Origin of the sequence: Veillonella sp. 3_1_44 (genome assembly GCF_000163715.1) — a bacterium.
Classification (GTDB): Bacteria; Bacillota; Negativicutes; order Veillonellales; family Veillonellaceae; genus Veillonella; species Veillonella parvula_A.
In genome coordinates this window covers 408,474-466,144 of record NZ_GG770199.1, presented here as the reverse complement: position 1 = coordinate 466,144, position 57,671 = coordinate 408,474, and the positions used below count along the sequence as shown (strand labels likewise).

The window sequence follows — 57,671 nt, the reverse complement described above, 5'->3', positions numbered from 1 at the left end:
TATAAAAACTGATGATACATTCTATATTGCCTAAGGGCACATATATTTCGTTACATTGGATAGTGTTACTATTTAGGAGGTAATACATATGGCAAAAGAAATCTTGTTTAATGAAGAAGCTCGTCGTGCTTTAGGTCGTGGCGTCGATCAATTAGCAAATGCTGTAAAAGTTACATTAGGTCCAAAAGGTCGTAATGTTGTGTTGGATAAAAAATTTGGTTCCCCAACAATTACAAATGATGGTGTAACCATTGCTCGCGATATTGAACTTCCAGATCCATTTGAAAACATGGGTGCTCAATTAGTAAAAGAAGTTGCTACTAAAACTAACGACGTAGCAGGTGATGGTACTACCACCGCAACAGTATTGGCGCAAGCTATGATTCAAGAAGGTATGCGCAATGTAGCAGCCGGTGCAAACCCAATGATTTTGAAAAAAGGCATTGAAACAGCAGTAAAAACTTTGGTTGAAGAAATTAAAAAACGCTCTATCAAAGTTTCTGGTAAAGCTGAAATTGCTCAAGTTGCAAGCGTATCCGCTGCTGACGAAGAAATCGGTGGTTTAATTGCTGAAGCTATGGAAAAGGTTGGTAATGACGGTGTTATTACTGTTGAAGAATCCAAAGGTTTGCAAACTGCATTAAATATAGTAGAAGGTATGCAATTTGATCGTGGTTACATTTCCCCTTATATGGTAACTGACCCTGATCGTATGGAAGCTGTTATGGATAACCCATATATCTTGATCACTGATCGTAAAATCAGTGCCATCGCAGATATGTTGCCAACACTTGAAAAAGTAGTAAAAGTAGGCAAAGAACTTCTTATTATCGCTGAAGATGTAGAAGGGGAAGCATTGGCTACATTAGTAGTAAACCGTTTGCGTGGTACATTTAAAGCTGTAGCTGTTAAAGCTCCTGGCTTCGGTGATCGTCGTAAAGCTATGCTTGAAGATATCGCTATCTTAACAGGCGGTACTGTTATTACTGAAGATATGGGTCGTAAGCTTGATTCTGTAGAGCTTGAAGATCTTGGTACAGCTCGTCAAGTTCGCATCACTAAAGATGAAACTACAATCATCGATGGCGCAGGTGATAAAGATGTAATTGCTAAACGCGTTAACCAAATCCGTGCACAAGTTGAAGAAACATCTTCTGATTTCGACCGTGAAAAATTACAAGAACGTCTAGCTAAATTGTCCGGTGGTGTTGCAGTTATCGAAGTAGGTGCTGCTACAGAAGTTGAAATGAAAGATAAGAAACTTCGCATTGAAGATGCATTGAATGCAACTCGTGCAGCTGTTGAAGAAGGTATTGTAGCTGGTGGTGGTACTACATTCATCGATATCATCCCTGCATTGAATACATTGGAAGCTACTGGTGACGTTCAAACTGGTATTAACCTTGTAAAACGCGCTGTAGAAGAACCACTTCGTCAAATCGCATACAACGCAGGTCTCGAAGGTTCTGTAGTAGTAGAAAAAGTTAAAAATACTGAAGCTGGTGTAGGTTTCAATGCTTTGACTGAAGAATACATCGATATGGTTAAAGCTGGTATTGTTGACCCTGCAAAAGTTACTCGTTCTGCCCTTCAAAATGCCGCATCTATCGCATCTCTTGTATTAACTACTGAAACAATCGTAGCTGATAAGGTAGATGAAAATGCAGCAGTTCCTGCAATGCCTCCAATGGGTGGTATGGGCGGTATGATGTAATCAGCTGCTTAGAATTAATTTTATAAGAAACATAATAATCCTAATGAATTGTGAATTACATTTTTCATATTCATTAGGATTATTTTTTACTGATAAATTAATCTATTGTAAGGGTGTAATATTTTAAATAAGATATTATTATATTATTATATTCAAGCAGACCAGATTTAAAGTGACTAGATTATGTTGATTACATCGATAAAATTGATTTTGTATACAATGTATGATATAATTCTATAGAATTTAATAGTGAGTCTTATTGACATAGTTATTCTCTAATAGTATAATTAATGTATCGAATTTATTCGATTTGTTATATTTGAATTGAAAGAAGGATCACTATGTTGAACTTTATTTTTAAAAGTAAACCTAATTATGTAAATTTTGGCTTATTGATTTATCGCCTTGCATTGGGCATTTCCATGTTTTATCATGGTTATTTAAAATGGCTTAGCGGAGCTGAAGGGCTCTACAAAGTAGGGACTATGTTAGCACCTTTAGGTGTATCCGGTGGTTATGAGATGCTAGGCACTATGGCAGCACTTGCAGAAATGATTGGTGGTATTCTCATTGCAGTAGGATTATTTACACGTATTGGTGCTATTCTAGTTGTAGGTACTTTAGCAACTGCGACTATTGTGAGTTTGAATGGTAGTTTCTTTAGCTGGGACTACCCATCTCAATTAGGCTTTGGTGCACTTATGTTATTCTTTGCTGGTGCTGGTCGCTTTAGTTTAGATAAAGCTTTATTTAAATAATTAGGAAATTAGAATAAAAGACTCATCGGCTGATGAGTCTTTTGTTTATGTAGAAAGGTTATCATGAACAAAAAAACAGTTCCATTCACGTCAGAACAATTAGAAAATATTATTGCTCAGTATCCAACTCCATTCCATATTTATGATGAAGAAGGAATTATTGAGAATATGAAATCTTTCATCAATGCATTCTCTTGGAATAAGGGATTCAAGCAATATTTTGCAGTTAAAGCAACTCCAAATCCGTATATCATGCGTTTGTTACAAAAGCTTGGGGTTGGCGCAGACTGTTCTTCCTTAGCGGAACTACTTTTATGTGAAAAAGTGGGTATTACGGGCCATGATATTATGTTCACATCTAATGACACACCATATGTGGAGTATAAAAAGGCACTTGAAATGGGTGCAATCATCAATCTTGATGATATTACACATATCGAATATTTAGAAAAAAATCATGGCTCTTTGCCAGATACATTCTGCGTGCGTTATAATCCGGGTTCTTTAAAGGAAGGGGGCAATACAATTATTGGCCTTCCTGAAGAAGCTAAATATGGTATGACACGCGAACAAATATTTGAAGCGTATAAACAATTACAAGCTAAAGGTGTAAAACACTTTGGTATTCATACAATGGTTGTTTCTAACGAACTTGATATTGACGGTTTAGTTGGTACAGCAGAGCTTTGCTTTAATCTTGCTGTAGATATTAAAAAAGAACTTGGTATCACTGTTGAATTTATTGATTTAGGTGGAGGTGTAGGTGTAGCTTATAAACCAGAACAAACACCAGTAGACTTCCGCGTATTAAGCAAGGGTGTAGAAGAAGCGTATAATCGGATTTTAGTAGCTAATGGACTTAATGATGTAGCATTGGCTTATGAATGTGGGCGTATGGTAACAGGTCCATTTGGTTATCTTGTTTCTACTGCTATTCATAAAAAAGATATTTATCGTCATTACATCGGTTTAGATGCTTGTATGGCAAATCTTATGCGTCCGGCGTTGTATGGCTCTTATCATCACATTACCGTAATGGGGAAAGAAAATGATCCCAAGGATCATGTATATGATGTAACAGGCTCCTTATGTGAAAATAATGATAAATTTGCTATTCAACGAGAGCTGCCAAAAATTGATATTGGAGATCGTGTCATCATTCACGATGCTGGTGCACATGGACATTCTATGGGTTTCAATTATAATGGTAAATTACGTTCTGCAGAGTTATTGCTACATAAAGATGGCTCTGTTACACAAATTCGCCGTGCTGAAACATATGATGATTTATTTGGAACTCTTGATTTTTCAAACCTATAATTTAATATTGAGAATCGAATAGGATGAGAATTAATATTAATAAAAACCTATCAATATATGTAATAATTGATATTCTTTTAATTCCTGTATATTTTAGTAGGAATATCTTGCTATCATTTAGATAAGAATGTATAATGAGTGTAGATTGTTATGCACATACTTGCTAAGTTGGCGAGAATTACGGCGGTATTCACGTTAGTGCGTACCGCCTTTTTATATGTGTCAGTATATACGTTTTATATATAACGAGTGTATGTTTCTTATGGTTACATACAAATAAAAGGAGTGAACATTTTGGCTGAATTACTTCAGATAAAAGATTTAAAGGTATCTGTTGAAGAGAAACAAATCTTGAAAGGTATTGATTTAACAATTAATAAAGGTGAAATTCATGTTGTGATGGGGACAAATGGTGCTGGTAAATCTACACTTGCTAATGCAATCATGGGTAACTCTACATATACAGTAGATAGTGGTTCTATCATTTTTGATGGTAAGGATATTACGGAAGATGCAGTAAACGATCGTGCAAAAGCGGGTATTTTTATGTCTTTCCAAAATCCAATTTCTATTCCTGGTATTACTGTAGAAAACTTCATTCGTACAGCTAAATCCACAATTACTGGTGAAAATGTACGTGCATTATCTTTCAAAAAAGAATTGAAAGAAAAAATGGATGAATTATCCTTTGATTTATCTTATGCGCAACGTTATGTAAATGAAGGCTTCTCTGGTGGTGAACGCAAGAAGAATGAAATTCTTCAAATGTCCATTTTGAATCCTAAATTGGCTATTCTTGATGAAACTGATTCTGGCCTTGACGTAGATGCGGTTCGTATCGTATCTGAAGGTGTACAACGTTTCCATAACGAAGAAAATGCTGTATTAATCATTACTCATCATAACCAAATTTTACAAAAACTAAAACCAGACTATGTTCATGTGTTGATCAATGGCAAGATTGTTAAAACTGGTGATGCTTCTCTTGTACGTGAAATCGAAGAAAAAGGTTATGACGCATACAAAGCATTAGCATAGGAGGCATAATGGAAGAAAGAAAGAAAACCCAAGTCGCGGATATGGACCGTGGCGTCTATGATATAAAGAACGAATTTGAATATTCTTATATCTCTGATGCCGGTTTAACAGAAGATATTATCCGTGAGATTTGGTCTAATAAAAATGAACCAGAATGGATGCTCGATTTCCGTTTAAAGTCTTTGGAAATCTATAATCGCATGGGCATTCCAAATTGGATTCCTGATATCTCGGGCTTAGATATGGCAAATATTCATACATATGTTAAGCCTAAAGTAGATATGAAAGAAAACTGGGATGAAGTTCCAGAAGAAATTAAAAGTACTTTTGACCGCTTAGGTATTCCAGAAGCGGAAAAAACATCTCTAGCTGGTGTTGGTGCTCAATATGATTCTGAAGTTGTTTACCACAGTATTCAAGAAGATCTTGTTAAGCAAGGTGTTATCTATACTGATATCGAAACAGCATTACATGAACATGAAGAAATCGTAAAAAAATACTGGATGACATTAATTCCACCTACAGACCATAAATGGGCTGCTCTTCACGGTGCCGTTTGGTCTGGTGGTTCCTTCGTATACGTTCCTGCAGGTGTACAAGTAGAGATTCCATTGCAATCTTACTTCCGTTTGAATGCACCAGGTGCTGGTCAGTTCGAACATACGATGATTATCGTAGAAGAAGGGGCTAAATTGCACTTTATCGAAGGTTGTTCTGCTCCTAAGTATGATGTGTCTAACCTGCATGCAGGCGCTGTTGAACTGTTCGTTAAAGATAATGCTACATTGCGTTATTCTACAATTGAAAACTGGTCTAAAAACATGTACAACCTTAACACAAAACGTTGTGTAGTAGGTAAAAATGGTACAATTGAGTGGGTATCTGGTTCCTTTGGCTCCAAAGTTTCTTGTTTGTACCCAATGAGTATTCTCAACGGTGAAGGTGCACATGCTGAATTTACAGGTGTAACATTCGCAGGTGAAGGACAATTCCTCGATACAGGTTGTAAAGTGGTACATAATGCACCATATACAACAAGTAATGTAAACTCTAAATCCATTTCTAAATCCGGTGGCGCTGCAATTTATCGTGGCCTTTTGAAGATTGGCCCTAAAGCTGAACATTCCAAAGCAACAGTTTCTTGTGAATCCTTGATGCTTGATGCTGAGTCTCAATCTGATACAATTCCGGCTATTATCGTAGAAAATGACAATGTGGATTTAGGTCATGAAGCTAAAATCGGTCGTATTTCCGACGAAGCAATTTTCTATCTTATGACTCGTGGTATTAGCGAAGAAGAAGCTCGTGCGATGCTAGTTCGTGGTTTCGTAGAGCCAATCTCTAAAGAATTGCCACTTGAATATGCAGTAGAAATGAACAATCTAATCAATCTTGAATTAGAAGGTTCTATCGGTTAAGGAGGAATTATGAGCGAATTACTATTTAATGAACTCCCTAGACCGACATTCAGATGGTTGCGCGTTAATCATACTGTAAGCTCTCTAGCTGGAGAAGATACAGCGGTACAATCCATCGCTGTGGAAGCTAATAAAAATATACTTTCACCATTACCTGTTGGTACAGCATTACTAGATGGTAATTATGAAGGTGCTAATAAAGAAGCTGTTCATGTATTAGTTGAAAAAGCGGAAGGCTATGCTATCAATGTGCCTCCTAAGGCGAAAGAAGTTGTAGGCATCCGCATTGATGCTAATGCTCGTGTAGCAAACCGTTTCCAATTTATCGTTGGTGAAGGTGCTGAGCTAGAAGTACAATTCTATGTAACTGGTTCTGGCGATGCATTGACAAATGTTAGCTATTTAAACGAATACGATGTGAAAGAAGCTGGTAAGGTTGTAGTAAAAAAGGTAAATCTTTTGCCTGAACATGTACAACATATCGAGCATCGATACACTAAATTAGAAGAAAAAGCAGATGTAGAATACATCAATATTGAAATTGGTGGCAGTGAAAACATCTTGAATTACTATCATGATTTAGTAGGTCAAGAATCCCGTATGGTTCATGACATTGCTTATCTTGGTAATAAAGAGCAAAAATTTGATATTTCTATGGTTATGAGTCATGGTGGTAAAAAATCATTTAGTGATATTCATACCTTAGGTGCTCTTAGTGGCAATTCTAAAAAATCCTTCAGAGGGACCCTTGATTTCCTTAATGGAGCAACAGCTTCTGAAGGTGCGGAAGAGGATACTTGCTTATTGTTAGATCCAACTGTAAAATCTGTTTCGTTACCACTTTTATTGTGTAAAGAAGATAATGTAGTTGGTAATCATGCAGCAAGTGCAGGCCAAATTGATCATAATAAATTGTTCTATATCATGAGCCGTGGCTTTAGTGAGGTAGAGGCAAAACATATCATTGTTGAATCTATGATTCGACCTATTATTGATCGCATTGGTGATGAAACGATTGAAGAAGCAGCGTTAGCAGCTGTACGTAATAAAATTTAAAGAGGCGTTTTTATGAGACCAATTGCAGAAGCATACAAAGACTTTCCTATATTACATAAAGAGCATAATGGGCATCGTGTTATCTATTTAGATAGCGGTGCTACTGCTCAAATTCCACAGTCCGTAATTGACCGTGTTGTGGAACATATGACACAACGTAATGGTAACCCACATCGTGGTTCTCATATTTTAGCCATTGAAGCATCTGAAGACTATGAAAATGCACGGGATCGCGTAGTTGAATTTATCAATGCTCGCGAACGAGAAGAGGTTATATTTACACGTAATAGTACGGAGTCAATGAACTTGATTGCCCACAGCTATGGCCTTCATAATGTGAAAAAAGGTGACAAGATTGTCATTACTGTTGCTGAACATCATGCGAATCTTGTAACATGGCAATATGTGGCAGAACAGACGGGGGCAACCTTAGAATACATGTATCTTGATGAACATGGGCACTTAAAAGATGGTGAAATCAATAAAATTGATGAAAAGACTAAAATTGTTGCTTTCGCTCATGTTAGTAACGTGCTTGGTATGGAATTCCCAGTAAAAGAATTAACTGAGAAGGCTCACTCTGTAGGTGCTATTGTTGTTCTAGACGGTGCTCAATCTACACCTCATAAAAAAATTGACGTACAAGCATTGGATTGCGATTTCTTCGTATTCTCTGGCCATAAAATGTGTGCATCTCAAGGGATTGGTGTACTATACGGTAAACGTGATTTATTAGAAACTATGCCTCCATTCCTATTGGGTGGCGATATGATTGAGTATGTAAAAGAACAAACTGCTACATTCAATGAGCTTCCATATAAGTTTGAGGCAGGTACTCCAAATGCTGATGGTGCCGTTTCCTTGCATGCAGCTATTGATTATTTGGAATCCTTTGGAATGGATGCTATAGAAGCCTATGAAGAGGAGTTAGTAGCTTATATTCTTCCTAAGATTGTTGAATTGCCACATGTCCATGTTATTGGTTCTCAAAATCCTAAGGAAAAACATGGCGTTATTGCGTTCACTGTAGATGATGTACATCCTCATGACGTAGCTACAATTTTGGATTCTAAGGGGATCTGCGTTCGTTCCGGTCACCATTGTGCACAACCATTAGGTGCGTTCTACAATGTATCTGCATCTACTCGTTTAAGTATGTACTTATACACTCGCAAGGAAGATTTAGACGCATTCCTTGAAGTATTAAAGACTGTTCGTTCAGTAATGGGTTTTAAAGATTAGGAGAATTACCACTAATGGAAATGGATCAATTATATACGGAACTTATTTTGGAACATAACCAAGATAAACGTAATAAGCATGAATTATCTGAATTTACAAATTCTGAACATGGACATAACCCTAGTTGTGGTGATGATCTAACATTACAACTCAATGTAGTAGATGGTATCATTAAAGATGCTGCATATACAGGTTCTGGCTGTGCTATTAGCCAAGCATCTGCATCTATGATGATTGATATCATTAAGGGCAAATCTGTTGAGGAAGCGCTTCGTTTAGTAGAAATTTTCTTGGGTATGATTAAAAAAGAGATTACCGATGAAAATGAGTTAGAAGAATTAGAAGATGCTATGGCTCTACAAAATATTTCTAATATGCCAGCACGTGTAAAATGTGCAGTTCTTGCATGGCATACATTGAAAGAGGCTTTAAAGAAATAATATGAAGAAAACGATATTATTTGATTTAGATGGAACCTTAACTGACTCTCAAGAAGGTATTCTTAAAAGCATTAAATTTGCATTGGAACATTTCGGTTATACTGTACCTGATGAAGAAACATTACAATTGTTCTTAGGACCACCATTGGTAGATGCTTTCCAAGAACATTGTGGTTTGACCTTTGAGCAAGCGGAAGAAACATACTTTAAATTCCGTGAACGTTATGGTACCATCGGTAAATTTGAAAATAAAGTATATCCGAATATTGTAGACTTATTAGCTAAATGCAAAACTGAACAATATACTATAGCTGTAGCTACTGCAAAACCAGAACATTATGCTAAAGATATTCTTGATCACTTTGAATTGACACCATACTTTGATGTTATTGTTGGCGCTAATTACGAAGCGGGATTGTTACACAAAAAAGAAATTCTTGAAAAAGCTCTCACGCTATGTGGTAACCCATTAACTGATGAAAATGGTCGTCGATTGACATTCATGGTTGGAGATCGTAAGTACGATGTAGAAGCAGCTAATGAACTTGGCTGTATCTCCATCGGTGTTACCTATGGTTACGGTACGGAATCTGAGTTAAAAGAAGCGGATGCCGAATATATTTGTGATGATGTTGATGAAATTGCTGATGTTCTCAATCTTGAAGAAATGATGGTTCGTAGATAAGCTATATAAATAGAATTACATATCAACCCAAATAAAAAGCTAGAGGAAATCCTCTAGCTTTTTTGCATCTTCATTTTATGTTATTTTTTTAGGCCACTCTTTTTAGCTAATGTTTTGATAACCTTAGCACTTTGTTTTTTCAACTTGCCCCCTGTTTGTTTGAGTTGGATACGTGTACGAGAAACACGACCAAGTGTAGTAATCTTAGTTTTGCGACGTGGCTTCATATCTCGTTCGTTACCAAAGTCGCCACGTTGCACACTTGTTGCCTTTACTTTTTCAGCTCTAAAAGATTTACGTAAGGCTTTCATAATTAATGTAAGCGGTAATGTTTGCTCGAAGGAATATAAATCAACTGCTACATAACCAAGTGCAGGATATGTGTGCAATGTAAAGTGAAAACCTGGTGCGACAGAAAGGAGGGCGATTTCCTCGTCCATAACTTGACAACTGATTTCATCTACATCAAGTTCAGCTAAGTCAAATGCGGTTGCTACACTTTCCTGTACAGCTGTAGCGGATGAAATTGCGTCTTCATCGCAGGAATATAAATCAATTAACAGTTCTTGTCCTAATGCTTCTGCCATAACAACACCTTCCTTCAGAAAATAATATCTCATTTATTATACATAGATTTAAGGATTAAGTCCAATTATATGAGAATACATTAAAAGTCAAACGTTATTTTTATAAAATTTGACTTTTATATTGACTAAGGTCAAAAAGTCAAATATAATAGAGTTATGCTAAAGAACAAATAGTCAAAACTATAGTAAATAAACTTTAAAGGGGTGTTTTTTATGAGTATGATAGCTGATAAAATAGAAAAATTTATATTAGACCGTATGCGTGAAGAACAAGAAAAGCTAATTTTAAAGCGTAATGAATTGGCTGATGAATTAGATTGTGCGCCATCCCAAATTAGTTACGTATTAAGTACGCGTTTTTCTAATGAGCGCGGTTTCGATGTTGAGTCAAGACGTGGCTTGGGTGGATATATTCGAATCAAAAAAATTAACCCAGAAAGTTCAGATTCTTTACCTGCTGTTACAACTTATCGGATTTATGAAGGTCCAAATACGGTAGAACGATTAATTGATATGCGAGATGTAGATCAATCATTATTTCAATTATTACAATCTGAAAAGATTACCCGTCGTGAAGCTCAATTGATGCATAATTCTTTTGCTACATTAATTGAAAATGTAGACGTAGAAGAACGTAATGATGCTGTTCGTCAATTATATGCATCAATGGTGGACACTTTGCGGAAGGAGTGATGATTTGTGTTATGTGATCATTGCCATAAAAATGAAGCTACTATCCATATGACTAATATCATAAATAATCAAAAGACTGAGCAACATCTTTGCAGTAGTTGTGCCACCGAGTTACAACAAGCTGGGAAATTATCTCCTTATAGTTCTTTTATGAATGATATGTGGGATAATAACTTTTTTACTAATGATTTTTTTAAGAATATGGTGTATCCAGATAACTTATTAAAAGCTCATCAATCTAAGAGATGCCCTCAGTGTGGTATTACTTATGATGAATTCAATCGGGTAGGTAAGTTTGGCTGTGGTCAATGTTATGAGACTTTTAATAGTGAAATAAATCCATTATTAGAACGAATACAAGGTAGTTCTGAGTATGAAGGGACTATACCTAGTCGTGGTACTAATGTTTTTAAAGCAAAGTATGAAGTAAAGCAATTGCGCCGTCAATTAGATACAGCTATTCAAGCTGAAAACTTTGAAGAAGCTGCAATTTTGAGAGATAAAATTAAAAATCTAGAAGTTATCATTGATGGTGATAACGAATAGGAGGTTCTTATGTTAGATACTATATTGGACTCTCCGCTAAGTCAGTGGCTGTGTCAGGATACAGAGGCGACAGACCACATTGTAATTTCAAGCCGTATACGATTGGCGAGAAATTTTGATGATATATTGTTTACGAATCGTGAAGATACAGTTTCCTTAGAAAAAGTGAATAAAATCTCTCGAGGCCTATTGCCAATATTAAAAAAGGCTGATGAGCACCAATATACAAATATTAGCCTTGAGCAATTAAGTCAACGTGAACGTGCTGTCTTAGTTGAAAAGCATTTAATGAGTCCTGCTTTAGAGGAACAATTACCGTATCGTAATTTGATCGTATCTGATGATGCTTCTATCGCAATTATGGTAAATGAAGAAGATCATTTACGTATTCAATCTATGGCTCCAGGACTTAAATTGCAACAAGCTTATAATCATGCGGTTCAAATTGATAAAGCTATTGAAGCAAAATCCCCTTATGCCTTTGATAAGCGATTTGGTTATTTAACTGCTTGCCCCACTAATGTGGGTACAGGTTTACGAGCCTCTGTTATGTTACATTTACCCGCATTGACGTTATCTGGTCGTATTACGAGACTCATTCGTAACATAATACAATTAGGTTACTCTGTACGAGGGTTGTATGGGGAAGGTTCCGAAGCTTTAGGTTGTATTTACCAGATTTCTAATCAACGAACGATGGGTATTAGTGAAGAAGCAACTATTGAGCAATTGATTAAAATTGTAGAAGGAATTATTGCAGAAGAACGAAAGTCTCGGCAATCTTTATTACACAACGATAAAGAAGGTTTGGAAGATATACTTTGGCGATCCTATGGAATTTTACAATATGCACGACGTGTAAGCGGTAAAGAGGCACTTAGTAAGCTTAGTGACATTCAATTAGGTGTAGATTTAGAAATTTTACCATTCTGGGGTAAAGATACTTTTAATGAGCTTGTTGCTATAACTAGACCAAACTTCCTCTCTAAATACTTAGGTAGTGAAAATTTGACAGATACCGATCGCGACAGCTATCGTGCAAAGGTGATACGTCAAAAAATTTCAAATTAATATAAGTACATAAATAATTAATGCATGATTATTTATTTTGTATAGATTGATTTATATAATTTTCTTAGTTTACTGTTAAGAGATTTGTAAAAAATAGTAAATATTAATACTAGATAGCATAATAGATTAATAGAGTTTAATAATATTTTTGATATTCCAATGGTTATTTCACCATTGTTTACATATATTTGAAAAGAAATAATTACAATTTACATAGATAGATGAGGTGATATTATGATGCAACGGTTTACAGACGATGCACAGCGTGTTCTTTCGTTAGCTCAAGAGGCTGCTTTGGAGTTAGGACATGACTATGTCGGTACTGAACACGTACTCATCGGCCTTACAAAGGTTAAAAATGGTGTAGCAGCTAAAGCTTTAGAAGAGCTTGGCCTTGTTACAGAAGATATTTTTGAAGCTGTAGAAGAACATGTAGGACGTGGTAATAAAAAGGCAACGTCAATATATATGACACCTCGCGTTAAGCATGTGCTTGAGCTTGCCATTCAAGTAGCAAATCACATGAATCACAACTACGTTGGTACTGAGCATATTCTATTGGGCCTACTTAGCGATGGTAGCGGTGTTGCAGTTGCTATTTTACGAGCTATGAATATACGTAGTAATGACGTAGTAGAAGCAATTCGTAGTATTCTTGGCTCGAATAAAGGTAGCAATAATGGTGGTCAAGAGGGAATAAATAGCAATAATGATTTAGGTGAGCTGTCAGATTTTGCAACTGACCTTAATGAGTCTGCTAAACAAGGTAAGATTGATCCCGTTATTGGTCGCGATACGGAGATTCAACGAGTCATTCAAATTCTCAGTCGTAGAACTAAAAATAATCCTGTTCTTATCGGTGAACCAGGTGTAGGTAAAACAGCTATTGCCGAAGGCTTGGCACAGCGCATTGTGACTGGTAATGTACCGGAGATTTTGCGTAATAAACGCATTATATCTCTTAGTATTGGCTCTATGTTAGCGGGTGCCAAGTACCGTGGTGAATTTGAAGAACGGTTAAAAAAAGCTATCGATGAAGTACAACAACATGATGATATGATTATCTTTATAGATGAAATTCATACATTGGTTGGGGCAGGTGCTACTGAAGGTGCTATGGATGCAGCTAATATCTTAAAGCCAGCTTTGGCACGAGGTGAATTCCAAGTTATCGGTGCCACAACACTTGATGAATATAAGAAACATATAGAAAAAGATGCTGCTTTAGAGCGTCGTTTTCAACCCGTTCAAGTAGGAGAGCCTAACGAAGAGGATGCTCTTGAAATTTTAAAGGGCTTAAGAGATCGGTATGAAGCTTTCCATAAGGCTAAGATTACAGATGAGGCATTAACAGCAGCTGTGTCTTTATCTAGCCGATATATTACAGATCGATTCTTGCCTGATAAGGCTATCGATGTAGTCGATGAAGCTGCATCTAAGGTTCGTATGAAAGTATTTTCTGCAGCACCTGATGTTAAAGCATTAGAGGATCGTCTCAATACAGTTAAGAAAGAAAAAGAAGCGGCTGTTACGTCTCAAGATTTCGAAAAGGCTGCAAAGCTTCGCGATGAAGAACAATCACTATTAAAAGAAATTGGTGATAAAAAATCTATTGCTAAAGAAAAAAGCGATCAAAAGTTAATAGTAACAGAAGAAGACATAGCTGCTGTAGTAGCGCAATGGACAGGCATTCCAGTGGCTAAAATTGCAGAAGAAGAGTCTGCAACCTTACTACATTTGGAAGAAGAACTTCATAAACGCGTAGTAGGTCAAGATGAGGCTGTTACTGCTGTAGCTAAAGCTGTACGCCGTGCAAGGGCTGGATTAAAAGACCCAAAACGGCCTATTGGTTCATTCTTGTTCCTTGGGCCAACTGGTGTAGGGAAAACTGAGCTAGCAAGAGCGCTTGCATCCTCCTTGTTCGGCGATGAATCTGCTATGATTCGACTTGATATGTCTGAATATATGGAAAAACATACTGTGTCTCGCTTAGTCGGTGCTCCTCCAGGTTATGTAGGCTATGAAGAAGGTGGCCAATTAACAGATGCGGTACGTCGTAAACCATATAGCGTTATCCTCCTCGATGAAGTGGAAAAGGCACATGCAGATTTCTTTAATATTTTGTTACAAGTTCTTGATGATGGTCGTCTTACTGATAGTCAAGGAAGAACTGTAGATTTCAGAAATACAGTTATTATTATGACAAGTAACTTAGGTGCTAAAGCTTTACATAAAAACTCTCCAGAACTTGGTTTTTTAGCGGCTAAAAAATCTGATTTCAATGTAGATGAAAATAAAGAAATTGAGTTCAAAGAGGCTAAGAAGTCAGTAATGGATGCGGTGAAACGTCATTTTAGACCTGAGTTTTTAAACCGTATTGATGAAATGATTGTATTCCATCCATTAACAGGAGAGGACTTAAAAGAAATTGTAACCATTTTAATGAGTGATGTCACAAAACGCCTTGGAGAACGTGATTTACAATTAGAAATAACTCCTGAGGCTATGAAATTACTCGTTAAGGAGGGCTCTGATTTCACAATGGGGGCTCGACCATTAAAACGTGCTATTCAACGTTTAATTGAGGACCCAGTGTCCGATCTTATTTTGAAAGGAGATGCAAAAGAAGGTAAAATTATTAAAGCAGATGCAAAGGATAACGATCTTGTTGTATCAATATGATAAAAATACAAATTATACAGTTAATGACTACCTTTCATATAAAAAATATAAGTTAAATGGTATACTATAAAATGATGATAGTTAACCATGTAGTAAAATTATGCATAAAAGGTCATGAATGGTTATCATTCATGACCTTTCTTTTTAAATGTATTGAGGTGTTATGGCAAAAGCAAAATCTGTATTCTTTTGTCAAAATTGTGGGGCTGAATCCTCTAAGTGGATGGGCCGTTGTCCACAATGTGGAGAATGGAATACATTAGTTGAAGAAATCATTAAAGAAACTAAACATAGTCGAACACCTTCTCGAGGTGTTGGAAATCAAACGGCGAAGCCTACCGCCTTGCCAGATATCGAAATTTCTTCTATTGCACGCGTATCTACAACCTTTGGTGAAATTGACCGTGTATTAGGTGGTGGCATAGTGCCTGGTGCTCTAATGCTTTTAGGTGGTGATCCTGGTATTGGTAAATCTACTCTGTTACTACAAGTATCCCAGAAGGTAGCCGATACAGTAGGAGCAGTTCTTTATGCATCTGGTGAAGAGTCTCAGTTACAACTTAAACTTCGAGCAGAACGACTGCATATTAATAGTGAACGATTACAAGTTATTGCAGATACTGATCTAGATCATATATTGGAGCAAGCTGAAGCAATGACTCCTTCCTTACTAGTCACTGACTCTATACAAACTATGTATACTGGAGATATAGATGCTGCGCCAGGCAGTGTTAGTCAAGTTCGGGAATGCACATCTCGCCTACTTCGCTTCTGTAAAGAACGAAATATACCTACTGTAATCATTGGTCATGTAACAAAGGAAGGCAATATTGCAGGGCCTCGTATGTTAGAGCATATGGTAGATGTAGTGCTTTACTTCGAAGGGGAGCGTTCTTATCAATTCCGTATATTACGGTCCATTAAAAACCGTTTTGGTTCTACATCAGAAACAGGTATTTTTGCCATGGTAGAGGAAGGGTTACAAGAATTATCCAATCCATCTGCTTCTCTCTTGGCAGAGCGTTCCGATGAAGAAAGTGGCAGTGCTGTTATGATTTACCTCGAAGGGGTTCGGCCCATCTTAGTAGAGGTACAAAGCTTGGTCGTTACTACGGCCTTTGGTATGCCTAGACGTACGGCGATTGGTTATGATCTTAACCGATTAATTGTATTATTAGCAGTCTTAGAAAAACGCTGTGGCTTTACATTAGGTAATAAAGACGTGTATGTAAATGTCATCGGTGGTCTCAAGGTAAATGAACCTGCTTGTGATTTATCTATGGCGGTTGCCATTGTGTCAAATCTGAAAAATCGAATCGTTCCAACAGATATGGTAATTTTAGGTGAAGTAGGCTTAACTGGTAATGTTCGCAGTATTCCTCGCATTGAACAGCGTATAAATGAAGCCAAGAAATTAGGTTTTAAAAAGTTTATTATTCCTGAAGGCAACTATAAACAAATCAAGGATAATGATAGTTCTATCAAAATTAAAGGTGTCAAATCTATACAAGAGGCGATGCAACTCGTATTTTCATAATTAGGAGGTGATTTCATGATTTATCGGATTTTACGCTATGTAATAGCCATTTTAGTAGGTACAGCAGCCTACGTGGGAATGGATAGCTTAGCACCTATTATTGACCCATATTTGGTTTCTCAATTTGAATCTTTTGGGGACATGTCATTAACAATTGCACGTATTGCAGTATTAATCGTAGGTACTCTATTAGGCCTTGTTATTGGTTATCTGATTTCATCATTTATTCTGAAACAAGGTTTAGTAATTGCTAAAAGATTAGAGCGTATTCTTACTCATATTCCAAATCAAGAATTGATTGCAGGCACCATCGGTTTATTATTCGGCCTTATTATTGCAAATCTAATTGGTGTTGCATTCAATCAAGTACCTATTATAGGACCTTATATTCCTATAATTTTGAGTGCTATTTTTGGATATAGTGGACTTAAAATCATGGCTCGTAAAGGCCCCGAAATGTACAATAATTACGTACAACAATGGGGAGGAGATAGCACTAAAAAAACAAGTCGTTTTAAAATGTTTTCAACTCATAAATTAGATAAATCCTCTAGTACGCCAAAATTACTAGATACTTCAGTTATCATTGACGGTCGTATCAAAGAACTATGTGCTACGGGCTTCATTGAAGGCCCTCTTATGGTGCCACTATTTGTATTAAATGAGTTACAGGTAATTTCTGACTCTGCGGATGCTACGAAACGCAATCGTGGCCGACGTGGCCTTGATATTTTGAAGGATATGCAAGATGCCAATAAGGTAGCTATAGAAGTTGTTGAAGATGATTATGATGATCTTGTAGAGGTTGATTCAAAACTTATGCGACTTGCTTTAGATAAGCAATGGAAATTGATGACTAATGACTTTAACTTGAATAAGGTGGCTCGTGTACAAGGTATTGAAGTGCTTAACCTCAATGAATTGGCAAATGTATTAAAACCTGCTCTAATCGCTGGAGAATGGATTCGCGTTCAAATCATGAAAGAAGGTAAGGAAGTACACCAAGGTGTGGCTTATCTCGACGATGGCACGATGATTGTCGTAGAGGATGGTAAGCCTTATGTTGGTCAAAATGTAGAGGTTATGGTTACATCCATATTACAAACGAGTGCAGGACGGATGATTTTTGCTCGTGTAGATGGAGGACAAAATGGGCAAGGCAATTAGTTGTATCGTTCTCGCTGCAGGTGCTGGTCGCCGTATGGGATATAAAGAAAATAAGATATTTATTCCTTTAGGGGGATATTCTATTATTCAACGTACCATACAGAATGTAGAAAAGATTGAAGGTTTAAAAGAAATTATTCTTGTTGTAGCTGAAGGCGAACAAGAATATATGTCTAACCATATTCAAGGGTTGGATTTGCATATTCCTGTAAAGATAGTGCTTGGTGGAAGAGAACGTCAAGATTCTGTGGCTTATGGGCTCAAAGCTGTATCAGAAGATAGTAATATTGTGCTAGTTCATGATGGAGCGCGTCCATTAGCATCAACGAAACTGTTTGATTCTGTTGTTAGGGCCGCAATAGAATATGGAGCTGCTACTGTAGGTGTCCCTGCTACGGATACGATTAAACGAGTTGATACAGAGCATACTGTAATAGAAACATTAAAACGCAGTGAATTATACCAAATTCAAACGCCACAAGGCTTTCAAAAAGATCTATTTAAAGAGGCCCATCAAAAGGCTTATGATGAAAAATATTTAGGCACTGATGATGTGTCCCTCGTTGAGCATTTAGGGCAGCCTGTACATATAGTAAGTGGAGACTATTGTAATATTAAGGTGACCACTCCTAATGATATTGCAGTAGCAAAACGATATTTAGGAATTGAGGATAAGCGTATGCGCGTTGGATTTGGTTATGATATTCATCAATTAAAAGCAGGTCGTCCTTGTATCTTAGGTGGTGTTCATATCGAATCTGGCCTTGGCCCTGATGGACACTCCGATGCGGATGTTCTCATTCATGCCTTGATGGATGCCATGCTAGGCGCCGCTGGTTTACGGGATATTGGATACTATTTTCCACCTGAAGATGACCAGTATAAAGGGATTTCTAGCATGCTTTTACTAGAAAAAGTAAATTTCTTATTGAAAGAACGTGGGTTACAAGCCTATAATATTGATATTATGGTTATTTCTGAGACACCTAAATTAAAACCTCACATCGATATGATGAAGGCTAATTTACAGTCTATATTAGAGATACCATTAGATCGCATTAGTATTAAAGCGACAACAAATGAAATGCTAGGGGCTATTGGGCGCCGTGAAGGCATTGCTGCACAAGCTGTCGTTTCTGTATATGAAGGAGAGATTTAATCATGAGTTCCATGAAAGTTCGTTTTGCTCCAAGCCCTACGGGTCCATTCCATATTGGTGGTGCTCGTTCTGCTTTATTTAACTGGTTATTAGCACGTAAGGAAAAAGGCACATTTGTATTGCGCATTGAAGATACAGATTTAGCTCGTTCTACACGTGAAAGTGAAGAGAATATTAAAGCTTCCTTACAATGGCTTGGCATGAACTGGGATGAAGGCATTGATGTGGGTGGTAATAATGGTCCTTACCGTCAAACAGAACGTCTTGATTTATATAAAGAAGTAACACAACGCTTATTGGATGAAGGTAAAGCTTATGAGTGTTATTGCACACCTGAAGAGTTAGATGCGGTGCGTCAAGATCAAATGGATCGTGGGGAAACACCAAAATACAACGGTCATTGTGAACACTTAGATGAAGAGACAAAGGCTAAATACATTGCTGAAGGTCGTAAACCTACAATTCGTTTGCGTGTACCGTTGAATAAAACATACGCTTTTGATGATATGGTACGTGGGCATGTATCCTTTGAATCTAATGGCGTTGGTGATTTTGTAATTGTAAAATCTGATGGCATTCCTGTATATAACTTTGCTGTAGTAATGGACGATCATATGATGGGGATCACTCACGTTATTCGTGCAGAGGAACATTTATCTAATACACCTCGTCAAATGGCTATTTATGAAGCTTTAGGTTGGGAGGTCCCTAAGTTTGGTCATATTTCCTTGATTCTTGGTAAAGACTACAAGAAAATGTCTAAACGTCATGGTGCTACTTCTGTTGAACAATACAAACAATTAGGGTACTTGCCAGAAGCACTTGTAAACTTCTTGGCACTTCTTGGTTGGGCTCCTGAAGGTGAAGAAGAATTCTTCACACAAGATGAATTAATTCAGGCTTTCTCTATGGATCGGGTAGCGAAAAATCCTGCTGTGTTTGATATTGATAAATTGAACCATATAAATTTCCACTACATGAAGAATTTGAGTGATGAAGAGTTATTCCACCTTTGTTTACCGCATTTGAAAGAGGTTGGTTTAGCTCCAGATAGCTTGAATCAAGCTGATATTGATTGGTTGACATTATTATGCTCTACATTCCGTGATCATATTAGCTATGGTGCTCAAATTAAAGATCATGTAGGATTGTTTATGGGCGAAACAGTATTCCTTGAAGAGGGGCATGAAGAGGAGTTGCGTGCTGTATTGAATGAAGAAACAGCTCCAACAGTTCTCGGCGCTTTCCGGAATGCATTGGCTGAACTTGATGAAATTACACCTGAAGTTGTAAAAGCAACAATCAAGGCCGTAATGAAAGAAACCTCTTTAAAAGGTAAATTCGTATTTATGCCAATCCGTGTAGCTTTAACAGGTCAAATGCATGGTCCGGATTTGAATAATATTGTTACATTACTTGGTAAAGAAAAGTGCTTACATCGTTTAGATAATGTAGGTGCATTAACAAAATAAATTTGATCAATTAATCAAAGGAGTTCACGTAACAAGTGTTATGTGAACTCCTTTTGTATGTGTTGTTAATATTCTATAGAAATGCTATAATAATCGGCGTATTAAATTTTGATTTATTATGAAAGCGAGTGTTTTTATGAGTGTTATTCGTTCTATTAATCACTTATTCAATAGTTATCTATCCTGGATAGTACTATTGATGGCTGTTTTAGCATATATGCTACCTGCAGTATTTTCTTGGATGACTCCATATATTGCTTACATGCTACAGTTTGTTATGTTTGCGATGGGGTTAACATTAACGGCTCAAGTCTTTATTGATGTATTTAAGCAACCAATGAAGGTTATTCTCGTATCCGTAATCCAATTCTTATGGATGCCATTGGCAGGTTTCTTAGTAGCCTTAGCATTTAATTTTCCTCCAGAAGTTGGGATTGGTTTTATCTTGTTGGGTGCATGTCCTGGTGGTACTGCTTCTAATGTAATGACCTTCCTTGCAAATGGTAATGTTCCCTTATCCGTATCAGCAACAACTGTATCCACATTATTGGCACCTATTTTAACGCCTTTATTTGTCGTATTATATGCAGGTGCAACATCTTCTATTGAAATTCAATTTATGCCAATGTTTATATCCATTGTAAAAATCGTGTTAGTACCAATTATTTTGGGGATTGTATTGAATTACTTTATTGGCGCAAAAATTGAACCTGTAAAATCTGTATGTCCAACCATTGCATCTATCGCGGTATTGCTTATCTTGGCAGCTGTAACTGCAGTTAACCAAAAGCAAATTGCCGAAACTGGTTTCATTATTTTTGTAGCGTGTTTAGTACAAAATTTGAGTGGTTATGTTGTGACATACTTTATATGTAAAGCTCTCAGTATTGATGTGTCTTCTCGTCGTGCTATGCAAATTGAAGTGGCTATGCAAAATTCTGCATTATCCGTATCTTTAGCACTAAAACACTTTACACCACAAGCTGCGGTAGCAGGTGCAGTATTCTCCATCATTCATAACTTTACAGGATCTATTTTTGCAGGTATTTGCCGTAAACATGATGATCAAGATAAATTAGAAAATGCTTAATATTAATTGATTTGATGTAATGACATTATTATTACTTGTGTACTATAAAAGCTATTGTTATGAATGATAATAGTAATTTAATATTCTGATTATATATCCTCATCTTTCTAATTAAGCTATTTAAAATACCTATTATGATATGTGAATAGCTGCCTATGAAAGATGGGGATCTTTCTTGTAAATATTGACATTCTATAGCTTTATTGGTAAAATATTTTTATATATGAATATAGATTATTTTAATAGCTGAGACTGAAAGAAGTACTCTACAACTAACTTTTTAGCGAGAACCGATGGTGGGAGGGTTCATGGATAGGTAGATGAAATGCATTCACGAGCTGACACTCCGATTATAGGTAGGTTTGTCCGGCGACGCACCGTTATGCGATGAGTGGGTATCGCTATTGGTACCTAACAGAGTGGAACCGCGGACCATCGTCTCTGTATGAGATGAGAGGTCTTTTTTATTTTACAAAATTGGAGGCATCGGTAACGATGAGAGAAATTACTGTTTATAATACTATGACGCGCCAAAAAGAGGTTTTTAATCCTGTAACACCAGGTGAGGCAAAAATGTACGTATGTGGTGTCACACCATACAATCATCCTCATATTGGCAATGCTCGTCCTTTCGTGACTTGGGACGTAATTCGTCGCTATATGAAACATGTAGGCTATAAAGTAACATATGTACAAAACTTTACTGATGTGGATGATAAAATCATCAACACTTCTAATGGTGAAGGTGTCTCTTGGGATACCATTGCAAACCGCTATATCGATAGTTATTTTGAAGTAATGGATGCGTTAGGTGTACAACGTGCAGACATTTATCCACGTGTATCTACACATATTGATGATATCATTGCTATGATTCAAACATTGATTGACAAGGGCTACGCCTATGAACTCGATGGCGATGTATATTATAGTGTGGAGAAATTTGAACATTACGGTGAGTTATCTGGTCGTACATTAGACGATATGGAAGCAGGCGCACGTATTGAAGTAGATGGTCGTAAGAAGAATCCTATGGACTTTGCTTTGTGGAAAGCAGCAAAACCTGGTGAACCTTATTGGGAAAGCCCATGGGGGAATGGTCGTCCAGGGTGGCACATTGAATGTTCTGCTATGAGCCAAAAATATTTAGGCACAGAATTTGACTTCCACGGTGGTGGTAGCGATTTGATTTTCCCTCATCATGAAAATGAAATTGCTCAATCAGAAGGTTGCTCTGGTCAACATCCAGCAGTGCGCTACTGGTTGCACAATGGTTTTATCACTATTAATTCTGAAAAAATGTCTAAGTCCTTGAATAATTTCTTCTTGGTAAAAGATATTTTAGAACAATATAGTCCTGATGCATTGCGTTACTTCTTATTGAGCACGCATTACCGTAGCCCATTAGATTTCTCTGATGAGCGTCTAGAAGAAGCTAATAAATCTTTGGAACGGTTAAGCACAGCTATTGAAAACCTTCTTTACCTTGAAAAATGTGAGCCAGGCTCATGTGATGAAGCTCAACGCTTATTAGAAAAAGCGAAAGCATACGAAGAAGAATTTGAGGATGCTATGAGTGATGATTTCAACACTGCTTTAGCAACTTCTAGTATGTTCGGTCTTGCAAAAGAAATTAATATCTACTATCAAGCTGTAACAAGTAGAGAAGGCGTTGTTTGCCAAGAGGCAATTGCTGAAGTGAAACGAATCTTCAAATTTATGACAGATGTTATTGGTGTTCTTGAAAAAGCTTGGGAAGGCAATACGGGTGCTAATGCTGCTGAATATGAAGAATTAATGCAAGTTATTCTTTCTGTACGTCAAGCTTGTCGCGAGCAAAAACAATGGGCATTAGCTGATTGTATCCGCGATCGATTAGCTGAGATTGGTATTACCATTGAGGACTCTCCTCAAGGTGCACGGTGGAAAAAACGTGAAGTTTAAACAATTTCAATTCTTAAAGAATGAAGCGATAAAGAAACTAACGGCTCTTGAAGAAGAGCCGCTTCGTTTGCGCAAACGAACAATAGAGGAGTGCCTAAGTGCCGATGCAGTTATGCTAGCTTATATCGGTGATGCAGTATACTCCATGTATGTGCGCGAACGCGTAGTACAAATGAATATTACAAAAGTACAGATCTTACATACTATCGTTACTGAATTTATTTGTGCTAAATCACAGGCAAAAGTATTGCTAGAAATAGAAAATACTTTCACAGAAGATGAACAAGCTATTGCACGCCGTGCTAGAAATAGTAATGTAAACGTGCCTAAAAATAGTACTGTTCAAGAATATCGCAGTAGTACGGCCTTTGAAGCAGTACTAGGATTTCTTTATGAAACGCGCCAAGATGAGCGCTTACAGCATATCTTGGGGCAAGCCTTTTCTATAACTCTACGAGGTATGTAGTATGGATAATTATATTGTAGGTCGCAATGCGGTTAAAGAAGCCCTTAAAAGTGGCCGTTCTATTCAACGTATTCTGGTCAGTGAAGATAAGGTAAAAACAGGGTTAGCTGATATTGTAAATCTTGCTAAATCTCAAGGTATTGAAGTTAGACCAACACCAGTTAAACAGATGAATAAGTACGATTTAGAGGTACCACATCAAGGGGTTATAGCTCTTGTATCGGCCGTTCAATTTAAAGAATTGGGCGAGGTATTACAAGAAACGACACATGAGGTTCCTTTACTCATCTTAACGGATGGGGTTGAAGACCCACATAATATGGGAGCTATCATTCGTACTGCTGAATGTGCGGGAGCTACGGCTGTACTCATTCCTAAACGACATAATGCGCCTATTAATGCTACTGTTGCAAAGACATCTGCTGGAGCTATTGAACAAATTCCACTTGTACAAATTGGCAATGTAGTGCAAACCATTAAACAACTTCAAAAACAAGGATTTTGGGTAATGGGGGCTCATATGGAAGGTGATCGTACCTTGTATGAAGCAGATATGACAATTCCTACGGTTATAGTCATTGGTAATGAAGGTAAGGGGATTAGTCGCGTTGTAAAAGAAGCTTGTGATTTCCTTGTAACAATTCCTATGTATGGAAATTTGAATTCTTTGAATGCATCTGTTGCAGCTGCAGTTCTTATGTATGAGGCGGTACGTCAACGCCAGGCGAAATAATCATGCTAAAAGATATTTTAATTGTAGACGGCTATAATGTTATTTTTGCTTGGACTCATTTGAAAAAATTGGCTCATGAGTCTTTAGAACATGCGAGAATGGAGCTTCGAGATAGATTGTTGAACTATGGTAAATTTAAGGGTTACGAAGTAATCCTTGTATTTGATGGTAAGTATACAAAATCTGGAGGTTCCATTGAATCTATTACAAGTGGATTTATCGAAGTGTATACTGAGGATGGAGAAACGGCGGATTCCTTTATTGAACGAGAGGTATTTTTACGTAAAGGCAAATATACTAATGTATATGTTGTAACCTCCGATGGGGCAGAACAGAATCAAATTCTAGGCTCTGGCGGGTTGCGCATTCCTGCTCGTGAGTTGCAAAATATGATTCGTATTGCTAAGGAAGAAGAACGACTTCAATATGCTCATGAACATAGACGTGATCAATTTTCAGTGCGTCGTAATGAAGTGGGAGGTTTATTATCTCCTGAAGTTGCTGAAAAGCTTGAGAAATTGCGTCGAGGTCATTGATAGTTGAAAATCATATACCGTTCCAGTATAATAAATATATTGGTTTTTCTCGCTCAATTGTAAGGAGGAGCTTATGAAAATGATTCATACACGCAAGTCCGATTACAATTTCAAGGAAATGACCGATGAGCAAGTTGTGGTCATAGCTCAGGAAGAGCAAAATGAGTTTGCAATCGATTATATTGTTAATAAATATAAGAACTTTGTAAGAGCTAAGGCTCGCTCCTATTTTTTGGTAGGTGCCGACCGAGAGGATATCATCCAAGAAGGGATGATTGGACTCTATAAGGCGACGCGAGATTTTAAACATGATAAATTAGCGTCTTTTAGAGCTTTTGCAGAACTTTGTATAACTAGACAAATTATTACAGCTATTAAATCGGCTACAAGACAAAAACATGCGCCTTTGAACTCCTATATATCCTTAAATAAACCGGTGTATACAGAGGACTCTGAGCGTACATTGATTGAAATGCTATCTTCAACAAAGATTACAAATCCTGAAGACCTCATTATCAGTCAAGAGGAACTAGATGATATTGAGCACAATATTGGTCATATTTTAAGTGATCTCGAATGGGAAGTCTTGGAAGGATACCTTGATGGACGTTCCTATCAAGAAATGGCTGAGGTCACAGATCGTAGTGTTAAATCTATTGATAATGCGCTACAAAGGGTAAAACGTAAATTAGAGAAGTATTTAGAACATCGTGTATTGGGCTCGCATCGAGCATCACAGGAAGGATGACAGTCGTGACAAATTTCTTAATGATTGTAGAAGTAATCGTATCTATTTTATTAATTGTAGTAGTTGTTGCACAAAATAGCAAAAATGCAGGCATGGGCGGTGCTGTTTCTGGTGCGGCAGACTCTTCTTTTGGTGGTAAGCAACGCGGTTTAGATGCTTTCTTATCTAAATGTACGATTATATTGGGGATTATCTTTGCTGTGTTGAGCTTAGTGTTAGGGGCAATGATTAATCAATTCTAATGATGAAAGCCTGCTTTGCAGGCTTTTTCTTTTTTCATCCTAATAAGGGGGTGCAGACTTGAAGAAGAAGGTATTGGACTTTTATAAATCTATACAACCACATGCATACCATATTGAGGATGCAGCAATGGATAATCGTATTCGAGGTGGCAAAGATCTTGAAATGTTTATTCGATCTGCGAAAATGCTCGCCCGTGAAGGCGTATTAACTTCATCTCGACCAGATGTATACCGATATGAAGATCAACAGCATGAAGAATATGAAGGTATCTACAAAGGATATCGTAAATCTTATGGATTTGTTATTATGCTGGATGATGAAGATATTTATGTAGCAGAACAAAATAAAGGAACTGCTATGCATAATGATAAGGTACGTGTTCGTATTGTACCATCAGATTATACAAAACATAAACGTGAAGGCATCATCGTTGATGTTATTGAGCGTGCTAATGAAACCATAGTTGGTACTTACGACAGACAACAACACTTCGGCTTTGTTGTACCAGATGATGAACGTATTGGAACAGATATTTTTGTAGATTTAAAAGATACTTTAGATGCTCGGAGTGGAGCTAAGGTACTAGTAAAAATTACAAAATGGCCTGAAGGCAATAAAAAACCTGAAGGAATTATAACAGAAATTTTAGGTTATAAGGGGGATGTAGGCCTAGACATCAACTGTATTATGGCTAATCATAAGATTCCTTTTGCATTCCCTAAAGAGGTAATTGAGGCAAGTGAGAAGATAGATACTATTGTTCATGAAGATCCGAAGCGGTGGGATCTTAGAGCCTTACAAATGGTAACTATCGATGGAGAAGATGCAAAAGATCTTGACGATGCTGTAAGTGGTCGTAAATTACCAAATGGTAATTATGAGCTAGGCGTACACATTGCGGATGTTAGTCATTATGTTACTTCAGGCCAGCCTATTGACAATGAAGCATACAAGCGGGGGACTTCAGTTTACTTAGTGGACCGCGTAGTACCAATGTTACCAGAGGTATTATCGAATGGTATTTGTAGTTTAAATGCCCACGAAGATCGCTATGCTATGACGTGTATGATGGAAATTGATGATTCAGGTACAGTTGTTAATTATCGTATTCGTCCGTCTATTATCCATGTAGGACGTCGTTGCAGCTATAAAGAAGTTTATAAAGCGTTAGAGGAAAACATTGTTCCTGACGATTTAGTAGATTTTATTCCTATGCTTCGTGACTTAGCAGAAATTTCTAAGATTTTAAATCGTATGCGTCGTCGTAGAGGGGCATTAGACTTTGATTTTCCGGAATATAAGGTATTACTTGATCTCGATGGTACACCGTTGCGTATCGTAAAACGCGATCGAACTATGGCAGAGCGGCTTATCGAAGAATGTATGCTCATTGCTAATGAGACGGTAGCTACGCATTTAAAGGATACTCAACGTACATCGGTATATCGTATTCATGAACATCCTAGTGAAGAAAAATTGGATTTATTCCAAAAGGTATTACATTATTTAGGTCAAACTCTTGTCCTTAGTGCTGATGGTGTAACACCACGAGATTTCCAAAAAATCCTTGATGTAGTGAAGGGACAAGATATTGAGCAAGTGGCTCAAATTATGACCTTACGTTCTATGCAGCAAGCGAAATATAGCATTGAAAACGTCGGCCATTTTGGGTTAGCATCCACTTGCTATACGCATTTTACATCTCCCATTAGACGTTATCCGGATTTGATGGTACATCGACTTTTAAAAGCGGATATGCACTGGAAGGGTGGATACTCTAAACGAGATGTAGATGAAGCTTTCTTAGCTGGTGCTGTGGAACATTCTTCCATACAAGAACAAGTGGCAACCGAGGCAGAACGAGAAACTACTGATCTAAAGAAGACTCAATACATGGTTCCATTTGTAGGCGAAGTTTTTGAAGGCACTATTGCGAGCATAACCTCCTTTGGCATGTTCGTAGAGTTAGAGAATGGTATCGACGGTCTCGTGCATATTAGCATGATGAACGACGATTATTATTTCTTTGACGAAGAACATTTTGTTCTTGTTGGTAAGCGGACAGGTAAAACCTATCACTTAGGTGAAAAGGTTACTGTTACACTTGTAAAAGCCGATGTAGAAAAGAAACAAATCGATTTTGTTCTTGGTGAAGTAGATAATCTGATGGCTATCCAAGAACAATTGAGTAGTGGCTCTGACTATGCTACTAGTCGTGATGGTTTTGGAAATCTAAAGGGGCGAAAGTCATCCCGAAAAAACGGTAGAAAAACTTCTAAACGAGATGATTCAAAAGCTGGGCGTTCTAGATATGATGCTTTCAGTAAAAAATCTAAAAAAGGTAAATCGAGTCGCAAGAAGTCAAATAAAGCTACAAAACGTAGTCAATCTAAAAAATCTAAAAGTAAACGTAAACGATAGAGGAGAATATGGCAAAGAAATCTAGCCCATCGCTTATTGCTGACAATCGTAAGGCGCGTCATGATTTTCATATTCATGAAACCTATGAAGCTGGTATTGCTTTAACAGGAACTGAAATAAAGTCTATTCGTCAAGGTAAGCTTAATCTTAAGGACAGCTTTTGTCGTATAGATAAAGGGGAAATTTTATTGTATGGTGTACATATCAGTCCGTATGAACAAGGTAATCGTTTTAACCATGAACCGGAGCGGACACGCAAGTTATTGATGCATAAATCTGAAATCAATAAGTTACATGCTCAAGTTAAGGAAAAAGGATTTTCTTTAGTGCCGCTAAACTTTCATTTTAGTCACGGTTATGTAAAGGTTACTGTGGGTCTAGTAACTGGTAAGAAACTTTATGACAAGCGTCAAGATATGGCGGAACGTGATGCCAAGCGCGATATTGCTAAGCGAATTAAAGAGCAACAAAAATATTAAGAATTATAAGGAATCAAGTCGATATGGCTTGGTTCTTTTTGTATATTTGTTAACTATGTTATTTTTAGTGGTTGATAAAAATACAGTGAGAATTTATAATGTAAACAATAAGAGATGTTTGTAGTTGACATTTTCTAAGTAGAGGAGATACATTATGAATCAGAACATTCGGTACATTACAGAGGTTGCTATTTTAACTGCCATGATTACTGTATTAGGGGCTATTAAAATACCTAATGTCATTCCAGGTATAGAGTTTCAATTATCAGCCCCGTTGGCGGTAGCGATATGTGCCGTATTCGGATTTAAAAAGTATATTATAAGTGGTTGTTTATCTAGTCTAATAGGCTTAGCATTAGGTACTCAAACCATTTTAAATGTTATGATTGCTATGCAATTCCGGCTCATTGTGGGACTAATCCTTTGGATCTGCCATAATCACATGATAGGTATTATGGTTTCTGGTCCAATTGCATCTGCTTTAGCGCGATTATCTTTGTCTTTATACGTTGGTAAGGCTGCATTACCGATGATAGCTCTCGCAGTTCCAGGTATGATCTTTACAGTAATTATGGCACCAGTATTTGTGAAAGTATTCTATAAAATTCACAACCAAGTACCTCAAAGTAATGTAGTTAAAGGTAAGGTATCATAATGGACGAATTATATAGTGTGCGTATGCGCGCGGCTCAAGGTGGTCCCCATGAAAACGGGGGCCACCATATTTCTGGCGCAGAACGCATTGTGACCTTAAATCAAGTTGGATCTATTGCCCAGTCTTTAGCCGAACGAGCGCTGCATCATAGTAAGGGGACAGCTGATTTTATTAATATTACAGTGGACTTAATTCCTGCAGAAACAATTACATATATAGAATGTTTAAAGGTAAATGAACATTTGGCGAATACTGTTGCCGAGGCACATCAATTAGCTGTTGAACTTTTACAGGGCGCTGATATTAGTGAAACTGCTGTTAAACATGCTATTTTTCTATTAGAAGGTTTAGATTCATCTATGCGAGGTGCTATGTTGGTTGATGCAATTTCTGGTGAGCGCATAGATTCTGGTAACCGTGGTGTTCGCGTGAGTCATATGGACTCCTTTGACTCTGAAAAACTAGGGGAAAATGAACATATGAGAGAGGCCTTAGTATTGGCTTCTAAAGTGCAATCTGCAGAGGGGATTGTAGGTGAATTATGTTGGTCTGATGATCCTGATTACACAGTAGGCTATGTTGCTTGCAATGATATTTACCATCGAATTCCTAGCATGAAAGAATTTGGATCTAATCTAGGAGGGCGTGTATTTTTTGTTAAACCAAATACTGATGTGGACTGTGTAATCAAGTATTTGGAAAAAGCACCAGTACTTGTTCAGCGGTGATTGTATGTATAAATTCTTCCAAGAGCAATTAAATAATAAAATCAATAACCTAAATTTGCGTACATTAACGGAATATTGCCCTATAGACGCAGTACGTGTTAAAAGAAATGATAAAGAATATTTGATGATGGCGTCAAATAATTATTTAGGTCTTACTTTTGATGAACGTGTAATAGAGGGGGCCATTAAGGGAGCTCAACAATATGGTACTGGATCAGGTGGATCGCGTCTGGTATCCGGTACATTTCCCTTGTTTACAGATCTTGAAAGAGAACTAGCAAAATTTAAGAATACAGAAAAAGCTCTCGTCTTTAATACGGGTTACATGGCAAATGTAGGTACTATTTCTGCCATAGCAGATAAAAATATGACCATTTTTAGCGATGAATTAAACCATGCTAGTATTATTGATGGTTGTAGATTGAGTAAGGCTACTGTAAAAGCCTATAGTCACTGTGATGTAGAGGAGTTAAAGTTTTTACTTAAACAAGTAGATCGTAATGCACGTAAGCTCATTGTCACAGATGGGGTCTTTAGCATGGATGGCGATATAGCCCCATTAGATAAGCTTTACGAGGTTAGCCGTGAGTATAATGCTTTACTTATGGTAGACGATGCTCATGCGACGGGGACCATTGGTAGCGGTCATGGAACGGCTGCTTATTATGGTCTCGAGAAAGAAGTGGATATTCAGCTAGGTACATTGAGCAAATCGTTAGGTTCTGTTGGCGGCTATGTAGCTGCTAATAGCACCATCATTGATTATCTTGTGAATATGAGTCGTAGCTTTATATTCTCCACTGCATTATCTCCTGCTGACATAGGGGCAGCCCTGGCTGCGTTGCATATTCTTGAGTCTGATACATCTGTATTAGGACGTTTACAAGAGAACGTAAACTATATGGCTCTTCAATTGATTGCCATGGGAATTGAAGCGACCAATGAAACTCCAATTTTCCCAATATTAATCGGAAGTAATGAAGATACTCTAACAGTATCTGATTATCTATACAATGCTGGAATTATAGGTACAGCGATACGTCCGCCTACAGTTCCTGTTGGTGAAAGTAGAATTCGTTTAACCGTTACAGCTGCTCATAATAAAGAACAAATTGATTATGTGTGCCGGACATTGGATAAAGCTATCAAAGAATTGAATTAATTTTATGATTCTATATAATAGCTTCATTTGTAGTAGTGGATAAAGTAATCTAGAAGTTATAGATTTAACTGAATTATAAAGGCTCTATATAATTGACAGCTGTATTAAATGGGCTTATAATTATGAGACCGACGCACGGGGATGTAAAGGTTTCGACAGGGGTGCGTGTGGTATAGATAGCGAGTCGGCGTTCCATGAGGCCGTTAAACGGTGGGAAAACATTTAAACGCAGAAGAAAATTTTGCATTAGCTGCATAAGCTACGTCCCTCATACTTGTGCCTACCAAGTGTGAATGGACGTCAAACAGTAGGCTGGTCTAATTTAGTTGTTCATATGAATTAGGCGAGACAATATGAACTGGGGTTGTGTAGCTTGTCTGTGAGCGATAGCAACCCGAGATCTCAATCATAGACTGTGCTCGGAGAAGTCTATATGGCAACACTCTTGGACAGGGGTTCGACTCCCCTCATCTCCACCAAATAAGAAGCGTACATTTTAAGAAATAAGTTTGCGCTTACAGATAAATTTGTGATTATTCGGCTATAATAGATAAAGGAAAGCAGATTAAGTGGTTTTAAAACCGTCTAGGTAGATTCTTAGGCAGTTTTTTGTATATTAATAATAAAATTTTCAAATTAATTTAAATAAAGAGTCTTTGAGGTGATAAAGCATGGAAATTTTACTTATGTCATATTTAGCAGGAACAAAAAATATAACAAAAAAGTATCTTTCAAAAATGATTTCGAATAAAATAGTTTTTATTCCTACTGCTGGAAATGTTGAACCATATACTGGATATATTGATGAAGGTGTTGAGATGTTAAAGTCTTTAGGATATGAATTGGAAATTATTGATATTTCTAAATATGATGAAGATTATTTAAAGAATAAACTTTCAAAGACTGAATGTATCTGTATATCTGGTGGTAACACATTTTATCTATTACAAGAGCTGAAAAAGAAAAATCTTATAGGCCTACTTTATGAAAGAATCAAAGAAGGCTTATTATATATTGGTGAATCTGCTGGCGCAATTATTATGTCTGAAAATATTGAATATAATCAGATAATGGATGATAAAAGTATAGCATCTGAATTAGATGATTATATGGGTGTAAATGTATTTAATCATTATGTTGTGCCTCATTTAGGAGAGTATCCATTTGAAGAGACTGCTCAGAAAACATTAGATACTTATCAAAATAAGATACCATTAGTGCCGATAAACAATAATGAAGTAATCTTAGTTGAGGATCATGGTTATACGGTATTAACTGAAAAAAAGTAAACTAGTAATATATAGTTTTATAATTCTAAAACTATTTAAGTTCATATTGAATATAAAATGTCAATAGTTTTTAACATTTTTGTTGTATACAATATATGTGGGTTTAATCAGATTTTATCTATGTTCTACAAAGGTAGAGGGGTATCGAAAAAATTGACTTTATCTATAGAATCCTGTAAAATATATAAAGATATTTATGTAATTATGACACATAGATGAATAGTTTCGTGTAAAGGAGTACAGATAATGAAGTTCCGTTATTCCCGTATGTTAGCGGCTCTCGTTGTATCCGCTGTAATGGTTGCTGGTTGTGGCAGTAATCAACAGCAAGCAGGCGACGTGAGTGTCAATGCATACAAAATTACTGCAAGTGATGCACAGGTAAACCAAACCTATGCTGGTACAGTAGTTGCAGAAAACTCTGTAGCTGTACATGCTCGTGTAACCGGTTACGTAGTTGAAAAATATGTTAAAGGCGGGGAGCAAGTTGTTGCTGGCCAGCCATTATATCGTATCGATTCTCGTCAATACGAAGCTACTCTTGCTAATGCAGAAGCACAAGCTGCTCAAGCTAATGCAAACTATAAAAATGCTGAAGTAGACCTTAATCGTTATGAAACATTAGCTCAACAAGATGCTATTGCGCAACAACGTGTAGATACACAACGAAGTACTGTAGAACAAGCTAAGGCAGCTTATGAAGCATACGAAGCATCCGTAAAAATTGCTCAAGATAACTATGGCGATACAATGGTATATGCACCATATTCTGGTACATTACGTATGGATGATATCGATATGGGTACATTTGTACAAGCAGGTTCTACAACATTAGTAACCATTGATTCTATCGATCCAATCTTTGTTGAATTTAGTATGACAGAGCAAGAATATCTTGACTTCATGAAAAAACCAACTGGCGATGATTCCAATGGCCCAAATATTCAGTTAAAACTTGCTGATGGCGAAACGTATAATCAACCGGGTTCTATTGTTCAAGCAGCAAAAAGTCTTGATCAATCAACAGGTAAGCTTGTGTTGAAAGCATCTTTCCCAAATCCTGATCATTTGTTGTTGCCAAATATGTTTGCTACAGTGATTTCTCCTGGTCAAAAACTCAAAGATGCTATTCTTGTTCCTAGTCGTGCCATTCTTCAAATTATGGATAAAAACTTTATCTATGTTGTAAATGCTGATGGTGTAGTAGAACAAAAAAGTGTTGAAGTTGGCGGTACAAGTGGTAGCGATACAATTATTAAAGCCGGTTTAGCACCTGGAGACACAATCATCGTTGATGGCTTAACTAAGGTTAAAAACGGTGTGAAGGTTAATGCTAAATTGCTTTCAAAAGAACAATTAAAAGCTACAAAATAGAAGGGGGCTAGATCGTGTCGAAATTCTTTATTAATCGACCTATCTTTGCCATTGTAATAGCCATTGTTATTACCTTGGTAGGTCTCATTTCTATGATGAACCTTCCGATAGCTCGATATCCACAAATTTCTCCACCTACAGTTCGTGTAAACACTGCCTATACAGGTGCAACGGCTCAAGTTGTTAATGATACGGTAGCCAGTGTTATTGAAACACAAATCGTAGGCGTACAAGATATGGACTATATGACATCTAGTAGCTCTAGTAATGGTAGTTACTCTTTGACTGTTCAGTTCAATCAAGGCACAGATGCCGATATGGATACGGTTAATACACAAAACCGTGTACAAGCAGCACTTGCTCAATTACCTGCAGAGGTACAAGCAGTTGGTGTTACAACTACTAAATCTTCTGGTGATATGGCTATGGTATTCTCCTTGAACTCACCTGATGGTACTTATGATTCTACATTCTTAAAGAACTATGCTACCAACTATATGATGGATGCTATTAAAGCTATTAAGGGTGTCGGTTCTGTACAAGAGTTCGGTTCTGATTATGCTATGCGCATTTGGTTGGATCCAGCGAAGATGCAAAATCTTGGTGTTACTATTTCTGAAGTAACAGCAGCTATTAAGGGACAAAACTTACAGGCTGCGGCAGGTACAGTTGGTCAAAATCCTACTAATGGGGAACAAGCATTTCAATACCCTATCAAAATTGAAGGTCGTCTTGTAACACCTGAACAATTTGGTAATATTGCTATTAAAAGCTCTAATGGTAAGGTATTGCATCTAAAAGATGTTGCTCGCATTCAAATTGGTGCTAAAGGATATGACTTTATTGCTAAGTCCGCGCATAAAGAGGTAGCAGGTTTTGCTATTTCTCTTCAAAATGATGCGAATGCATTAGAAACTATTGCGAATGTTAAGAAGGTACTAGATGAACAATCTAAATCCTTCCCACCAGATATGCAATATAACGTAGTTGTAGATAATACTAAATTCGTAAGTGCATCTATCAATGAGGTAGAGCATACCTTTGTAGAAGCATTACTACTCGTTCTTTTTGTAGTATATGTATTCTTACAATCCTGGCGATCTACAATTATTCCTATGATTGCTGTTCCAGTATCCTTGCTAGGTACATTTGGTGCTTTCGTATTACTTGATTTCTCTATCAATACGTTAACATTATTCGCCATGGTATTAGCTATCGGCCTCGTTGTTGACGATGCTATCGTAGTAGTAGAAGCGGTAGAGTATGAATTAAAATATAATGGCTTACCTCCGAAAGAGGCGGCTATTAAAGCGATGGAAAATGTACAAGGCCCTGTAATTGGTATCGCCTTTGTATTGGTAGCTGTATTCGTACCAGTTGCCTTCATGGGTGGTATGACAGGTATTCTTTACAAACAGTTTGCATTAACAATCGCTGTATCTGTTGTTATTTCTGCGATTGTTGCCCTTGTATTAACACCAGCACTATGTGCTACGATGTTAAAACCTCACACACCTAAAGAGCGTGAAGATTTGGTACATTGTCAGTTAAATAAATTCAATGCAGGCCTAGAACGTTTCAGCAATTGGTATGGTATCCAATTGGCTCGTTTAAGCCATCGTTTGAGCTTAACCGTTATTGCATTGTTAATCTTTGCTGGTGGTACTGGTTTAGTATTCCATTTCTTACCAACATCCTTTGTACCTGCAGAGGATAGCGGTTATTACATGATTGCTGTTAATGAGCCGCCAGGTGCCACATCTGAGCGTACTATGGCGACCCTTGAAAAAATTGCTTCCTTCTTAGAAGGTAAAAATGATCCTGAAAAGCCAAAAGATGAGCAATTATTCCAAGAGGTATTTACTGTAGCAGGCTTTGACCTCTTAGGTGGTGGTCAAAAATCAAGTGCAGGTGTAATCTTTGCTACTATGTCTGACTGGAAGTATCGTACAACACAAGCAACATCAATTAATGCCATGGTTGGTCAAACATTTGGCTTTGCTGCTGAAAAGGTACCAGAAGCAACTGTAATTGCTATGAACCCACCATCTATTCCTGGTCTAGGTTCTACAGGTGGTTTCAGCATGTACCTCATTAACAAAGCTGGTGACAGCCCACAAGTTATGGCGGAACGTGCTAATGAATTCTTAGCAGAAGCTCGTAAGAGTCCAGCAATTCGATCTATTTACACTACATTTGATACATCTACACCATCCTTACAATTTGATGTGAATCGTGAAAAAGCGGCTCAAGATGGCGTGGCATTAGCTGATATCTTTACTACATTGCAAGGTTTCTATGGTAGTATTCAAGTCAATGACTTTACTACATATGGTAAAAACTATAAAGTAGTAGTTCAAGCTGAAGACGCTTACCGTCAAAATGCGGAACAGCTTAATATGCTAGCTGTTCGTAATAGCAAGGGCCTTATGGTTCCAGTTTCTAACTATATTACGAAAGAACAAACAGGTACACCGTCTAGTATTACTCGTTTTGATAATGCGATGGCTGTACAAATCGGTGGTTCTCAAGCGAATGGTTACTCCTCTGGTGATGCGATTAATGCATTGAAAGAGGCGGCAGCTAAAACATTACCAGCCGGTTATACATATGACTGGGCAGGTCAATCTCGTGAAGAGTTGAAAGCTGGTTCTCAAACCATCATGATTCTTGGTTTAGGTCTAGTATTTGTATTCTTAATTTTGGCTGCCTTGTATGAATCTTGGAAGGTACCATTTGCCGTATTGTTCTCCGTACCATCTGGTATGATTGGTGCTTCTTTAGTTCCATTCTTGTTGAACTTTACAGGCAGATATTCCTTAGCTAATGATATTTACATGCAGATTGGTCTCTTAACCCTTGTTGGTTTGGCTGCAAAAAATGCGATTTTGATTATTGAGTACGCTAAGATCCGTGTTGACGAACGTGGTATGAACGTTGTTGATGCCGCTATCGAAGCTGCAAAAATTCGTTTACGTCCAATTTTGATGACATCCTTTGCGTTTATCCTTGGTGTATTGCCATTGGCAGTATCTACTGGTGCTGGTTCTGGTGCTCGTACATCCATGGGTATTACTGTAGTAGCAGGGATGACAACAGCAACATTGTTTGGTATCTTTATCATTCCAATGCTGTTCATCATCATTGAAACACTTGGACCTGGTTTGTTTACAAACCGCAAAAAAAATCACGACTAATCATTTACATTAGATAATTTTTTAGAATGATAAAAACACGTCACTACTTAGTAGTGGCGTGTTTTTTTATATAATTTATGATATAATAATAGAGTTAAAAATCGGATTGACGTAAGTCGATATTAAGTGTGAAATTTATATAAAAGAGGTATATTATGAGTGATGTAAAAACATATGTAGCAGGTCATAAAAGCCCTGATACAGATTCTATTTGTTCTGCTATTTCCTTTGCTAATTTCTTAACACAAATGGGTACACCAGCTACTCCAGTATGTGCAGGTGAAGCAAATAAGGAAACAACATACGTATTGAATCATTTTGGTTTTGAACACCCTCAAATCGTTAAGAATTGGGAAGAATTTGCTCCAGAAGGTGGTAACTTATATTTAACAGACCACAATGAATCTAAACAAATCATTGACGGTTACAAGTCTATGAATATGTGCGGCGTTGTGGATCATCACCGCATTGGTGATTTCGAAACTGATGGTCCTGTATTTATGCGTTTAGAACCAGTAGGTTGCTCTAATACAATCATTACTAAATTGTACATGGAAAACAATCAAGAAATTCCTAAAACTATTGCTGGTTTGATGTTGTCCGCTATCATTTCTGATACTGTTTTATTCCGCTCTCCAACATGCACAGAAACAGATAAAGAAATGGCACATAAATTGGCGGAAATCGCTGGTGTAGATATCGAGTCCTATGGCCTTGATATGTTAAAAGCTGGTGCAGATATTTCTGATTTGACTAACGACGACATCGTTCGTACAGATATGAAAGAATTCTCCGAAGCAGGTAAAACAATTTCTATCGGTCAAATTTCTGTTATGGATACAACAGATGTATTGGCTAAACAAGCTGAACTTGTAGCTGCATTAGAGGCTCTTCGCAGCGCTAATAACTATGATGCATCTTACATCATGGTTACAAATATTCTTGATGAAAGTACTACATTGTTATTCAGCGGTGATGTAGAAGCTGTAGTAACAAAAGCATTCGAAAAAGAAGTTAAAGATAATGGCGTATTCTTGCCAAATACTATGTCTCGTAAAAAACAAATCGTACCACCAATTCTTGGTGCTATGAAATAGTATAGTAGTATACAAAGGGAAAAGAACGTTGCTTGCAACGTTCTTCTTCTCTATTTATATGATTATGAAACTATAGTATATGTAAGGGCGATAGGGGTGTTCCGATGAATTCATTATTAACAGGTTTAAATAAAGAGCAACAACAAGCCGTTCAACATACGGAAGGCCCTTTATTGATTTTAGCCGGTGCTGGATCTGGTAAAACAAAGGTGTTAACCGTTCGCATTGCACATTTATTGGCTCAAGGTGTTAATCCTTATGAAATCTTAGCTATTACGTTTACCAATAAAGCGGCAAAAGAAATGAAAAGTCGTGTAGAAGGTTTAGTAGGTGATGTAGCTACTCGAATTTGGCTCAGCACATTTCATAGCTTCTGTGCGAAATTCTTGCGTTTTGAATTAGATAACTTCTTAGGTTATAACAGTAATTTTACAATCTACGATACATCTGACTCGCAAGCTGTTATTAAGGCTGCTTTAAAAGCATTAAACCTTGACGATAAATACTATCCTGTAGGTGCTATGATTGGTGCCATATCCGATGCAAAAAATAAATTGTTATTTGCCTCAGATTTTAGAAAGCAAGCGAGAGACTTTTACCAACAAAAGGTTGCTGATGTATATGAGTATTATGAACGGGAATTGCGTAAGAATAATGCTCTAGATTTTGATGATCTTTTATTGGTAGCTGTTAAATTATTGCAGTCCAATGAGGCTGTGTTAGATAAATATAGCAAGCGTTTTCGTTATGTTATGATCGACGAATATCAAGATACGAACCATGCTCAATATTTATTGGCTAAATTATTAGCCTCTCATTGGAAAAATATTGCCGTTGTAGGTGATGCTGATCAAAGTATTTACGCATGGCGTGGCGCAGATATTCAAAATATTTTGGACTTTGAAAAGGATTATCCGAACTGTACATCCATCAAGTTGGAACAAAACTATCGTTCTACAAAGATTATTCTTGATGCAGCGAATGCGGTAATTGAAAATAATGAAGGTCGTCCTAAGAAAAATTTATGGACCGATAAGACAGAAGGGGCTAAAATTCAGCATTTTACGGCTCAGTCTGAACATGAAGAAGCTGCTTTTATTGGCGATACAATTGCTAAAAAGCACGATATTCATGGTGTGCCTTATGGTGATATGGCTATTTTGTACCGTACAAATGCTCAATCTCGTGTACTTGAAGAAGCACTGATTAAACGGGCTCTGCCATATACGATGGTAGGGGGCACGAAGTTCTATGATCGTAAAGAAATTAAGGACGTTTTAGCTTACTTACGCGTGTTATATAATCCATTCGATGATTTGAGCTTATTACGTATCATCAATGTACCTAAGCGTAGTATTGGTGCTACTACAGTGGCAAAACTACAAGATTATGCTCGTGCAAATGGCACGTCCTTGTTTATGACATTAACACAGCTGCATCTAGTAGATACGATTAAAGGTAAGACAAAGGAAAAGTTAGAGGAATTTGGTATCCTTATCTTTACTCTCGTAGCTGAAATGGAAGATAAAACTGTACTTGATATCTTAGAATCTATTCTTGATAGAACCGGATACTTGGCACAATTAGAAGAGAGTACAGATCCACAAGATCAGGCTCGCGCTGAGAATATCGGTGAACTTTTATCTGTAGCTAAAGACTTCCAAGATACAAATCCAAATGGTACAGTGGAAGACTTCTTGGAACAAGTAGCACTCGTAAATGATGTTGATTCTTTCGAGCAAGAAGAGTCTAAAGTTACATTGATGACATTACATGCTGCGAAAGGTCTGGAGTTCCCAATCGTATTCTTAGGAGGCTTGGAGGAAGGCTTATTCCCACATAGCCGCACCTTGATGAACCCTGAGGAAATTGAAGAGGAACGCCGCCTTGCTTATGTAGGTATTACTCGTGCTGAAAAGGAATTATATATTTCTAATGCCACTACGCGTACCGTATTTGGACGCACTAGTAGCTATTTACCATCTCGTTTTATCGATGAAATTCCAGAAGAGTTAGTAGATGGTTTGCGTGCTAAGCGTAAAGTACCTGATGATATTAAGCGCCATGTACCGCAACATATGAGTGTTACCAGTCGCCCTGTAACAAAACCAATTGTTCGCAATGAAGTGATTGCTGATTGGAAAGTAGGTGATACAGCCATTCATAGTAAATGGGGCAATGGTAAAGTCATCAATGTTGCCGGCGAAGGGGCTGGTATGAAGCTGACAATTGAATTCCCCACACAAGGTGTACGTGTAGTAATGGCAAAATTTGCACCTGTTAAGAAGGGATAAAATTTGTGTATGGCAGTTAACCTCTCTACCTTACTTGTAAGGAACGTATAGAGTGTTACTGCACTGTAAAAGGGATGTAATATGAATCCGAAAGATAGAATTAAAGAGTTACAACAAGAGCTAACTCATGCGCAGTATTTATACTACGTAAAAGATGCTCCTACAATGAGTGACTTTGAATATGATAAAAAATATCGTGAGCTTGTTGATTTGGAAACCGCTCATCCTGAATATATTGTGTCATCTTCTCCAACACAACGGGTAGGTATGAAGGTGGAAGGTTCCTTTGAAAAGGTCGTTCATGGCCGTCCTATGTTGAGCTTATCTAATGTATTTAGTGCTGATGAAGTACGTGCATTTGCTAGTCGTGTAGAGAAGGAATTAGGTCATAAGCCTTCTGCTTATGTGGTAGAACTTAAAATCGATGGTTTAGCTGTTAATTTGCACTATGAGAACGGCATGTTTGTACGTGCCGTAACACGTGGTGATGGTCGCATTGGTGAAGACGTAACTGCTAATGTGCGTACTATTAAATCCATTCCTTTATATTTAGAGAATGCGCCAGAATTTATCGAGGTTCGCGGTGAAGCGTATATGCCTCATAGTGAATTTAAACGTATAAATGAAGAACGTGACGAAGAGGGCTTACCTACCTTCGTAAATCCTCGTAATGCAGCAGCAGGTTCTTTGCGTCAGCAAGATCCTGCCATTACGGCTAGTCGTAATTTAGCATTCTTTGCCTATGCAATCGGTTCTGAAGTGGGGGCTAATATTCATAGCCAAGAGGAATTATTACAAAGCTTGGAAACGTTTAAGTTTTCTGTAAACCCTCATTACCGCGTATGCAAAACAATTGACGAGGTCATAGACGCTATTAATTATTGGGGTGAAAAGCGCCATGAGTTGCCATACGATACAGATGGTATGGTAATTAAGGTCAATAGTTTTGATGACCAAGAGGTACTTGGTAGTACTGCGAAGGATCCTAAGTGGGCAACAGCGTACAAATATCCTCCAGAAGAGGTAGAAACCGTTCTTAAGGATATTACTATCAATGTAGGACGTACAGGTGTTCTTACGCCAACAGGCGAGCTTGAATCCGTATTCGTATCTGGTACGAATGTAAGTCGTGTAACATTACACAATCAAGACTTTATCAATGAAAAGGATATTCGCATTGGGGACCACGTTATCATTCACAAGGCGGCGGAAATCATTCCGGAGGTTATCCGTGTTGTTCCTGAAAAGCGAAATGGTTCTGAAATTCCTTTTACAATTCCTAATACATGTCCTGTATGTGAATCTCCTGCAGTTCGTCGTGAAGGTGAAGCCGCTGTTCGTTGTACGAATAAACACTGTCCTGCCATTGAAAAGGAACAAATTATCCATTTTGTATCTCGAGATGCTATGAATATTGATGGTTTAGGTCCTAGCATTGTAGAAAACTTGATTAATAATAAGTTAATCACTAATGTGGTGGATTTATATCATTTAACGGTAGATCAACTAGTTACCATGGATAGGATGGGTAAGAAATCTGCAGAGAATTTGGTGAAAGCCATCGCAGACTCTAAAACTCGTGGATTAGACCGCGTATTGTATGGCCTCGGTATTCGCCTAATTGGATCTAAAGCAGCCGGCACAATTGCTAACGTTGTGAAATCTATGGAACGATTCATGACAATTACTAAAGAAGAATTGGTGGCGGTAGAAGAGATTGGTCCTACAATGGCAGATAGTATCGTAGAATACCGTCAAGATCCTGCTCATGTAGAAATCATTGAAGGTTTAACAGCGGCAGGACTTAAGATGACTGTAGATGTTGTTGAAGCAGCAGGCAACCAAATGGAAGGCGAAATCGTCGTTCTCACAGGTAAACTTGAAGTTATGGGCCGCAGTGAGGCTGGTAAGATTCTAGAAGCTCATGGGGCTAAGGTGACAGGTTCCGTCTCTAAGAAAACAACCCTTGTTATTGCTGGCGAAGACAGTGGTAGTAAGCTTACTAAAGCAAATGAATTGGGTATTCGTGTTATGAATGAAGAAGAGTTTGTAGAACTCCTACGCGAACTCGGAGAAATCCAATAGACATACATTCTACAATATTTTGAAAATATATATTATTTGCTTTATAATAAATAATTATGAAAGGATGTGTCTCGATGAAAATTAGCCAAGAGGAAATTAAAAAAATCGCCTTACTTTCACGCTTGGAAGTTAAGGAAGAACATATGGCACATGTAGAAAAAGAGTTGTCCGACATCTTGACTTATGTTGCTGAACTAGATGCATTAGAACTTGATGGTGTGGAGCCTATGGCTCATGCAGTACCATTGCACAATGTATTTAGAGAGGATGAAACAAAACCATCCCTTGATCATGATTTAGCTTTATCCAATGCGCCAGAAGCAGAGGATGGGTACTTTAAAGTACCTCGCGTTGTACAAGAATAGGAGGTTTCGCTGTGGCAACAATTCATGAATTACACAAGAAACTAGTGAATAAAGAAATCAGCGCTGTTGAATTGACGAATGCTGTTATTGCACATAAAGCGAAAGTGGAACCGACTGTACATGCGTACTTATCCGATTCTCATGATCGTGCTTTGGCTACAGCTAAGCTTGTAGATGAAGCAATTGCTAAAGGTGATGCTATTTCCCCATTGGCAGGTATTCCTGGTGCAATTAAAGATAATATTTGTATTAAAGATGAACCTGCAACATGTGCATCTAAAATGTTGGAAAACTTTGTGCCTCCATACAATGCATCAGTTATTGAACGTTTACAAGACAATCATTACATTAGTCTTGGTAAACTTAATATGGATGAATTTGCTATGGGTGGCTCTACAGAGAACTCTGCATTAGCTAAAACATCTAATCCTTGGAATGCTGATTGCGTACCAGGCGGTTCTTCTGGCGGTAGTGCAGCAGCTGTATCCAGCGGGTCTGCTATTTGGGCTCTTGGCTCTGATACAGGTGGGTCTATTCGCCAACCAGCATCCTTCTGTGGCGTTGTAGGCTTAAAACCAACATACGGTAATGTATCTCGCTATGGCTTAATTGCTTTCGCATCCTCTTTGGATCAAATTGGACCTGTTACTCGAGATGTAACTGATGCCGCTTTAGTATTAAATGCAATCTCTGGTCACGATGCTAAAGATTCAACGTCCATTCCAGGCACTCGTGTAGACTACACTACAGCACTTGTAAATGATGTAAAAAATCTAAAAATTGGTGTACCAAAAGAATTCTTTGGTGAAGGTCTCAATAGCGAAGTTCGTAAAGCTGTGGAAGAAGCTATCGAAACATACAAAAAATTAGGTGCTGAAATCGTTGAGGTTTCCTTGCCTAATTCTAAATATGCATTGTCTGCATACTATATCATCGCATTGGCAGAAGCTAGCTCCAACTTGGCTCGTTATGACGGTGTAAGCTATGGTATGCGTGTACCTGCAGATAATTTAGTAGATATGTCTACTAAAACTCGGACAGAAGGTTTTGGTCCTGAAGTACAACGCCGTATCTTGTTAGGTACCTATGTATTGAGCGCTGGTTACTATGATGCTTATTATTTGAAAGCATTGAAAGTTCGTCGCCTTATTAAAAACGAATTTGACGAAGCATTCTCCAAGGTGGATTTGATTTTGACACCAACTGCACCTAATACATCCTACAAATTTGGTGAAAAAGCTAATGATCCATTGGCAATGTACTTAGAAGATATCTGTACAGTACCAGCAAATCTTGCAGGTATTCCAGGTATTAGCATCCCAGCAGGTATGAGTAGCAATAATTTGCCAATTGGCTTACAATTACTTGGCCCTGCTATGGGTGAAGAAACATTATTACGTGCTGCTTTCACATTTGAACAAGCACGTCCGGACTGTCAATTAGTAGCACCAACTGGGGAGGTTTCTCTATGAGTAGTAAATACGAAACAGTCGTTGGTTTAGAGGTTCATACAGAGCTTAAGACTAAGTCTAAAATCTTCTGTGGTTGTACCACTGAATTCGGCGGCGATCAAAATACACATGTATGCCCAGTATGCCTTGGCTTACCTGGTGCTATGCCTGTGTTAAATAAACAAGTAGTAGAATTTGCTATCAAAGTTGGTTTAGCATTGAATTGTGAAATCCTAAACTTTAATAAATTTGACCGTAAAAACTACTACTATCCTGATTTGCCTAAAAACTATCAAACATCTCAATATGATTTGCCAATTTGCTTAAATGGTCATTTGGACATTGAAGTAAATGGTGAAACTAAACGCATTGGTATTACGCGTATTCATATGGAAGAAGATGCAGGTAAACTCGTTCACAGTGGTAACACTATTTCCGATTCTAAATCTTCTAACGTTGACTACAACCGTACAGGTGTTCCTCTTCTTGAAATCGTATCTGAACCAGATATTCGTTCTGGTGCAGAAGCGAGAGCATATGTTGAAAAACTACGTTCCATCTTGCAATACTTAGAAGTATCTGACGGTCGTATGGAAGAAGGCTCCTTACGTGGTGATTGTAACGTATCCGTACGTTTGCGTGGTACTAAAGAGTTTGGTACACGTACAGAAACAAAGAACGTTAACTCCTTAACAGCTATTCAAAAGGTTGTTGAATACGAAGCCTTGCGTCAAGCTAAGTTGATCGAAGCTGGCGGTAAAGTAGATCAAGAAACACGTACTTGGGATGATGCTCAAGGCATTACTATTGGTATGCGTAAGAAAGATGAAGAAAACGATTACCGTTACTTCCCTGAACCAGACTTGGTACCAATTGTGATTACGGACGAAAAAATCGAAGAAGTACGTCGTGCGTTGCCTGAATTGCAAGATGCTAAGATTGAACGCTTTGTATCTGAATATGGTTTGTCTCGTGAAGACGCAACAATCCTTACTGTATCTCGTAAAACTGCAGATTTCTTAGATGCTACTGTAAAAGCAGGTGCAGATGCTAAGACTGTGGCTAACTGGATGCTTGGTGACTTGTCCAAGATGATTAATGAAAGTGGTTTAACATTCGCTGAATCTAAAGTAAGCCCAGAAAACTTGGCTGGTATGATTGCTCTTATCGATAAAGGTACAATCTCTGGTAAAATTGCGAAAAAAGTTATCGTATCTATGTGGGAATCCGGCAAGGATGCTGATACTATCGTAAAAGAAGAAGGTCTTGTTCAAATCACAGATACTGGTGCTATTGAAGAAATCGTTAAGCAAGTTATTGCTAATAATCCACAACCAGTGGCAGATTTCAAAGGTGGCAATGGTAAGGCTATTGGTTTCTTAGTAGGTCAAGTTATGAAAGAATCTAAAGGCCGTGCTAACCCAGGTATGGTAAATCAATTGCTTCAAAAATACTTGAAAGACTAATTTGCCCGTTAGCCTATAGTCACATAAAGTAATACAAACAAAAATATCCCCTATAGATATATGAATTTATATCTATAGGGGATATTTATTTGCATTTTTATCAGAAAAATATGATATAATAAGTTGTATAAAATTAATTATTCTTTTGGTCATATAAAGGACGTAACGATGTCTGATCAACACAATACAAATAACAATCAAAATACATATAGAAATAATGAACGTAGCGATAGCTTTGGTAGTAATGCTCACTTCGGAGAGCCAAATACACGAGTATTATCTGATGATGAACGCCGTGACTTTGATGGTGTAACTATTGAAGAGGTAGGAGACTCTGTTCATGTGGACTCTACACCTAGTAATATGAATGAAGAGTATCAACGCAGTGAAGAGTACAATCAATATGGCCCTCATGTTAAGGTGTATAGCTTTAATAGTACAAGCTGGCTTAGTCGCATCATTTTGATTATCATATTAGCTGTTGTTTTAGCAGCTGTTGTATTCTTCGGTGGCATTATCCTCTCTGTAGTAGGGGTTGTCATTTTAGTGGGTGCTATTGTTTCCTTTATCTTTGGGCTCTTTTAATGGTATAATATGTGTATTATGACTAGACGGTGGCTGAGCCATTCGATGATATAAAGGGGACCTATGAACGTAGTTTTATCCACATTAAACTCAAAATTTATACATTCTTCTCTGGCTTTGCGTTATCTCAAAGCGTATGGGCAGGCTCACGGACAGGCATACGATATAGTAGAATATACTATTAATATGCCTGTTTTACATATTCTTAGCGATATTACAGAGCGCAATATAGATGTATTGGGCTTTGCTTGTTATATCTGGAATATTGAGATGACTTTACATGTAGTAGACATGGTGAAAGCTGTGCGACCAGATATTAAAATTATTTTAGGTGGGCCGGAGGTGTCTTTCACAGCCGATGAAATCTTAAATCGTTGTGTTGCTGTGGACTATGTCGTACAAGGTGAGGGGGAAGAAGCTTTTTATCAACTTATTAGTGCACTAATCGCTGGCAAGGATGGCTTAGAAGAGCAGATTCCTGGCGTACGTGGTCGCCACATTTCTGGCCGACTCCTGGGCTCTACTGATACGGTGGAGGTAAAAGATCTGAGTACTATACCATTCCCATATGTAGAAGAGGATATGATAGATTTAGAACATAAAATCATCTACTATGAATCCTCTCGAGGGTGCCCATTCTCTTGTCAGTACTGTTTATCTGGCAATAAAAATACAGTTCGCTTTTTCCCGCAGGAAAGAACTTTTAAAGAACTACAGTGGTTTATCGATCATAAGGTAAAACAAGTTAAATTTGTTGATAGAACTTTTAACTGTGCGCCACATCATCATCGACCTATGATGGAATTCATGTGTGATGCCGATACGGAGACGAATTTCCATCTAGAAATGGAACCAGAGCTAATGACGGAATGGGAAACAAATATTCTCTGTGAAACACCACCAGGCCGTATTCAAATTGAGGTAGGGGTTCAAAGTACACATAAGAAAACCTTAGATGCTATTAATCGATATAATGATTGGCCGTATATTCAAAAGGCTATTCGCCCTATTATTGAAGCAGGCCGAACTCATGTGCACATGGATTTAATTGTAGGCCTGCCTTACGAGAATAAACAGCGGTTTGGATTATCCTTTAATGATCTTTTTAGTTTACAGCCACATGCGTTACAAATTGGATTTTTAAAACTGTTAAAAGGTTCTGGTGTACGCCGTATGGAGGAGTATCAATATATTAGTGATCCCTTAGCGCCATATGAGGTATTAAGTACTCACGTGCTCCCTTATAGAGATATACGCTTCTTAAAACACTTTGAAGATGTCTTTGAACGCTTTTATAATAGTGAACGATTTAGAACTGTGTTTGGCTATATTGGTAGTAAGCTTATAAAAGAACATACTGATACATCTATAACTGGGGAAGATACAGAAACTAATCATGTACCATTTATGAAAAAGTATGATCCTTCTAAAGTGGAGACAAAAAACGATGCCTTTTCTTATTTTTGTGACATGACACAAGCTTGGCTCGATGCAGGTAATCATAAGATTAATTTGAAAGATATAGATCAAATAGAGTTCTTATACAATTTTTTCTTGTCTAAAGGTGATACAGTAGCTGCCGAATTATTACAATATGATACACTCGTTAGCTATCGTGGTAAGGTCCGCAGTGAAGCCGTAGGTTTACCAAAACAGACAAAAGAACTTTTACAAGAAGGGGAAGCATTCTGGCGCAATGAAGAAATTGCATCTCAGTATATCCCTAACTATACATTTAAAGAGTGGCGCAAAATTCGCCAACAATATGTAGAAATGCCTATGTCTGAAGATACGGCTAAAGTGTTAGGTATAGAGAATGTACCAAATGTACCTTTTACAGTTGTAATCGACGTAAATAAAGAGGTAAAACCTTTTATACGTCCTGATGTAGAGGCTTGTTAGTAATATAAAAATAGTTTATCTAATTTTTTATAATCAAAAGATTAGAGAATTTATGATAGTTGAAATATTACATAATAAGCGATGATTGGTTAGTTTAATAGGAGTGTTATGACCGATACAACGAGACCAAAACGATACCGCATGGTATCTAAATATTATAAAGAAACATATGGGGAAAAGGTTTATAAATTACCTGTAGCACTACCCTTGACCTGTCCAAACCGAGATGGTTCGGCTGGTGTTGGAGGCTGTACTTTTTGTGGTGAAATTGGCGCGGGCTACGAAAATCGTCCTGCCTGGATGACTGTGCGCATGCAATTAGAGGAAAACATTGCTCACATAGGACCTAAATATAAAGCAAAGAAGTTCATCCCTTATTACCAAAACTTTAGTAATACCTACTTGAATCTTGATGATTTTAAAAGCTATATTGAACAAGGTTGTATCGATGAAGCCGTGGGCATTGCTATTGCAACAAGACCCGATTGTATTGCCGATGAATATCTTGAGATATTAGCTGATATTAGGGATCGCTTTCATAAGGATATCTATATTGAGCTAGGTCTTCAAACGGTTAACTATGATACATTAGAGAAAATTAATCGCGGTCATGATTTAGCACAGTTTATTGATGCCGTATTACGGATTAAGCGATATGGATTTAACATAACTACTCATATGATAGTTAATTTACCATGGGATACAATGAAGGATACAATCGAAGGGGCTCGTATTTTATCTGCACTCGGTGTTGATCAAGTGAAACTACATGCTTTGTATATTGTAAAAGATACATTGATGGCCAAGTGGTATCAAGAGGGGCAGTTTACTTTAATTAGTGCGGAAGAATATGCTGATCGGGTTGTTAATTTTGTACGTCATTTACATCCTGACATTGTATTGCAGCGTCTTGTAGGGAGAGCACCTGAAGATAATACGCTTTTTACAAACTGGTCTATGGGTTGGTGGCGCGTACAAGATTTAATTGATGATAAACTAGACGAACTAGATGCTCATCAAGGTGATCTCTGTGATTACCTAAATGGTAAAGCAGTTCGTAAATTTATAGATTAGGAGGTTGTATGAGCGAACAAGTATTTACATTTCCTACATATGACCTAGCACAATCCATACTAGGTCAACATAATCGATATCTGCATATGATGCTTGAAGTCATCTCTGCAGATGTAGTGGCACGAGGTGATACGGTAGTTATAAAGGGTGATGAAAAACACGTAGAGGCTCTTTATCGCACTTTAGAAGAACTAGTATTTCTTTACCGTGAAGGTAGTACCATAACTGAGTCTCAAGTGCGTATTGCAGCCAAACTCGTGGCTAATGGTAAAGCTGATGCCGTACATACTATGTTTAAGGATACTTTATCCGTTAATATGCGCGGTAAAAATATTACGCCTAAAACGGAAGGTCAAAAATACTATGTAGATAGTATCCGAAAAAATACCATTACTTTTGGTATTGGTCCTGCTGGTACAGGTAAAACATTCCTAGCCGTAGCGTTAGCTGCATTCTATTTAAAAAACCGCAATGTAGATAAAATTATTTTGACTCGTCCTGCTGTAGAGGCTGGTGAACGGTTAGGCTTCCTACCTGGTGAATTACAAGACAAGGTTGATCCTTATTTAAGACCTCTTTATGATGCATTACATGAAATGTTTGGTATCGAGCAAGTACAACGTTTTATGGAACGTGGTACTATCGAGGTAGCACCACTAGCGTATATGCGTGGCCGTACATTGGAAAATGCCTTCGTCATTCTCGATGAGGCTCAAAATACGACGGCAGAGCAGATGAAAATGTTCCTAACTCGTCTAGGTAACAACTCTAAAATGGTAGTCAACGGTGATAAGACACAAATTGACTTACCTCCACGTGTTGTGTCTGGCCTCGGCGAGGCTGAAAAGGTATTGCGTCATGTGCATGGTATTAATATGGTTTACTTTAGCGATCAAGACGTTGTTCGTCACGATTTAGTAGGTCGCATTGTAAAAGCTTACGATGCATATCACGAACGTAAGTTAGCTGGTGAGACTACAGAATCTAACGCAGTATCCAAAGAGAATGTAGCGAAAGGATAAGCATGTATATACACATTAGCTATGATGAAGGAATTCAAGAGGATTCCAATATTGAGGCTGTTATACGCAAGGTCTGCGATGAAGTGAGTCGCGTATATGGCCTCGATGAAGATGAAATGAGTATTTTACTCTGCAATAATGCTAAAATTCATGAGCTTAATAAGGAATATCGAGGCATCGATAGACCAACGGATGTATTGTCCTTTGCCCTCAATGAAGGGGATGATTACGAAGGTAGTGAAGAGGAACATCACTTACTTGGTGATATGATTATTTCCTTAGAGCGTACTCGTGAACAAGCTATTGAATATGGACATAGTTTTGAACGGGAATTAGCATATTTAACGACTCACAGTTGCTTACATATTTTAGGTTATGACCATATGAACGACGAAGATAAAAAAGAGATGCGCACAGAGGAAGAATTTATCCTAGGTAATTTGGGTTATGTGCGGGAGGATGCACCATATAATGAATAAGAACGAACATTTTAAATCAGGCTTTGTTGCCGTTGTAGGCCGCCCTAATGTGGGTAAATCTACCTTAATCAACGCTCTTATTGGCGATAAGATTGCTATCGTATCCGATAAGGCTCAAACAACGCGTAACCGTATCATTTGTGTATATACGGATGAATCCAAACAAATCGTATTTATGGATACACCTGGTGTGCATAAACCTAAGCACAAGTTAGGCGAATTCATGGTAGATGCTGCTATTGAGTCCTTAAAAGAAACGGAAGCCGTTTTATTTGTCGTAGCAGGCAATGAAAAACGTGGTCCTGGGGATAATTTTATTATTGAACAATTGAAACGTGTAAAGGTTCCTGTATTTTTGGTAGTCAACAAAATTGATACACTCAAAAAAGAAGAACTTTTAGAAGCAATCGTTTTTTATCAAGATGCATATCCTTTTGCAGGTGTAATTCCTATTTCTGCAAAAGATAAAGAAAACTTATCTGAAATTCTTAAGGTTCTAGAAGAAACATTGCCGGAAGGTCCGCAATATTTCCCAGAAGATATGATTACGGATCAACCGGAACGCCTTATTATTTCCGATATCGTTCGTGAAAAAATCTTGTTAGCTACACGAGATGAGATTCCTCATGCTATCGCTGTAGACGTAGATGAAATGAAAACACGTGATGATGGTACTACCTATATCCGCGCTACAATCTACTGTGAAAGAGACTCGCAAAAGGGTATTATCATCGGTAAAAAAGGTGCTTTGTTAAAACAACTTGGCGCTGAAGCGCGCGCAGACATTCAAAAGCTATTAGCTACAAAGGTGTACTTGGACCTTTGGGTTAAAGTAAAAAAAGATTGGCGAAATAAATCTGGTATGTTATCTGAACTTGGTTATAGAAAATAATTTGATATAATAAAAAGAAATAAGTGTTTCCATATTCATATGAAAGGAATAAAGATGGATAGTGTAGATGGCCTGTTACCCATAGGGTTTGGTCTGTTATGTATTTTTTTAATTAACTTTTTTGTGGTTGCAAAGTTCTCTTTTGCACGCCTTCGTAAAGAACATGTAGAGGATATGGACATCCTCTTGGAGAAGGATAGAGAATTTTTATTAAAGCTTTATCAAAATCCTGAGTATTTTTTAAATACTACACAGTTTTTGATTCTATTCTTTATTTTGGCCCTTGCAGGCACAGGTACTTTTGTATTCGATAATATTGTTGATCGTATAGTGGCGGTTCTTAACATTCATAGTACTTGGATGCATTTAGTGTTAGATATTATTCTATTACTATTAATTAGCTTAATTGTCCTAATTTTCGGTGAAATTGTACCTAAAGCATTGGGCTTATCCTTCCCTACAAAATATGTAAATACCTATAGCCGTATCGTAGTGGCTGCAGGTAAATTGGTGTATCCATTTATTTGGATTGCTAGTAAAATCTCCAATGTTATTTTAGGCTTTTACAAAACAAAATATTTAACAGAGCTTGACCTTGTGTACTCAGAGGAAGAAATTCGCATGATGATTTCTCGAAGCCACGAGGAAGGGCAATTGGACCAAGTAGAGTCTGAGTTAATCGATAATGTCTTTAACTTTGTAGATCGCATGGCGAAAGAGGTTATGGTGCCTCGTCAAGACGTAGACTGCGTATTCGTAGAAGATGGTTACGATGAAGCTATGAAGGTTATCCGCTCTAAAGTACATACACGTTATCCACTCTGTGTAGAGGATAAGGATCACATTATTGGCCTCGTTCATATTAAAGATTTAATGGAACGCCCTAATCAAGCCCGTAAGGATTTGCGCAATATTAAACGAGATATTCTTACTGTTCCAGAGGTAATGAAATTATCTACCTTGTTGCAATATATGAGAACGCGCCGTATTTATCTAGCTGTAGTAGTAGATGAATATGGTGGCATGGTAGGTCTTGTAGGCTTAGAAGATATTATAGAAGAGTTGGTTGGAGATATCCAAGACGAGCATGAGCCGCATTTACCAGCTACGATGTCCTATGCAGATGGTTCCTTCGAGTTTGATGGCAAGGTCCTTGTAGACGAAGTAGAAGAGATTATGAATATTGAAATTGATAATTCTGATTCTGATACAATTGGTGGCTATGTCTTTGGTTTATTAGAACGTACACCAATCGTAGGTGATACGGTGGATGCTCATGGTTATACCTTTGAAGTTACGCAAATGCAAGGATATCGTATCTCTCGCATTAAAGTAACACCTATACCAGTAGAGGAACCAACGGAAGAAGAAAATGAAGAAGCTTAATGGTGGTTTTAATACGCCAGCCATCGTTATTAGTCGAAAAAAGTATAAGTTGTATTCCGTATTTACATTTATTACGCCTAGCTTGGGACTTATTAAAGCATCGATTCCACATAAGCGTATGATGACCATGCGTAACAGTTCCTATTTACGTCCATTCAGTGCTATGTATATTACAGTCGTGCCTGATGGGGAGTATGTAAATGTGACGCAAATTGATGGATCCTATGTGGTGGAATCCTTAGATGTAAACCTCGATAATATTGCTTATGCAGCGGTAGCGAGTGAGCTCATTCAAGAGTTATTTGCCATGTATGACGTAGACCGTAAGGTCTTTGATACGGTAGTAAATTACTCAAAGCAAATTCGTCGTCGCAATGTACAATTGGGAACGATTATGCTTGGATGGCAATTATTATCCCTCGCAGGAATTGTGCCAAGTGCTAATGCTTTTACACAGCAAGATGGAATCGATCCATTTTGGTTGCAGGTACGAGAAACGACGAATCTTAGTATTTCTCGTTCTGTGAAAGCCGCATTACCTCAGATTCTCGCTTACCAGTGGGGTGAAGATACGCCTTTAGAACTTCCGAAAACAATATGGAAGGAATTTGAGAAGCTTTTATTCTCTTATTGTGAGCAAGAAATAGGTAAGCCATTACAAAGCGTTAAGTTTTTAAACTCTATAATTTAATGTGAAAAGCATCAATCATAGTATTGGTGCTTTTTCTATATTTATGGTTACATATGAAAAAATATAATACTAATAGACATATGTACATCTGTAGTTGACACTTTTAATAACAATTATTTATAATATAACAATGTTATATTATATGTTTTTATAGGAGGTCATTATGTAGCTTTTGGGAAATCTCAAAATACATTTTCTAGCGCTCGTACTAACTGTAGTCGCTGAATTTATAGGCATAAAAAAACTAGGTCCTGTTGTATTGTTGCCATTATTGTACACATTGATTCTAGGTTTATTAATTTCTATTCCTAAGTTTAAAATTCTTACGATTAAACAGATGGAAAAATCTGCCGATTATATCGGTATTGCCGTTATGATCTTAATGGTAAAAGTAGGACTTGGTATTGGTCCAAATCTTGGTATTCTTACAAGTGCTGGCTGGGCATTGTTATTACAAGAGTTTGGTCATTTCTTTGGTACGATTGTATTCGGTTTACCTATAGCTTTGTTAGTAGGTATGCGTCGAGAAGCAGTAGGTGCTTGTTACTCTGTAGACCGTGAGCCGAACGTAGCAATTATTATCGACAAATTTGGCTTTAGCTCTCCTGAGGGTCGTGGCGTTATGGGCATGTACATCTGTGGCGTTCTTATCGGTGCTATGTGGTCCTCCGTATTGGCTGGCATGTTGGCACAATCTGGTTGGTTTCATCCATTGGCATTAGCTATGGGCGCTGGCGTAGGTAGTGCTAGTATGATGGCGGCAGCTACAGCTCCAATCATTGCAGTATATCCAGATTATGAACAACAAATTATGGCTCTTGCTGGGGCTGCAAACTTGTTGACTACCGTTCTAGGCGTATACTTTGGCCTATTTGTTTCGTTACCAGTTATGGAGAAAACATACAACTTCTTTACAGGCCGTACCCGTGAACAAGACTTAGCAGAGGAGGCAGCAAATCATGAGTAAAAGTGAAAAATTAACACAATTTGTCATCGTTATTTGTATCGCTGCTATCATCACTGCAGTAGGTAACGTAATGGATGGTAAACATCTATTTAGCGATAGTTTAGTTGGCGTAGCTATCTTGGCAGTTCTTGCTACAATTGGTGCTTTAATCTCTAACTTGCCATATACTAATAAATTACCTATGGTATTCTGGGTATCTTTAGTTGGTGTTATTGCATCATTACCAGGTATGCCTGGCCAAGAATGGATTATAGCTAAAACTAGCCAAGTTACATTCCTTGCTACAACAACACCAGTACTTGCGTATGCAGGTTTATCCTTGGGTAAAGACCTAGGCGCTTTCCGTCGATTGTCTTGGCGCATTATTCCTGTTGCATTAGCTGTAACAGCAGGTACTTTCATCTGTGCAACAGCATTAGCCCAATTAGTACTTCATTTAGAAGGTTTAATTTAATACTAAATCATAATGTTAGATGTCTAAACTATGTTAAGATATACATATAGATTTATATTTTAGAAGATATCTATATATCATGATCGACCGTATTTTATACGGTCGATTTTATAAAGGAGATATTATGAGCCGTATGACAAAGGAAGAAGTAAAACAACGCGTATGTGAAGCTATTGTTAATGCACAACCATGTTTACGAGAATTGGCTGAATCTATTATGGCTGAACCTGAGTTGGGTTTTAAAGAGGTAAAAACCTCTAAAAAGGTTCAAGATATGTTTGATGAACTTGGCATTTCTTATACTACTGGTCATGCACTGACAGGTGTAAAAGGTAGAATGAAAGGCCGTGATAGCAAATATACGGTTGCAATGGTGGGGGAATTAGATGCCATTCTCTGTCCTCGCCATCCTCGTGCCGATGATTTAACAGGCGCCGCTCATTGCTGTGGTCATAATGTACAAATTACAAATATGTTTGCTGTCGCTATGGGCCTACAAGCTGTGATGGATCAACTCGCTGGGGATGTCGTATTATTTGCTGTCCCAGCAGAGGAAATGATTGAAATTGATTACCGCAATAAATTGCGTGAGCAAGGTAAGCTTAAATATATGGGTGGTAAGCAACAGCTCATCTATGAAGGAGTCTTCGACGATATTGATATGGCTATGCAAATGCATGTGGAGACAGCTAAAACTCCAGCTGGTGAAATGGGGCTAGGCAGCACCTCCAATGGTTTCGTATCTAAACTGATTGAGTATCATGGTAAGGTGGCTCATGCGGCCCAAGCACCCCATGAAGGCATCAATGCTCTTAATGCTGCTTTGATGGGGGTTATGGGGGTTAACTCCATTCGTGAAACTTTCAAAGAAAGCGATTATTTCAGATTCCACCCAATCATTAATCAAGGCGGTACATTGGTAAACTGTGTGCCTGATTATGTTCAAGTTGAAAGTTACGTACGCGCCTCTAATATTGAAGCTATTGTAGATGGTAACCATCGTGTGAACCGAGCATTAAAAGCCGGTGGCGATGCAGTAGGGGCCACATGTGTTATCCATGACCTACCTGGTTATTTACCGATGCGTAATGATGAATGTATGAATACTCTTTTACGAGAAAATTCAAATCCTATCTTTGGTGAAGCCAATGTATACCAAGGTCCACATATAACAGCTAGTACAGACATGGGGGACGTATCTCACCTGATGCCGGTCATCCATCCATGGGTTGGTTGTATCAGTGGTGTACTACACAGTGCGGAATATGAAATCTCTGTACCTGATGTAGCGTACATTAAAACAGCACAAGCCTTGGCTATGACAATCGTAGACTTACTATACGATGATGCAGCAGGTGCTAAAGATGTATTAGATAACTTTACTCCAGCCTTAAATAAAGAAACTTATATTGAACTCTTAGATCGCATTGCTAAGGGTGAATAGAATAAACCACCTATCGAAGATAAATTGATTATCTTTGGTAGGTGGTTTTACAGTTTAAACTCTCTATTGACTATCAAAATAATCATAACCACCCGTAGAACGGGTGGTTTGCTCTGACCCTATAAGGGTCTTTCTCTAGTGATGGCCCTCTAAAGAGGGCATTGAATGATCTGACAACCACTCTATTACCACTGGCTGCCCCCTACTCGGGGGCTTTTCTTTTGCCTATTTTACCGGCTCACCCGTAAACGGGTCGGTATACTCTTTAAAGTTTAATGTATCTTGTGCTATATCTTCTTGTAGTTGATTGCGAATATACTCTTTTATCGCCCCTTCATATCGTCCCACTGTATCCACATAATATCCT

General features: G+C 37.7%; 50 protein-coding genes, 1 other RNA gene, 1 pseudogene and 1 other annotated feature. Of the genes and pseudogenes, 50 read left to right on the top strand and 2 right to left on the bottom strand.

Features of this window, described 5'->3' with window-relative positions:
- Positions 1-88: 88 nt before the first annotated feature.
- The 9 genes from groL (at position 89) to HMPREF0873_RS02105 (ending at position 9,671) form a co-directional block, all read left to right on the top strand.
- A complete protein-coding gene (gene groL, locus HMPREF0873_RS02145) occupies positions 89-1,714 on the top strand; it encodes a chaperonin GroEL (RefSeq protein WP_008714050.1) in 1,626 nt (541 codons plus the stop codon).
- 341 nt (positions 1,715-2,055) lie between these two features.
- On the top strand, positions 2,056-2,472 hold the full coding sequence (locus tag HMPREF0873_RS02140) for a DoxX family protein (RefSeq protein WP_004696040.1): 417 nt from the start codon (positions 2,056-2,058) through the stop codon (positions 2,470-2,472).
- A gap of 63 nt (positions 2,473-2,535) precedes the next feature.
- Positions 2,536-3,792, top strand: a complete 1,257-nt coding sequence (locus tag HMPREF0873_RS02135) for a diaminopimelate decarboxylase (protein WP_008714049.1) — start codon at positions 2,536-2,538, stop codon at positions 3,790-3,792.
- A gap of 294 nt (positions 3,793-4,086) precedes the next feature.
- A complete protein-coding gene (gene sufC / locus HMPREF0873_RS02130; RefSeq protein ID WP_004696035.1) occupies positions 4,087-4,830 on the top strand; it encodes a Fe-S cluster assembly ATPase SufC in 744 nt (247 codons plus the stop codon).
- Between the two features lie 8 nt (positions 4,831-4,838).
- A complete protein-coding gene (sufB, locus tag HMPREF0873_RS02125; RefSeq protein ID WP_004696034.1) occupies positions 4,839-6,248 on the top strand; it encodes a Fe-S cluster assembly protein SufB in 1,410 nt (469 codons plus the stop codon).
- A 9-nt stretch (positions 6,249-6,257) separates the two neighbouring features.
- Complete coding sequence (locus HMPREF0873_RS02120; protein WP_008714047.1) at positions 6,258-7,304, top strand: SufD family Fe-S cluster assembly protein; 1,047 nt, start codon at positions 6,258-6,260, stop codon at positions 7,302-7,304.
- Positions 7,305-7,316: 12 nt separating this feature from the next.
- Positions 7,317-8,546 carry a SufS family cysteine desulfurase gene (locus tag HMPREF0873_RS02115; protein WP_004696029.1) on the top strand — a complete coding sequence of 410 codons (1,230 nt, stop codon included), beginning with the start codon at positions 7,317-7,319 and terminating at the stop codon, positions 8,544-8,546.
- Between the two features lie 14 nt (positions 8,547-8,560).
- Positions 8,561-8,986, top strand: a complete 426-nt coding sequence (gene sufU / locus HMPREF0873_RS02110) for a Fe-S cluster assembly sulfur transfer protein SufU (RefSeq protein ID WP_004696027.1) — start codon at positions 8,561-8,563, stop codon at positions 8,984-8,986.
- 1 nt (position 8,987) lies between these two features.
- A complete protein-coding gene (locus HMPREF0873_RS02105; RefSeq protein ID WP_004696982.1) occupies positions 8,988-9,671 on the top strand; it encodes an HAD hydrolase-like protein in 684 nt (227 codons plus the stop codon).
- Positions 9,672-9,751: 80 nt separating this feature from the next.
- Here the strand turns inward: HMPREF0873_RS02105 and HMPREF0873_RS02100 are convergent, their stop codons facing one another.
- A complete protein-coding gene (locus HMPREF0873_RS02100; RefSeq protein ID WP_004696023.1) occupies positions 9,752-10,258 on the bottom strand; it encodes an S-adenosylmethionine decarboxylase family protein in 507 nt (168 codons plus the stop codon).
- A 213-nt stretch (positions 10,259-10,471) separates the two neighbouring features.
- Here HMPREF0873_RS02100 and HMPREF0873_RS02095 point away from each other — a divergent pair, with 213 nt between their 5' ends.
- The 41 genes from HMPREF0873_RS02095 (at position 10,472) to HMPREF0873_RS01900 (ending at position 57,304) form a co-directional block, all read left to right on the top strand.
- Positions 10,472-10,951, top strand: a complete 480-nt coding sequence (locus HMPREF0873_RS02095) for a CtsR family transcriptional regulator (protein WP_004696020.1) — start codon at positions 10,472-10,474, stop codon at positions 10,949-10,951.
- Between the two features lie 6 nt (positions 10,952-10,957).
- On the top strand, positions 10,958-11,497 hold the full coding sequence (locus HMPREF0873_RS02090; RefSeq protein ID WP_038125381.1) for a UvrB/UvrC motif-containing protein: 540 nt from the start codon (positions 10,958-10,960) through the stop codon (positions 11,495-11,497).
- 9 nt (positions 11,498-11,506) lie between these two features.
- Positions 11,507-12,568 (top strand): protein arginine kinase, encoded by a 1,062-nt coding sequence (locus tag HMPREF0873_RS02085; protein ID WP_008714041.1) that lies wholly within the window; start codon positions 11,507-11,509, stop codon positions 12,566-12,568.
- Between the two features lie 234 nt (positions 12,569-12,802).
- Entirely contained in the window at positions 12,803-15,250 is a 2,448-nt protein-coding gene (locus HMPREF0873_RS02080) for an ATP-dependent Clp protease ATP-binding subunit (protein WP_008714039.1), read from the top strand.
- Between the two features lie 163 nt (positions 15,251-15,413).
- Positions 15,414-16,787, top strand: a complete 1,374-nt coding sequence (gene radA, locus HMPREF0873_RS02075; RefSeq protein ID WP_008714036.1) for a DNA repair protein RadA — start codon at positions 15,414-15,416, stop codon at positions 16,785-16,787.
- A gap of 15 nt (positions 16,788-16,802) precedes the next feature.
- A complete protein-coding gene (locus HMPREF0873_RS02070) occupies positions 16,803-17,954 on the top strand; it encodes a PIN/TRAM domain-containing protein (RefSeq protein WP_004696009.1) in 1,152 nt (383 codons plus the stop codon).
- The gene (gene ispD / locus HMPREF0873_RS02065) at positions 17,938-19,113 is read left to right on the top strand and encodes a 2-C-methyl-D-erythritol 4-phosphate cytidylyltransferase (RefSeq protein ID WP_008714035.1); all 1,176 of its coding nucleotides are present in this window, start codon (positions 17,938-17,940) and stop codon (positions 19,111-19,113) included. The genes HMPREF0873_RS02070 and ispD overlap by 17 nt, the downstream gene beginning before the upstream one ends.
- A gap of 2 nt (positions 19,114-19,115) precedes the next feature.
- Positions 19,116-20,585 (top strand): glutamate--tRNA ligase, encoded by a 1,470-nt coding sequence (gene gltX, locus HMPREF0873_RS02060; RefSeq protein WP_008714033.1) that lies wholly within the window; start codon positions 19,116-19,118, stop codon positions 20,583-20,585.
- 136 nt (positions 20,586-20,721) lie between these two features.
- Entirely contained in the window at positions 20,722-21,675 is a 954-nt protein-coding gene (locus HMPREF0873_RS02055) for a bile acid:sodium symporter family protein (RefSeq protein ID WP_232191989.1), read from the top strand.
- A gap of 239 nt (positions 21,676-21,914) precedes the next feature.
- Positions 21,915-22,121 (top strand) — a binding site (T-box leader).
- Positions 22,122-22,170: 49 nt separating this feature from the next.
- Positions 22,171-23,619, top strand: coding sequence for a cysteine--tRNA ligase (cysS, locus tag HMPREF0873_RS02050; protein WP_004696001.1), 1,449 nt, complete (start codon positions 22,171-22,173; stop codon positions 23,617-23,619).
- Entirely contained in the window at positions 23,609-24,085 is a 477-nt protein-coding gene (locus tag HMPREF0873_RS02045; protein ID WP_008714027.1) for a Mini-ribonuclease 3, read from the top strand. The genes cysS and HMPREF0873_RS02045 overlap by 11 nt, the downstream gene beginning before the upstream one ends.
- Position 24,086: 1 nt before the next feature.
- Positions 24,087-24,818: a 23S rRNA (guanosine(2251)-2'-O)-methyltransferase RlmB gene (gene rlmB, locus HMPREF0873_RS02040; RefSeq protein ID WP_004695997.1), complete on the top strand. Its 732-nt coding sequence runs from the start codon at positions 24,087-24,089 to the stop codon at positions 24,816-24,818.
- 2 nt (positions 24,819-24,820) lie between these two features.
- Complete coding sequence (locus tag HMPREF0873_RS02035) at positions 24,821-25,354, top strand: NYN domain-containing protein (RefSeq protein ID WP_004695995.1); 534 nt, start codon at positions 24,821-24,823, stop codon at positions 25,352-25,354.
- A gap of 73 nt (positions 25,355-25,427) precedes the next feature.
- Positions 25,428-26,102 carry an RNA polymerase sporulation sigma factor SigH gene (sigH, locus tag HMPREF0873_RS02030; protein WP_004695993.1) on the top strand — a complete coding sequence of 225 codons (675 nt, stop codon included), beginning with the start codon at positions 25,428-25,430 and terminating at the stop codon, positions 26,100-26,102.
- Between the two features lie 5 nt (positions 26,103-26,107).
- Positions 26,108-26,344, top strand: a complete 237-nt coding sequence (secG, locus tag HMPREF0873_RS02025) for a preprotein translocase subunit SecG (RefSeq protein WP_004695991.1) — start codon at positions 26,108-26,110, stop codon at positions 26,342-26,344.
- 58 nt (positions 26,345-26,402) lie between these two features.
- On the top strand, positions 26,403-28,766 hold the full coding sequence (gene rnr / locus HMPREF0873_RS02020; RefSeq protein WP_008714023.1) for a ribonuclease R: 2,364 nt from the start codon (positions 26,403-26,405) through the stop codon (positions 28,764-28,766).
- An 8-nt stretch (positions 28,767-28,774) separates the two neighbouring features.
- Positions 28,775-29,245, top strand: coding sequence for an SsrA-binding protein SmpB (smpB, locus tag HMPREF0873_RS02015; RefSeq protein WP_004695987.1), 471 nt, complete (start codon positions 28,775-28,777; stop codon positions 29,243-29,245).
- A gap of 154 nt (positions 29,246-29,399) precedes the next feature.
- The gene (locus tag HMPREF0873_RS02010; protein ID WP_004695986.1) at positions 29,400-29,900 is read left to right on the top strand and encodes a hypothetical protein; all 501 of its coding nucleotides are present in this window, start codon (positions 29,400-29,402) and stop codon (positions 29,898-29,900) included.
- Positions 29,900-30,628, top strand: a complete 729-nt coding sequence (locus HMPREF0873_RS02005) for a 6-carboxyhexanoate--CoA ligase (RefSeq protein WP_004695984.1) — start codon at positions 29,900-29,902, stop codon at positions 30,626-30,628. Before HMPREF0873_RS02010 ends, HMPREF0873_RS02005 begins: the two co-directional genes overlap by 1 nt.
- Positions 30,629-30,632: 4 nt before the next feature.
- Positions 30,633-31,790 (top strand): 8-amino-7-oxononanoate synthase, encoded by a 1,158-nt coding sequence (bioF, locus tag HMPREF0873_RS02000; RefSeq protein WP_038125379.1) that lies wholly within the window; start codon positions 30,633-30,635, stop codon positions 31,788-31,790.
- A gap of 137 nt (positions 31,791-31,927) precedes the next feature.
- Positions 31,928-32,269: a transfer-messenger RNA gene (gene ssrA, locus HMPREF0873_RS09855) on the top strand.
- Between the two features lie 192 nt (positions 32,270-32,461).
- Entirely contained in the window at positions 32,462-33,079 is a 618-nt protein-coding gene (locus HMPREF0873_RS01995) for a Type 1 glutamine amidotransferase-like domain-containing protein (RefSeq protein WP_008714022.1), read from the top strand.
- A gap of 246 nt (positions 33,080-33,325) precedes the next feature.
- Positions 33,326-34,453, top strand: coding sequence for an efflux RND transporter periplasmic adaptor subunit (locus HMPREF0873_RS01990; RefSeq protein ID WP_008714021.1), 1,128 nt, complete (start codon positions 33,326-33,328; stop codon positions 34,451-34,453).
- 14 nt (positions 34,454-34,467) lie between these two features.
- Positions 34,468-37,650 (top strand): efflux RND transporter permease subunit, encoded by a 3,183-nt coding sequence (locus HMPREF0873_RS01985; RefSeq protein WP_008714020.1) that lies wholly within the window; start codon positions 34,468-34,470, stop codon positions 37,648-37,650.
- 155 nt (positions 37,651-37,805) lie between these two features.
- A complete protein-coding gene (locus tag HMPREF0873_RS01980; protein WP_008714019.1) occupies positions 37,806-38,747 on the top strand; it encodes a manganese-dependent inorganic pyrophosphatase in 942 nt (313 codons plus the stop codon).
- 104 nt (positions 38,748-38,851) lie between these two features.
- Positions 38,852-41,041: a DNA helicase PcrA gene (gene pcrA, locus HMPREF0873_RS01975; RefSeq protein WP_008714018.1), complete on the top strand. Its 2,190-nt coding sequence runs from the start codon at positions 38,852-38,854 to the stop codon at positions 41,039-41,041.
- A gap of 81 nt (positions 41,042-41,122) precedes the next feature.
- Positions 41,123-43,126: an NAD-dependent DNA ligase LigA gene (gene ligA / locus HMPREF0873_RS01970; RefSeq protein ID WP_008714017.1), complete on the top strand. Its 2,004-nt coding sequence runs from the start codon at positions 41,123-41,125 to the stop codon at positions 43,124-43,126.
- Positions 43,127-43,200: 74 nt separating this feature from the next.
- Positions 43,201-43,491: an Asp-tRNA(Asn)/Glu-tRNA(Gln) amidotransferase subunit GatC gene (gene gatC, locus HMPREF0873_RS01965; RefSeq protein WP_004696952.1), complete on the top strand. Its 291-nt coding sequence runs from the start codon at positions 43,201-43,203 to the stop codon at positions 43,489-43,491.
- Positions 43,492-43,502: 11 nt separating this feature from the next.
- Positions 43,503-44,963, top strand: coding sequence for an Asp-tRNA(Asn)/Glu-tRNA(Gln) amidotransferase subunit GatA (gene gatA, locus HMPREF0873_RS01960; RefSeq protein ID WP_008714016.1), 1,461 nt, complete (start codon positions 43,503-43,505; stop codon positions 44,961-44,963).
- Positions 44,960-46,408 carry an Asp-tRNA(Asn)/Glu-tRNA(Gln) amidotransferase subunit GatB gene (gene gatB, locus HMPREF0873_RS01955; protein WP_008714014.1) on the top strand — a complete coding sequence of 483 codons (1,449 nt, stop codon included), beginning with the start codon at positions 44,960-44,962 and terminating at the stop codon, positions 46,406-46,408. The genes gatA and gatB overlap by 4 nt, the downstream gene beginning before the upstream one ends.
- A gap of 168 nt (positions 46,409-46,576) precedes the next feature.
- On the top strand, positions 46,577-46,993 hold the full coding sequence (locus HMPREF0873_RS01950) for a hypothetical protein (RefSeq protein ID WP_008714012.1): 417 nt from the start codon (positions 46,577-46,579) through the stop codon (positions 46,991-46,993).
- 63 nt (positions 46,994-47,056) lie between these two features.
- Positions 47,057-48,895, top strand: coding sequence for a B12-binding domain-containing radical SAM protein (locus tag HMPREF0873_RS01945; RefSeq protein ID WP_008714010.1), 1,839 nt, complete (start codon positions 47,057-47,059; stop codon positions 48,893-48,895).
- A gap of 108 nt (positions 48,896-49,003) precedes the next feature.
- Positions 49,004-49,969: a TIGR01212 family radical SAM protein gene (locus tag HMPREF0873_RS01940; protein ID WP_008714007.1), complete on the top strand. Its 966-nt coding sequence runs from the start codon at positions 49,004-49,006 to the stop codon at positions 49,967-49,969.
- Positions 49,970-49,977: 8 nt separating this feature from the next.
- Positions 49,978-50,991 carry a PhoH family protein gene (locus HMPREF0873_RS01935; RefSeq protein ID WP_008714005.1) on the top strand — a complete coding sequence of 338 codons (1,014 nt, stop codon included), beginning with the start codon at positions 49,978-49,980 and terminating at the stop codon, positions 50,989-50,991.
- Positions 50,992-50,993: 2 nt separating this feature from the next.
- Positions 50,994-51,470: an rRNA maturation RNase YbeY gene (gene ybeY, locus HMPREF0873_RS01930; protein WP_008714003.1), complete on the top strand. Its 477-nt coding sequence runs from the start codon at positions 50,994-50,996 to the stop codon at positions 51,468-51,470.
- The gene (era, locus tag HMPREF0873_RS01925) at positions 51,463-52,362 is read left to right on the top strand and encodes a GTPase Era (RefSeq protein ID WP_038125376.1); all 900 of its coding nucleotides are present in this window, start codon (positions 51,463-51,465) and stop codon (positions 52,360-52,362) included. Before ybeY ends, era begins: the two co-directional genes overlap by 8 nt.
- Positions 52,363-52,416: 54 nt before the next feature.
- On the top strand, positions 52,417-53,748 hold the full coding sequence (locus HMPREF0873_RS01920) for a hemolysin family protein (protein ID WP_004695947.1): 1,332 nt from the start codon (positions 52,417-52,419) through the stop codon (positions 53,746-53,748).
- A complete protein-coding gene (locus HMPREF0873_RS01915) occupies positions 53,735-54,439 on the top strand; it encodes a DNA repair protein RecO (RefSeq protein WP_008713997.1) in 705 nt (234 codons plus the stop codon). The genes HMPREF0873_RS01920 and HMPREF0873_RS01915 overlap by 14 nt, the downstream gene beginning before the upstream one ends.
- Before the next feature lie 172 nt (positions 54,440-54,611).
- Positions 54,612-55,406: a DUF3100 domain-containing protein gene (locus HMPREF0873_RS01910; RefSeq protein WP_232191988.1), complete on the top strand. Its 795-nt coding sequence runs from the start codon at positions 54,612-54,614 to the stop codon at positions 55,404-55,406.
- The gene (locus HMPREF0873_RS01905; protein ID WP_038125372.1) at positions 55,399-55,860 is read left to right on the top strand and encodes a hypothetical protein; all 462 of its coding nucleotides are present in this window, start codon (positions 55,399-55,401) and stop codon (positions 55,858-55,860) included. The genes HMPREF0873_RS01910 and HMPREF0873_RS01905 overlap by 8 nt, the downstream gene beginning before the upstream one ends.
- A 124-nt stretch (positions 55,861-55,984) precedes the next feature.
- The gene (locus HMPREF0873_RS01900; RefSeq protein WP_008713995.1) at positions 55,985-57,304 is read left to right on the top strand and encodes an amidohydrolase; all 1,320 of its coding nucleotides are present in this window, start codon (positions 55,985-55,987) and stop codon (positions 57,302-57,304) included.
- A gap of 225 nt (positions 57,305-57,529) precedes the next feature.
- Here HMPREF0873_RS01900 and HMPREF0873_RS09850 read toward each other — a convergent pair.
- Positions 57,530-57,671 (bottom strand): annotated as a pseudogene (locus tag HMPREF0873_RS09850) (IS200/IS605 family transposase); the annotation flags it as partial.

Excerpts from the sequence above, each read along its gene's own strand:
- gltX (WP_008714033.1), top strand. The coding sequence starts at position 19,116 with ATGAGTTCCATGAAAGTTCGTTTTGCTCCAAGCCCTACGGGTCCATTC.
- HMPREF0873_RS02085 (WP_008714041.1), top strand. The coding sequence starts at position 11,507 with ATGTTAGATACTATATTGGACTCTCCGCTAAGTCAGTGGCTGTGTCAG.
- ispD (WP_008714035.1), top strand. The coding sequence starts at position 17,938 with ATGGGCAAGGCAATTAGTTGTATCGTTCTCGCTGCAGGTGCTGGTCGC.
- HMPREF0873_RS01900 (WP_008713995.1), top strand. The coding sequence starts at position 55,985 with ATGAGCCGTATGACAAAGGAAGAAGTAAAACAACGCGTATGTGAAGCT.
- rlmB (WP_004695997.1), top strand. The coding sequence starts at position 24,087 with ATGGATAATTATATTGTAGGTCGCAATGCGGTTAAAGAAGCCCTTAAA.
- HMPREF0873_RS02135 (WP_008714049.1), top strand. The coding sequence starts at position 2,536 with ATGAACAAAAAAACAGTTCCATTCACGTCAGAACAATTAGAAAATATT.
- HMPREF0873_RS02095 (WP_004696020.1), top strand. The coding sequence starts at position 10,472 with ATGAGTATGATAGCTGATAAAATAGAAAAATTTATATTAGACCGTATG.
- HMPREF0873_RS02115 (WP_004696029.1), top strand. The coding sequence starts at position 7,317 with ATGAGACCAATTGCAGAAGCATACAAAGACTTTCCTATATTACATAAA.
- HMPREF0873_RS01945 (WP_008714010.1), top strand. The coding sequence starts at position 47,057 with ATGAACGTAGTTTTATCCACATTAAACTCAAAATTTATACATTCTTCT.
- HMPREF0873_RS02120 (WP_008714047.1), top strand. The coding sequence starts at position 6,258 with ATGAGCGAATTACTATTTAATGAACTCCCTAGACCGACATTCAGATGG.
- era (WP_038125376.1), top strand. The coding sequence starts at position 51,463 with ATGAATAAGAACGAACATTTTAAATCAGGCTTTGTTGCCGTTGTAGGC.
- HMPREF0873_RS02080 (WP_008714039.1), top strand. The coding sequence starts at position 12,803 with ATGATGCAACGGTTTACAGACGATGCACAGCGTGTTCTTTCGTTAGCT.
- HMPREF0873_RS01980 (WP_008714019.1), top strand. The coding sequence starts at position 37,806 with ATGAGTGATGTAAAAACATATGTAGCAGGTCATAAAAGCCCTGATACA.
- ybeY (WP_008714003.1), top strand. The coding sequence starts at position 50,994 with ATGTATATACACATTAGCTATGATGAAGGAATTCAAGAGGATTCCAAT.
- HMPREF0873_RS01905 (WP_038125372.1), top strand. The coding sequence starts at position 55,399 with ATGAGTAAAAGTGAAAAATTAACACAATTTGTCATCGTTATTTGTATC.
- HMPREF0873_RS02055 (WP_232191989.1), top strand. The coding sequence starts at position 20,722 with ATGAGTGTTATTCGTTCTATTAATCACTTATTCAATAGTTATCTATCC.
- radA (WP_008714036.1), top strand. The coding sequence starts at position 15,414 with ATGGCAAAAGCAAAATCTGTATTCTTTTGTCAAAATTGTGGGGCTGAA.
- HMPREF0873_RS02070 (WP_004696009.1), top strand. The coding sequence starts at position 16,803 with ATGATTTATCGGATTTTACGCTATGTAATAGCCATTTTAGTAGGTACA.
- HMPREF0873_RS01950 (WP_008714012.1), top strand. The coding sequence starts at position 46,577 with ATGTCTGATCAACACAATACAAATAACAATCAAAATACATATAGAAAT.
- HMPREF0873_RS02005 (WP_004695984.1), top strand. The coding sequence starts at position 29,900 with ATGGACGAATTATATAGTGTGCGTATGCGCGCGGCTCAAGGTGGTCCC.
- HMPREF0873_RS01920 (WP_004695947.1), top strand. The coding sequence starts at position 52,417 with ATGGATAGTGTAGATGGCCTGTTACCCATAGGGTTTGGTCTGTTATGT.
- HMPREF0873_RS02105 (WP_004696982.1), top strand. The coding sequence starts at position 8,988 with ATGAAGAAAACGATATTATTTGATTTAGATGGAACCTTAACTGACTCT.
- sigH (WP_004695993.1), top strand. The coding sequence starts at position 25,428 with ATGAAAATGATTCATACACGCAAGTCCGATTACAATTTCAAGGAAATG.
- HMPREF0873_RS02140 (WP_004696040.1), top strand. The coding sequence starts at position 2,056 with ATGTTGAACTTTATTTTTAAAAGTAAACCTAATTATGTAAATTTTGGC.
- HMPREF0873_RS02035 (WP_004695995.1), top strand. The coding sequence starts at position 24,821 with ATGCTAAAAGATATTTTAATTGTAGACGGCTATAATGTTATTTTTGCT.
- HMPREF0873_RS02100 (WP_004696023.1), bottom strand. The coding sequence starts at position 10,258 with ATGGCAGAAGCATTAGGACAAGAACTGTTAATTGATTTATATTCCTGC.
- sufU (WP_004696027.1), top strand. The coding sequence starts at position 8,561 with ATGGAAATGGATCAATTATATACGGAACTTATTTTGGAACATAACCAA.
- pcrA (WP_008714018.1), top strand. The coding sequence starts at position 38,852 with ATGAATTCATTATTAACAGGTTTAAATAAAGAGCAACAACAAGCCGTT.
- gatC (WP_004696952.1), top strand. The coding sequence starts at position 43,201 with ATGAAAATTAGCCAAGAGGAAATTAAAAAAATCGCCTTACTTTCACGC.
- HMPREF0873_RS02010 (WP_004695986.1), top strand. The coding sequence starts at position 29,400 with ATGAATCAGAACATTCGGTACATTACAGAGGTTGCTATTTTAACTGCC.
- HMPREF0873_RS01995 (WP_008714022.1), top strand. The coding sequence starts at position 32,462 with ATGGAAATTTTACTTATGTCATATTTAGCAGGAACAAAAAATATAACA.
- cysS (WP_004696001.1), top strand. The coding sequence starts at position 22,171 with ATGAGAGAAATTACTGTTTATAATACTATGACGCGCCAAAAAGAGGTT.
- gatB (WP_008714014.1), top strand. The coding sequence starts at position 44,960 with ATGAGTAGTAAATACGAAACAGTCGTTGGTTTAGAGGTTCATACAGAG.
- bioF (WP_038125379.1), top strand. The coding sequence starts at position 30,633 with ATGTATAAATTCTTCCAAGAGCAATTAAATAATAAAATCAATAACCTA.
- HMPREF0873_RS01940 (WP_008714007.1), top strand. The coding sequence starts at position 49,004 with ATGACCGATACAACGAGACCAAAACGATACCGCATGGTATCTAAATAT.
- HMPREF0873_RS01935 (WP_008714005.1), top strand. The coding sequence starts at position 49,978 with ATGAGCGAACAAGTATTTACATTTCCTACATATGACCTAGCACAATCC.
- smpB (WP_004695987.1), top strand. The coding sequence starts at position 28,775 with ATGGCAAAGAAATCTAGCCCATCGCTTATTGCTGACAATCGTAAGGCG.
- ligA (WP_008714017.1), top strand. The coding sequence starts at position 41,123 with ATGAATCCGAAAGATAGAATTAAAGAGTTACAACAAGAGCTAACTCAT.
- groL (WP_008714050.1), top strand. The coding sequence starts at position 89 with ATGGCAAAAGAAATCTTGTTTAATGAAGAAGCTCGTCGTGCTTTAGGT.
- sufB (WP_004696034.1), top strand. The coding sequence starts at position 4,839 with ATGGAAGAAAGAAAGAAAACCCAAGTCGCGGATATGGACCGTGGCGTC.
- HMPREF0873_RS01915 (WP_008713997.1), top strand. The coding sequence starts at position 53,735 with ATGAAGAAGCTTAATGGTGGTTTTAATACGCCAGCCATCGTTATTAGT.
- HMPREF0873_RS01990 (WP_008714021.1), top strand. The coding sequence starts at position 33,326 with ATGAAGTTCCGTTATTCCCGTATGTTAGCGGCTCTCGTTGTATCCGCT.